This is a genomic window from Streptomyces sp. NPDC058796 (assembly GCF_042745235.1).
In the GTDB taxonomy this organism is placed as follows: Bacteria; Actinomycetota; Actinomycetes; order Streptomycetales; family Streptomycetaceae; genus Streptomyces.
On sequence record NZ_JBHYOP010000002.1, the window covers coordinates 110603 to 162690 of the forward strand.

Below are 52088 nucleotides of genomic sequence, written 5' to 3' on the forward strand. Positions count from 1 at the left end.
CGACGCGGGTCGCGTCTGATTTGGACCGTCGCCCGGGCTGTCGCGAGAGGTGGCGACGGCGCCGCGCTGGTCAGTGTGGCCCTCGGACGTGCGGTGTGACTGAGGGGCGAGGGGCACGTGGCAGCGGACATAGCCAGGACTGAGCTGGCGGATCGGTCGGGCGCTGCTCCTGGCGGTCCTCGTGCTCCCGCTGGCCTCGTCGCTGGCGCCAGTGCTGTTCCTGCGACGGGTGCCACGCAAGAAACGGAAGATGGCGTGGCAGCGGGCCGTGCCGTTGATGGCCGGGGTTGTCATGGGGGTGTTCAGCAACGCCGCCGGCGACGAGTCAGCGTTGGCGGACCGGGCGCGTGGAGAGACGTCGTGGGCGTGCGCATGGACGACAGCGGCACCAACCACCGTGATCTGCGTATGGTCGACCGGCGTCAGCTCGCGCACTCGCTCTCCGAGGGTGACGGCTGCCATGCCTGGGTGTCGAAGGGCGACCGGCTGAGTGTGCGGTAAGACCCTGAAGGCGTCGCCAGTCCGACGGACGACCCGGGCGGCAGCTCGTACGGAGGGTTCTTCGGGACCCTCTTCGTGATGGCCGTCGTGATGGGCACCTGGGGCGGGGTGCGGCAGAGCAGGTGGGATCGTGAGTATGGCGGGGAGTGAGCAGGTGCCGGACGGGGAAAGGGCCGACGAGGACGTCCGGACCCGGAAGCGGGACATGACCGAGCTGGTCCTGTATCTGGTTGTGGGCGTGCCGGTGCTGGTTCTTGCCCTTGGGAGCATGCGGTGGTTCTCGCGTCACATCGCGCCGGTCTCCTTCCTGATCAGTAGCCTGCCGGGCAAGACTGATGCTCCGAGGCGGGGAGGCCCTGGCTTCCTTCTGGTCGACTCGTACGGCGACGGGGGGGGGTACCCCGCCCCGGCCCGTCAGAAGTCATCCCGCTGCTTCTGCGGACAAACACGGATATCGCGGGAGTACCGCCATTAGGCACATCGAGTTGGCCGCGGGCCCCGCCGCGCGCGTCCAGGCGATGCTCAAAGTCAAGCGGATGATCGGCTTCCGCCATAAGCCGACCGAGTTCATCAAGTACGCCGTCTTCCCAACCAGTATGGAGAGTCTCGTCGTCGTCACGGTTACCTGGGAGAAGGCTCCCTTACCAGGCTAATCACCGAATTGGCTGACGAAGCGGTCCGGGCCATGCGGACCACCCCGCTTCCGGCGAGAGGGTGACTGTTGTCCGAGCAACCAGGGCGAGGTGGTGTGCTGAAACAGCCTGACGAGTCGGCGATACGCCCAGGAGACATGCCGCCGCATGGGCATGACGTCCTATGCCGGACTCGGCTGTACACCGAGGGGCGGAACTTGGTCGTGCGTGAAGCCGGATGCCGGGAGTGCAGATACGCGGAGGGTGCCGTTTCCTTGTCCCTCTGAGGCCAGAGATGGCCTTCAGAGGGCGTTGTCGGCATCTGTATCGACGTGAAGCGCACCGACGTTCGGTGGCCAGTCGACGCCGGCCTCCTGGAGGATGCGCCCGTACTTCGAGTACCTGCGCCGGGCGATGTACAGGCCGGTCGCGAACAGCGCGGCGAAGAGCAACCAGATCACCGCGCAGACGAGGAGTGCCCGGGGTGTGAGGCCTGTCTGGGAGAGCGGAATGAGCATGACCAGGGGAATGACCAAGAGAGCGGTCAGCCCTCGCTGTCTGTGGGTCCGGCTGTAGTCGACCATGATGCGGGCGTGCAGGAGCTCGACGTCACGCCTTGCCTCGGCCAGCGGACGCAGGCGATTGCCGCCGGGCCGCATGCCGGGCAACTGGCCCCCTTGTGGCGCGGTGGGGCAGTGCTGAGCGACCCATGCGGCTCGCTCCAGCGTGTCTGGCAAACGTCGAAACGAGAAGTACGGGTTCGGGCTCCCCTCGGGGGAGGTCGAGGAGAGCCCTTCGTACCGGTATCCGTACTGCTCGGCGACATAGGCGAAGGCCGCGAACTTGCGCCATGACCGCTGCAGATTGCGAGCAGCATGCCGTTCGGCACCTTGCGCACTGTCCCGTAGCAGTGCTTCCAGTTGACGCTGCAGGAACATCGGGCCTCCTGGGACGACTCTCTGGACATCGCATGGCGGGTGTACGCCAGTGACAAGTAGGCTCAGTGGTTCGTCGGCTCGACGTCCGCAGATGGTTCGCCGAACCTGAGAGACCGTCCGATGTGTGCCAGGCGAGCGCTGTAGGAATCGAGGAGGAAGACCGAGGGCGTGGAGATCGTGACGTACACGCAGTAGCTGTGGGGTGCGGGCACGATCAACTGCAAAGAGGCCACGGGGAGAGGCGGCACGGCGATTCCGGCTTCGAGAGCGGGCAGGCGGAGGGTGCGCAGCGAAGTCGACATCACGCCCGGACCGCATGGCAGCTTGGTGGCCAGCGCCATGTCCTGCGGACCCTGCAGCCCCTCTCCGAGCGGGAAGCTGATCTCTTCCACTCGATCCTCGGCGACGTCCGAGAAGAACTTCCTCACGGTCGCCTGGTAGATGCCCTCGGCGGTGAAGAGGCGTTGGGCCGGGCTGTGACCGCTCGGCCGCACGGTGACCGCGAGCAAGCCCATGGACAGGCGCTCACCACCGTCCACCTCCTCGGTGCCGATACACATGGCGGTGAGGAGCACGTTTTCCCTGGCAGTCAGCAGCGGCAACTGACGGCGGAGGCCCTCACTGGCCGCGTCCTGCGCTTCCGGCTCCGCCCCGGGCAGCAATTCGGCCATGGCTTGGCGCCAGCCCTCCGAGGCCGTCGGCTCCGGGAGGCGAACGAACTCGTCCGGAACGTCGTGGTGGAAGGCGTAGTGGAAAGGCGCTGCCGTGCTGCGCTCCACGTCTTCGAACCGGCCGTGAGCCACGGCACTCATGCCGCCGTGCCCATCTGCGAGGGATCGAGTTGCTTGGTGAAGGTACTGCCCGAGGAGCTGAGAGCGGTCGGAGCGTCGAATGTGGAGGGTGACGGACCGGGCGCCACGGCCTTGTCCTCGTCGACCGGCCCGAAGTAGTCCATGAAGGGTCCGACCACGGGAATGTCCCCGATCTTGAACTCGCCGTCCGTCCACCGGCCCTGGTCCCACGTCCCGCTGTGCATGTTGGAACCGACCGCCAGAGCGGCTCCCGCCCATGTAGCCGCCTTGTCGACGGCGGTGCCGGCGGCGACGAACGTCCACCCCTTACCGGCCATGCTCAGACCGCGCGCGGAATTGGCGACACCGCTGGGGATTCCGCGAAGCCCGTTGAGTATGTTGCCGAACCGAACGTTACCGAGGGCCTTCATGAAACCGGAGGACAGCCGCAGCTCTCGGCCCGCGGTGACGAGAGCGCGACCGGACTGGGCAAGCGCCGATCCCGCCAGACTGAGACCCCCGGCGAAGACGCCGACGGCGTCCCAGGCGATGGTTTCCCACGTCACATCGGCACCACCGGCCTTGGCCGCCAAGTGGAAGGCGAGTGCGAGTCCCGCGATGACGAAGGCGGCCACACCGAGGCCGGAGAAGAAGATCGCGAGGACGCCGACCACCAGGGCGATGTCGGCCAGGATGTCGCCGATCAGCTTCCAGAAGTTCGGATCGGTGATGGTGTCCCACGCGTCCGCGAGAAGATCACCGACCGCGTCCAGCGCTTCCTCGAACCAGCCGGGCTCGGGCGGTGCGTCATCAGCGGCACCCTTGACGAGACGGGTGACGTCCGAGGCGGCCTGCCCATGCTCGGTCTGGAGCGTGTGCGCCCGGCTGCGGATCGCGGACAGCTCGCTGTTGGCGGAAACGAGGGAGTCCTTCTTCTCCTTGGATTCCTTCTCGTGCTTCTTCTCGTCCTTCTCCGACATACCCAAGGTGGACGAAGGAAGGGAATCCATCGCGGCCTGGGCGGAGCTGATCTTGCGAGCTGCTTCCGCCGCCTCTTCTTCCAGTTTCCTTGCCCGTGCCTGGAACCCGTCCAGCTGCGTTTCCCAACTGCCGAGGGCCCGGTGGGCGGTGTTGAGCGACCCCAGAGCCTTCTTCAGGTACGGAGGGACAGCCGAGTAGGTGTCCTGGAAGGCCGTCGCGGCCTTGCCGGCCCAAATTCCGTCCGCCGTTCCCATCTTGCTCAGTTCCGTCTGAGCCGTGTCGCTGCCACTGGTGACACGGCTCACCGCCTTCACCAGGTCCCGTACGGCTTCGATATCGCCCGGCGCTGGATCGAACCCCAGATTCGGGTACTTATCGGAACTCATCGGACTTCTCCCCGTGATTCTGTACTCGCTGAACCGGTAAGTTACCAGCGGAGGCTGTATGTCACGATAGGGCCCCGGCCCTGTACGAGCCGAAGGAGGAGGCGGCCATGGACGAACGGCATCTTGTGCGCGAACTGATGAAGGCGGTCTCGGAAGAGGCGCATGAGTTCGCGGTCAGACCCCGCTTCCCCGGCATGAAGAAATTCGCGGCCTTCGCATACGTGGCGGAGAGCTTCGGTTACCGCTACCTGGGGCATGCTCCGGGTAATGCGGCGCTGAACAACCCGTACTTCCTGTTCCGGCGCACAGCAGACGCCCGCGAGCGCGCTGCTGCCCTTATGGGGTCCACCCCTTCGGCTCCCGCCCGGAACGCGCTGCCGGGTATGCGGCCGGGTCTCGGTCTGACTCCGGTACCGGAGGCGCGGCGCGAAGTCGATCTGCTGTATTCGCAGATGGTCGTAGATGCCGGCGGCCGGTACAACCCGCGCGTGCTGAGCAACATCCTGATTCTGCCGATTGTTTTGGCGATCTTCCTCATTTTCCCCGGATACACGGTGAGGAACGTTCTCATCGCAGCGGCTGTGTGGGGCGCATTCTTCGTGCTCTACCTTGTCGGTCTCGGTGTGACCCGCCGCAGGCGGAAGAAGCACCTCGCGTGTCTGTCCGCAGCGGGCGTGGAATGGCCTCCGCGAGTCGAAGTGTGAAGATCAGGACGCCTTGCCCGTCGAGCCGGACTTCTTTAGTTCGTCGTAAAGCGCCTGGTCCATTTTGAGAAACTCGTCGGACGCTTTGTTGGCGAACTTGGATACGCCTTTCGTCAACTTGGACAGCTGTCCGAAGCCGTAGTCCCAGGAGTCGGCGAAGTCGTCGCACGCGGACTGCAACCCGGAGTGGCCGACCTGACTGGAGTCAGCCTGCGACATCTGCTTCGACGCCTCCTTCATGCGGCTGCCACTGTTCTCCAAGGTGCGGGCCATCTCCTTGACATCGTCGGAAAAGAACTTCAGGAACGACATGTGCGGATGCTCCGTATGCTGCTCGGCGATTGATCGACTGGGGTTCTTGGCCGTCCCCTCCAGTGGTTCCGGTGAAGACGATGCGCGACTCGAGCGTCTGGCCGCCGTCCTTGTCGTTGTTGCCTTCGACATCGAACTGGGACCCGCCGGGATCCTTGGCGACCGCACTGCCGGCCGTGGCGAGCACGCACGCGGAGGCGAGCAACCCCGCCGTCGTCACGAGTCCGGCCTTCCTCACTGAACGCACGTCTCACTGCCCCGGGCGGACGTACCGTCGGTCGTCTGCCACACACCCTTGTCGTTCTTTTCCAGTCGGGTGTTGTAGAGGACGTAGGAATCGTCTGTGGCCGGAGCCTTGTCGACCTTTCCCGTCTCACGGTCCTTGTTGTAGGCCTTCGTCTCATCGGCGCAGAATGAGACGCCTGCCGACTTGTCGTCGAAGAGTTCGACCTTGGGATTGAAGTACCGGGTCGTGCCGGTGTAGGTGATCCCGGCGTCCAGCCACTTCTGCACCCACTTCACGGACGTGGTGAGAGCCTCGCCTTCGTAGTAGAAGGTCAGGCCGGGGGTGTCTGTCTTGCCCTGCGTGATCGCGTCGTTCATCGCCGTCTGCGCTCGCGCCGCGTCGGAGAGAACGGCGTCCTTGGTCGCGTCACCTGTCTCCCACTTCTCGAAGACGTCCTTGACGCCGTCCGGGAGAACGATGTCAGGACGGTTCGCTGAGTCGGACGCGGCTGCGCTCGGCGCCGAGGCAGAAGGCGAGCTCCCTGTGTCCGCGCCGGCGATCTTCTCGTCCTTGGACTCGTCGCCCTCGCCGCCGCAGGCGGTCAGGAGCAGCACTGCTGTTGCAGCGACCGCGGTGGCGACAGGCGGAGAACGGCGCTTCACAGTGGACTCCCGTGAGACAAAGATTGGGTCAAGTGGTCTGAAGGTAGTCGTGGGGTCATCGCGTTCGCCAGAGCGGACTTCTCGCCTGCGAGACTCTACTGACGGCTTCTTCACCGCTGCGAAACCGCCCTCCCTCAGCCCAGCTTGGCGTTCTGCGCCTTCACGACCGCCGCGGACAGCTTCGCGTCGCTCGGCCTCGCGTTGACCATGGCCATGCCGTCGACGGAGAAGTACACGGCGACCACGTCACCGCTGCGTACGGCCTGGGTGTGCACGGTGTGGGTGGCGTCCCGGAACGTCAGCGTCGCCCGGAAGGCGAGCGACTCGTCACCGGCCTTCGCCACGGGCTGCTCGGCGGACACGGAGTCGTACGCGCTGGTGTTGCCGTTCGCCTTGGCCGTGAAACCGCCGGTGCAGGCGTCCACGGCCTCGGACAGGCCGGCCAGGGCGGGGGCGGCCTTGCCGGACTCGTACGTCGCGAGCATCACGTACGTGAAGGGCTCGTTGAGGGACGAGCTGACGGAACGCGTGACGTCGGCCTGGGGCTCGCCGAGGGGGAGCTGGTTCATCGCGTGGGCGAGCGGAGCGCAGACGGGTTTCTCGACCGTCACCTCCTGCGGCGACTTGGCGAAGGCGAACTCGCTGTTGTCGGAGCTCGCGACGTCCGCGTCATCCACCTTCATGCCGGGGACGTCCGCCTCGGCGATCACCAGCTGCTTCAGCCGCTCTTCCGGTGCCTGCCGCTTCTCCTGCGATGCGGTCGCTGCCGGCTTCTCCGCCGAGTCCGCGTCCGGGCCGGAGTCCCCGCCGCAGGCGGTGAGCGCCGCGAGGGAGAGGACGGACAGGGCGGCGAGGGCTGCCGGGGCGGCGCGCTTCATTGGGGCTCCTTGGCGGTGGGGGTGACGTGGGGGCGGGGGATGAGGTGTGTGGAACGTTTGGTCAGTCGTGCGGGGATTCCGCCAGTTCCCGCAGCTTTGCGGAGAGTTCAGGCACCTTGGCACCAGCTGCCTGCGCCGCCGCGACCTCCTGGACGTAGGCCAGCGCCGCCTCCCGCAACCGCTCCTTCTCCCTGCCCTGCCGACGGCCGATGAGCCAGACGTACACGGCGAGGGGGACCAGGAGCAGGGCGGCGTAGGCGCCGGGTTCGTCCGAGGTGGCGGCCCACATCGCGCCGCAGGCGCTGGCCAGGAAGAGCAGGCAGCCCGTCTCGTCGTGCCAGCCGCCGACGTCGGCCATCGTCTCGTAGGAGCTGACGGCTTCGGGCTTCGGCGGCACGGCGACCGGTGCGGTGACGGGGACGTCCGCCGCGGGGAACGGTGCCGCACCCGGCGGCGCCTCGTCCGGCAGCGGCTCGACCGTCGCGTACGCCGGGATCGGCGCCGCGCCATTGCCACCCCCGGTCGACGACCGGCCCTCCAGCCACGCCGGTACGTGCGTCAGCGGAATGCCGTGTGCGCGGGCCACGCCGAGGACCTCGCGGTAGCCGGCGAGCGGTCCGTCCGTCAGCGCACGCTTCCAGCGGAGGCGCACGTGCACGATCATGGCCACGCCGACGACGAACAGACACCCGGCGGCGCCGAGCGCGGAGAAGAGGTGATCGGCCAGTGCCGGGACCATCGGAACGGCGCACGGCAGGAGCAGGCCGGCCGTCAGCGCCAGCACCCCCAGGGTTGCCGCAGGCCGTCGCTGCTCCGCCGTCAGTGCCCGCCGCCGCTCGGCGAGGAGCACGGTCACCGCGTCGTCGTCGGTGTAGTCGAAGCCGTGACGCGTGCTGATGGCCCGGACCGCCGCCAGGGCTCTGGCGTCGGCGGCCAGCGCTGCCCCGTTCACCGGTAGCAGGCCCATTGTCTTTCCCCCTGTGTGCCGTGCCGGCCCTTCATCAGTCCGAGCGAAGATCATGGCACGGGCCGTCCGTACCTTCGTGAGTGATTCGTGCAGGCATCATGGCCGCACCGTGACGAACAGCACGCGGACGGTGTCCGGCTGCAGCGCGTTCCGATTCGCACGCGCACAGTTGGGCCGGGTGGCTTCCGGGCGGTTCTCAAAAGGGTTGTATGCGCCGGAAGTTGCGGACCGGTAACGGTGTGAGGCCTGAGGTCCGAGAGGGCCGGCGTGCCTTGAGGGGCTTATGTGCGGCTGATACGGTGCGATGGCTTGACACCCGCCTCGCTGCTGGCTATTCGCCCAGGTCGGGCGGGTGCGTCAGGGGTTGTCCCGGGACGCCATCGGTCGGGCGGACACGCGTTAAGTGTCCGAATTTACAGATGATTGCGCGTACTTGAGCGGTGACTGCTGCTCAAGCGAGTGCGCGGCAGACGATTTCTTGGGTGTACGGGGAGCGGTTGCGTGAAGATCCAGGAGCGTACGGGGGCGGGCGCGGGGCGTTCCGCGGCTCCGGCTCAGCCGTCGGTCGGTGACCGGCTTCCCAGTCCTCCTCGCGAGCGCAAACCGGCGCTGGCCGCGCTGGCGGTGCTGCTGATCCTGCTGGGCGCGCTGGGTGCCACGATGCTGGTGCTGCGGGTCGGGGAACGGGTCGAGGTCGTCAAGGTGACGAAGGACATTCCGCCGGGCGGCAAGATCACCGACCAGAACTCCACGATCGTGATGGTCGCGGACGACCCGGGCATCAACTACATCAAGGAATCACAGCTCAAAACCATCCAGACCTACCAGACGGTGACCATGATTCCCGGGGGCACCCTCCCGGTCGGTGAGATGTTCGCCAAGGAGCCCAAGATGCCCGCCGGCAAGGCGTCCGTCGGCGTGGCCCTCAAGGAGGGCCAGTACTACGCGGACATCAAGGGCGGCGACACGGTCGCCGCGTTCCGGGTCGGCTCCCGCGGCACCAGCAGCTCCGACTCCGAGCAGGGCTCCTCCTCGTCGTCCTCCGGGAACGCCCTGATCGCGAACGCCTCGGTGGAGAAGGTCACGGGAGACAGCGACGCCACCGTGAGTACGGGCAGCAAGTCCATCACCCTTCTCGTCGACGAAGCCGACGCGGCCGCCCTCGCCTCGGCGTCCTCCGCCGGCGAGGTGGCCCTCGTGCGCGTCCCCGGCAAGTAGAAGGCGACCAAACCACCCATGGCCCTCATCGCCCTCGCCGCCGACAAGGGTTCCCCCGGCGTCACCACCGCGGCCGTCGCCCTCGCGGCGGTCTGGCCGCGCCGCGTCCTGCTCGCCGAGACCGACCCGGCGGGCGGCGACCTGGTGTACCGGTCCGCCGCCGCGCACGGCGGACCGCTCAACCCCAACACCGGCATGCTGTCGATCGCCGCGACCGCGCGCCGCGGCCTCGTGCCCGACCAGCTCTGGGACCACGTGCAGCCGCTCAGCGGCGGTCTCGAGGTCCTCGTCGGCCTCGGCATCTCCGAGCAGGCCGCCGGTCTCGCCGGCCTGTGGCCCACCCTGGGCCGGGCCTTCGCCTCCCTCGCCGACTCCCCGGACGCGCCCGCCGACGTCATCGCCGACTGCGGCCGCGTCAGCGGTGACTCCCCGGCGACCGAGCTGTTCCCGCACGCCTCGCTCGTCCTCCTGCTCTCCCGTACCGAGCCGGAGGCCATCGCCCGCGTCCGCGACCGCGCCGCGGCCCTCAACAACAAGCTGCACGGCGGCCCGCGCGGCGCCGCGAGCCTCGGCATGCCGCTGATCGGCGTCGTCCTGGTCGCCGACACCAACAACGCCGCCAAGCTGTCGGGCCAGGTCAACGACATGCTGGTGGCCGCCCAGACCGGCGCCCGCGTGGTCGGCACCATCGCGGACGACCCGGCCGGCGCCGACCAGCTGGCCGGGCGCAGGCGCGGCCGGCTGGAGAAGTCGCTGCTCATCCGCTCGGCCCGCAAGGTCACCTCGGACCTGTACCAGCAGTTCGGTGCCGCCTGGTCCATGCCCACCGGTCCCACCGGTCCCGCAGGCACCGGCATGGCCGGCCACGCGGGGGCCGGCCGATGACCGCTGTCGACCACTCGTTGGTCAAGCGGTTCCGGCAGGACGCCGGCGACCGCATCGCCGAGCAGCGTCGCCAGGACCAGGTCAGCGGCGTCACGCCGATGTCCACCGAGGACGAGCGGCAGTACGCGCGCGCCGTCATCGCGCAGATCCTGGAGGAGTACGCCCGCGCCGAGATCAACGCCGGGCGTACGCCGCTGGACGCGGAGACGGAGGAGGCGTACGCCGCCGCCGTGCACGCCGCGCTGTTCGGCGTCGGGCGGCTCCAGCCGCTGCTGGACGACCCCGAGGTCGAGAACATCGACATCAACGGCTGCGACCAGGTCTTCGTCGGCTACTCCGACGGACGGGAGGAGCGCGGCGAGCCGGTCGCCGAGACCGACGAGGAGCTGATCGAGCTGATCCAGATCCTCGGCGCCTACTCAGGCCTCTCCTCCCGCCCGTTCGACTCCGCCAACCCGCAGCTGGACCTGCGCCTGCCGGACGGTTCGCGTCTGTCGGCGGTCATGGACGTCGCCCGCCGCCCCGCGCTCTCCATCCGCCGCGCGCGCATGGGCAAGGTCTTCATCTCCGACCTGGTCGGCAACGGCACGCTCACCCCCGAGCTGGGCCACTTCCTGGCCTGTGCGGTCCGGGCCCGCAAGAACATCATGATCGCGGGCGCGACCAACGCCGGAAAGACGACGCTGCTGCGCGCCCTCGCCAACGAGATCCCGCCCAACGAGCGCCTGATCACCGTCGAGCGCGCCCTGGAGCTGGGCCTGGACACCTTCCCCGACCTGCACCCCAACGTCGTCGCCTTCGAGGAACGGCTGCCCAACTCCGAGGGCCAGGGCACCATCAGCATGGCGGAACTGGTCCGCCGGTCCCTCCGTATGAACCCCTCCCGCGTCATCGTCGGTGAGGTCCTCGGCGACGAGATCGTGACCATGCTCAACGCCATGTCCCAGGGCAACGACGGCTCGCTCTCCACGATCCACGCCAACAGCTCGCACGAGGTCTTCAACCGCATCTCGACGTACGCCCTCCAGGCCGCCGAACGGCTGCCGATCGAGGCCAGCCAGATGCTGGTGGCCGGCGCCGTCAACTTCGTCGTCTTCATCCAGCGGCGCAACAACTTCCACAGCGGCGGACGCCTCCAGCGCATGGTCACCTCCGTCCGCGAGGTGAACGGCGTCGACGGACGCGTGCTCTCCAGCGAGGTCTTCGCCGAGGCCCCCGACGGCCGGGTCGTCCCGCACGCCCCCATCGCCTGCCTGGAGGAACTCATCGCCTACGGCTACCGGCCCAACGGAACGTGGGGGTGACGCACATGACGCACATGACGCACATGACGCACATGACGCACATGGCACACACGACCACGCACGACACCGGCACCGCTCTCGCCGCGCTCGACTCCCTCGGTTCCATGGGCGGCCTGTTCTCCACCACCGTCCTGTACGCGCTCGGCTGCGGCGTCGCCGTCGGCGGCGGCATCGCGCTGCTCATGGTCGCCGTACGCGGTCTGCCCGCCAAGCCCGAGCACGAGAAGCGCCAGGCGGCCGAGCGGGCCGGCGAACTGATCCGCTGGGCGGGTCAGCGCGGCTCCCTCGCGGCCATCGTCGGCCTCGCCGTCCTGCTCGTCACCCGCTGGGCCGTACTGGGCATCGCCGCCGGCGTCCTCGTCTTCTTCTGGGACCGCCTCTTCGGCGGCGCCGCCGAGGAACGCGCCGCCATGAAGCGGGTGGAGGCCCTGGCCTCCTGGACGGAATCCCTGCGCGACACCATCGCCGGCGCGGTCGGACTGGAGCAGGCCATCCCGGCCTCCGCCCGAGCCGCCGCGCCCGTACTCCGCCCCCACCTGGACGCCCTGGTCGACCGGCTGCGCTCGCGCACTCCGCTGCCCGACGCGCTCCAGCACCTCGCCGACGAGATCGACGACGCGTCCGCCGACATCATCGTCGCCGCGCTGATCCTCAACGCGCGGCTGCGCGGCCCGGGTCTGCGCCAGGTCCTCGGCGCGCTCGCCAAGTCGGCGCGCGAGGAGGTCGACATGCGTCAGCGGGTGATGGCCCAGCGCGCCTCGACCCGCCGCTCGGTGCAGATCGTCGTAGCGGTGTCGGTGCTGTTCGTCCTCGGCCTGTCCATCTTCAACCGGGACTTCGTCGAGCCGTACGGCTCACCCGTCGGCCAGCTCGTCCTGGCCTGTGTCTGCGGGCTGTTCGCGCTGGGCTTCTGGTGGCTGCGCAAGCTGTCGACCATCGAGACCCCGGAACGCTTCCTGGTCCGAGACGGCTCGGACGTCCAGTTCGTGCGCCCCCGTACGCCGGGCCAGCCGGCGCAGGGGGCCGCTCAGCCGGTGGCCCAGACCGCGCAGCGCCTGCCGCAACCGTCCCAGCAGTCGCAGGCGTCTGGGGACGAGGGGGTACGACGATGAACCTGACGATGCCGGTCCTGGTCGGCGCTGTCCTCGGCCTGGGCGTCTACGCCCTGGTCCGCGCGCTGATGCCGAGCAGGCGGAGCCCGGTCCAGCAGGTCGCCCGTATCGACGCGATGCGGGCGCGCGGGACGGCGTACGAGTCGTCGTCGCGCACGGCGAAGGACACCGGCCGCCTGGGCACACTGCGTGCCCAGGTCGGTGCCCGTGTCGCCGAGCTGTACCTGCAGCAGGGCTGGGAGCTGCGCTCGCTGCGCGCCGACCTGGCGGTGCTGGACCGCAGCTGGGAGAAGTTCCTGGCGACGAAGACGCTGCTGGCCGTGGGCGGCCTGTTCTTCGGCCCCTTCCTCTTCGCGATCGTGTGGCAGCTCGGGTTCGGCGACAGTCCGATCATCCCGGTCTGGCTGGCCCTGCTCTGCGCCGCGCTCTTCTTCTTCCTCCCCGACCTGGAGGTACGCCGGGACGCCGCCGAGAAGCGCCGTGACCTGCGGCGCGTGATCGGCGCGTACCTGGACCTGGTCTCCATGAGCCTGGCCGGCGGCCGGGGCCTGCCCGAGGCCCTGATGGCGGCGGCGGAGGTGTCGGACGGCTGGGCCACCCACCGCATCCGCAACGCCCTGGCCGACGCCCGCATCACGGGCATCAGCCAGTGGCAGGCGCTCGGCCAGCTCGGCGAGGACCTGGGCGTCGAGGAGCTCAAGGACCTCGCCGCCTCCCTCGCCCTGGTGGCCGACGACGGCGCCAAGGTCCGTGAGTCCCTCGCCTCCCGCGCCGAGACCATGCGGCACCGCGAACTCGCCGAGATCGAGGGCAGCGCGGGCGAGAAGTCCCAGTCGATGCTCGTGGCCCAGCTCCTGCTGTGCGCCGGGTTCCTGGTGTTCCTGATCTATCCGGCGGCTATGCGGGTGTTTCAGGTGTGACGCGGCTTACCAGCTCCAGAGGCTCCAGGAGCTGTACGTGCTCCAGAGACTTCCAAGGCTCCGGAGCGGCTTCGCTTCCAGAAACTGATACGAGAGGACAGAACCCACCATGAACGGACGGAACTTCCGCACCGGCACCACGGGCGTCGTGCCCGTGGACTTCCTGATCACCTTCTTCAAGGCCCGCGTGGAGCGCGCCCGCTCCGGCGAACTGGACCGCGGCGCTTCCGCGGTCGAGTGGGTCATCATCTCCGCGGTCGTCGTGGCGATCGTCGGGGTCGTGGCCGCGATCATCACGCAGGCGCTGGACGACGGGGCCAACAAGGTCGGCGACTGCATCCGGGGCGCCAACGCGAACGGCACCTGCTGACCGCGCGAACGGGGACGACGGGGACGACGGGGACGACGGGGATGCCGGGGAAACCGGGGATGCCGGGCAGCATGCTGAGACGGGTGCGCCGCAGAGTGGAGACCGCGCGTGAAGCGGCGGTCACCCGCGGCGATTCCGGCATGACCGCGATCGAGTTCGTGCTGCTCACCCCGGTCCTGTTCTTCATGATCTTCGCGACGGTGCAGTTCGGGCTGTACTTCTTCGCCGACCACGTGGCACAGGCGGCGGCCCAGGCGGGCGCGCGCAAGGCCCGTGCGACGGCCGACGCCCAGCCCGGCGCCTGGCGCGGCGAGGCACGGGACGTGGTGGACAGCTACATCAGCCAGCTGGGTCCCCAGCTGGTCATCGCACCGGACGTGAAGATGCTCCAGCCGGAACAGGACACGGTCGGCGTGGAGATCACGGCACGCATCCCGACGGTGTTCCCGGGACTGGACCTGACGGTGCACGCGGAGTCGATGGGGCCGGTGGAGCGCTTCGTCGAGGACGGGGGGAACTAGATGCGTGTCTCCCTGCGGGCTCTCGCACCGACGGCGCTCGAAGGCCGCCGTCGGGTGTCGGCGGACGACGACGGTCTGTCCACCATCGAGGTGGTCATCCTCGCCCCGGTGATGATCCTCTTCATCCTGGTCCTGGTGGCCTTCGGCCAGCTGGTCGACGGCCGCGGCGCCCTCGACGGCGCGGCCCGGGACGCGGCACGCGCGGGCTCGATCCAGAAGGACCACGGCACGGCGATCGCCGAGGCGAAGAGGGCCGCCGAGGCCAACCTGGGCGGTGTGTGCTCCGGCCCGGTCTCGGTCGTCCAGAAGAGCGCGGGCTTCGAGCCCGACACCCTCTTCACGGTGGAGGTCAGCTGCGAGGTACGCGGCCTGGCGATGATCGGCCTCGACATCCCCACCAGGCTGTCGGCGACCTTCAGCTCCCCGCTGGACCCGTACCGGAGGACGGCGTGAGATCCCTCGTACGCGGCAGGATCGCGCACCTGCGCGCCCACCTGGACGACCGTGGCTCGGGTGCCGGCGCGGTCATCATCTTCGCCCTGGTCTTCCTCGCCCTCTCGGCCTTCGTCATCGACGGCGGCATGTCCATCTCCAAGCGGGAGCGCGCCGCGGACATCGCCGAGCAGGCCGCCCGCTACGCCGCCCAGGACATCGACCGCGAGGCCCTCTACGACGACGTGGGCGGCCCCGCCCCCATCAATTACGAGAACTGCGACGCGAGGGTCAAGGCCTTCGCCGCCGAGATGGACATGACCGGCGCGGACATCGCCGGGACGCACTGCGTGGTGGCCGACGCGGAGCAGGTGCAGGTCGAGGTGCAGCTCACCTACTCCCCGGTCTTCACGGGGATGTTCTACAGCGGTGACGTGGTCGTCCACGGGCAGGCGGTGGCGGAGAACGAGGTGGGCTGACCGCACGCCGCCCCGCTTCCGCCCCTCGCTTCCATCCCCCCACCAACGGAGGTACGACTCTCATGCGCACACACCCGACCATCGCCGCCGCCGCCCTGACGGCAGCGGTCACCCTGCTCCTCTCCGGCTGCGGAGGCTCGGACTCCGAGGACTCCGGCAAGGACAAGATCGCGGGGGCTGACACGGGGGCTTCGGCGTCCCCTTCGCCGTCCCCGTCGGTGAGCGAGGACGGCGTCGACCGTCCGGAGATCAAGCTGCCGTCGGACGTGAAGAACGTCTTCGAGGGCGGCTCGACGGGTGATCCGGTCAAGGACGCGGTGCTGGCCGACAACGAGCGGATGATCAACTCGATCGACGAGGCGATCACCGTGGATGCCGAGGAACACCCGGCCCTGAAGTTCTACAGCAAGGACAACGCACTGATCGCGGCCGCGTCTTACGTCCAGTCCTTCTACGAAGCTGGCACGACCTGGACCGGGTCCACCCGGTACTACGACCGCGAGGTCACCCTGAGCGGTGAGAACGCGGCCACCGTGACGTACTGCGGTGACGAGACGAAGTCGTACAGCAAGGACCGCAAGACCAAGGAGGTCAAGAAGACGCCCGGCGACGCGGACGATTACGTCTCGTACAGCGCGCGCGTGCAGAAGAACGCCGACGGCGTCTGGCAGACCACCAACGTGGTCTCGGAGCGAGGAGCGGAGAAGTGCCAGCCGTGAACCGTCAGCGTCGGCACGTTTCCGTAGTCGCTGCGCTCGTCATCCCGATTGTCCTGGTCCCGACGGCTGCTCAGGCCGGAGGCAAGACGGAAGACGGGAGCAGCCTGGGCAATTCCAAGGGGAACCTCCAAGGCAAGAACATCACGGTGGAGACGAGGATCCGTACGACGGTCAACGGGACCCCCAGCACCGGCAAGACGGGCAACCTCTCGTCGGCCGACAGCAACTGGACGCCACCGGCGTGCTGGTACGAACCCGCCTTTTCGCCCAAGGAGATCCAAGCCACCGTCAAGGCATGGCGGGGTATCAGCGGGTTGCCGCTCATCGGGAGCGTGGGCGACTTCGTGGGCGACATGTTGGACCAGCGTTACAAGGAGGGGCAGCCGTACAAGAACTACAACCTCGACAAGCAGGGCGAGGGCATGTTCTGGGCGGCTGCGATCAATCCGAACCGCAAGGACGATCCGGAGGCCATGGAGTGTGACAAGCCGCCGTTCTGGGTGGACAACGGGGTCACACCGCCCGAGCCGCTCGCGGTCTCGCCCCAGATCCTCGCCGAGTACGCCTACGACGAACTCCCCGTCCCCGGCACCGAGATCGAGATGAAGCCGGCCGGAGCCACGAAGGTGAACCTCCCCACCTGGATCTGGCTCGACGAGGCCAGGTTCAAGAAGATCTCCGTCACCGCGAGCCTCCCCGGCACGGGCCTTTCCGCCACCACCACCGCCGAGCCCGTCTCCCTGCACATCGACCCGGGCACCGCCGACGCCCGCACCTACCCCGCCTCCGGCGACTGCGAGATCAACGCCGACGGCAGCATCGGGGAGCCGTACGCGGACGGCAAGGCGAACGACACCCCGCCCTGCGGCGTCACCTACCTCCGTGCCTCCGGCTCCGACGGCGCGTACGCCTTGCGGGCGACCGTCACCTGGAAGATCTCGTGGACCAGCACCACGGGCGAGGGCGGCGACCTCCCGGACGGCACGTTCGGCGCGACGCAGGACGTGACGGCGCAGGAGATCCAGTCGGTGAACCGCTGAGGGTCTGGTCCCTCACCGCGTCTGCGAAGGAGCCCTCGGTCCGCTCGCCCCGGGCAGTACCCATGACCACTGAGGGCTCCTCACGCCCGCCAGTCCAGGCCCTCAGCCGAAGTACTTGCGGATCTCTGGCGGCAAGGCCCCCTGCCTGGGCCGCTGAGAAGCCGGATCAGCGGCCAGTGGGACGAAGCGGTCGCCGGTACGCGTCCCGTGGAAGACCTCGTCGCGGAGGTCGAGCCGGACGTCGCCCGAGGGCACCCGGGCAGAGAAAGCCACCGTCCGCTCCCCACGCGCCTACTTCTCGCCACCGCCGCCCCGCTTGTCCTCCGTCTTCACCGAGCCGCTGACCTTCTTGGCGAGGTCGTCGTCGAGTTTCTTGAACTCCCGGACCACGGCGTCCGACATGTCGGCGAGGGCGTCGAGCTGCTGGGTGATGTCCTCGCGGCCGTCCTCCCAGTTGGACTCGAAGTCGCCGAGGGCGTCGTTGACGCTGCCGTCGCCGATGTCGTCCTTGTACGACTCGAAGAGCTTCTTGGTGTGGTTCAGCCGCGTCTTCAGCGACCGCAGCCGGCGCCCGTAGTCCTCCATCTCGGAGAGCGGCAGCGCGAGGTCGCTCTTGCCCTTGCCCATGGCCCGAAGCCCCCAACTGTCAGACGAAACGGAAGGTGCTGGTCACCGCGTCGAAGATGTCGTGGAACGCCTCGGCGAGATCCAGTACCGGGCTGGCCCCGGAGACGAGGACGACCTGGTCGGCGGTTCCCGGGACGGGAATGTACGTCTGGGTCAGCACCATGCGCAGCGTACGACTGTCACCCTGGGCCACGGGCACGTCCTCGACACCGTACGTCCGCGCCGCCGTGCCGACTCCGGGGATGTCCACGGTCGTGACCGTGCGCCAGGCGTCCCCGTCACGGCGAGGGGTGATCGTACGCAGACTCTCGGCGATGGCCCGTGGGTCGGTGGAGAGGACCACGCCCTGTTCGTTCTTGGCGCCGAGGACGGACACGGTGACGGTCGCGGAGAGCGGCACGCCGTCGAAGTTCTCGGCCATGCAGCCCAGATAGACGGCACCGGAGTCGTACGCGTCCTTCGCCATCTTGCGGAGCATGGCGGTCAGTTCGGTCCGGTACGGGGCCAGCTCGGGCAACTCGCGGACGCGCTCGTCGACGAGGCCGCGGATGGTCGCCTCCCGGCCTTCCGGACGGATGTCGAACTCCCACCACGTGTCGGGGACCGCAAGCGACACACCGACGGGGGCCGGTGCCGCCGGGGGGTGCGTTTCCTCGTCGGGGTCAGGTGCGGGAGCGCGGTGAGAGCCGTCTGCCTCGGGCAGCCAGTCCCACGCCTCCTCGGAGCGTTCGGACGGGACTGCGCTGGTGGTGAAGGACAGCGGAAGGCCCAGAGCCGCCACGCGCGACAGACTGTGCGGTGAGACGGGGACGCGGGCGCGTCCGTCCACGTGACCGCTCAGGTCGATCTGCACCGTCAGCCCGGACTCCCTGAGCGACTGGATGCTCCGCAGCCTGCCGGAGACAAGGCCGACCAGTTCGTCCAGCGCCCCGTCGAGGCCCTGACCGGGCCGGGCGGTGACCTGGACCGCCCACACTCCCTCGCCCGGGCGGAAGCGGGAAGCCACCGTCGGCTCACGGGTGAGTGACGGGGTGATACCGAGCGTTCGGGTGACGTCCTGCGGGGCCAGGTCCCTACCGGAGATGAGCAGAGCCGCTGTCGGGCTGTCCCACGAAGGGGCCGAGATCGTCATCATTCTCGCTATCGGTCACTTGTGCTCGGAGAAATGGTGAGTGGCACGTTCAGGGCGGCCATTCGGGAGACCACATCAGGAGTCAGCGTAAAGCTGCTGCCGTTTCCCACGAAGCCTGTGACGCTGATCGTGATCTCATACCCTTGTGCGGCCAGGCGATTGATGCCGGAGGAGTAGGGTTCGATTTGTGCGAGCAGTTCCAAAAATTGCTCGTTCACCCCTCCCGCATACCTTTTGTGCACGGCCAGCGACCAGACGCCTTCCTGGGGCCGACCGGCCTGCCGACTGTCCGCGTCCGGGGCGGACAACGAGGTCGGGGGCGTCCGGATCACCTCTGTGAGAAGGGAAGGGTCGAGGTCGGCCTTGCGGACGACCAACTGCACGCCCGTTTCCGCCCAGGTACCTTCCTCGTGGTCCCACTGCATTCGCCCGGCTCCTTCAGAAGATCTCACGGCACGCCGCCCAGTGTACGTTCCCCATACCGGGCTGGAGCAGCTCGTCCAGCCTGGTCCGTTCAGCAACGGTGACCGAGTTCTCGAATACGCTGAAGGAGCCGCCCCCGCTGCCTGCCGGAGCAGCCAGCGTGTAATTGGGAATGACGTCTCCGGACCGAGCCACTTGCAGCGCTTCTCCCGGATAAACGCCGGCCTCTACGGTGAGTCCGTCCAGGCCGCCGAGCCGGTCTCCGTGTTCCACATAGAACGACATGGACGTGCCTTCCGGTATTCGGATGGTGCCCGCGCCCTCTTCCAGGAAGCCGTGCCCGGCCAGTACCGTCTCATCGGTCCTTCCGCCCTGGAAGACCCGAGTCGCGTAGTAGTGGCCCTGATCGGACGTGTAAACCTTCTTCGAGAGCTGCGGATTCAGCTGGATCAGGGCTTGCTTGATCTGGTCCATCGAGGGGAGAGCGCCCCCGGAACCCCTCGACGTCGCCTTGTTCAGCCATGATCCGTCGAGGCCGCGGAAGATGTTCCGGGTCCCCGCTCCCATGCCGCGCAGCCCGTCGGCGAGGTTCTTCAGGCCACCGCCGATGCCGCCCATGAACCCGGCGCCGAGCGCCTTCAGTCCGCCCGCCTTCCACAGCTTGCCGAGCTTCGCCAGGCTCGTGATGCCCTTGGTCGCGGGTATGCAGTCCAGTGCCGCCCATAGGAGGTCGCCCCAGCCGGCCTCGCCTTTGATGACCTTTCTTATCGTGTCGGCCATCACGACCAGGGCCGCCGCGAACACCAGCCACCCCAGCGGGCCGCCCACGATCATCACGATGATCCCGACGACGGCCACGACCCACTTGCAGACGGTGACGATCTCGTCCCAGTGGTCGGAGACCCAGTCGCCGATCTCCTCCCACCAGTGCCGGTTCGGGATACCGGCGTCCGACGCCTCCTGAAGCTTGGTCACCGTCCGGCGCGCGGCGTCCTCGCGCAGCCCCATGGCCTGGGCGGCGAGCTTCTTGGCCGCGTCCAGGGCGTCCTTCGCGTTCTCGACGTTCCGCTCGGCCGCCACCTGGCGGGCCTTCGCGTGCTGGGCGTCGCGGGTGGCCCGCCGTACGTCGGCCTCGTCGGGCTTGGGGACGTCCTTGCCGCCGTTTTTCGCGGGGGCGTAGGAGTCCACCTTCTCGGCAGCGGTGCGGACCCAGTCGTTCGCTCCCGACAACGCCGTCTGGGCGGCGGTGAGTTCGTCGCGCGCCTTACGGCCGTCGCGCAGGGCTTTGTCGGCCTTTTCCTGGGCGTCCTGGAGGTCGGGCCAGAAGCTTGCCAGCGCGTCGCCTGCCAGGCCGTACGACTTCTTCAGTTTCCGGAGCTTCTTCGGGGCGTCCTCGAACTCCTCGGCGAACACGTCCGCCGTCTTGCCCGCCCAAGAGAGGATCTCGTCCTCCTTGGCTATGCCCTTGAGGTCTCGGAGGGCCTCCGCCACGTCATCGGCGAAGTCGTGCAGGGTGCCGGCGAGTTTGCGTATGCGCTGCGGGTCGCCCGGGGCCGGGTCCTTCTCCAGGTCGAGTACGTGCCAGTCCGTCGGCCTGTGCGACACCGTGGTCTCCCCGTGCACGTGCGATGCCTACTGCTTGGAACGTGCGTATGAACTTATCGCACGGGTGGGGAGGGTCAGTGGGATGCCGTTTTGAGGTTATGGACGAGTGCGGTGAAGGCTTCGAGCGGGACGGTCAGTGTGCCCTGGGAGGGGGCCTTCGAGTCGCGTATCGCGACGCGGGTGGCGAGGGGGGCTATCTCCACGCAGGTGTTGCCGTCGCCGCCCTCGGAGTAGGAGGACTTTCGCCAGTCGGTGGGTCCGGTCACGCCGCGAGCCTCACAGTTCCTTCGCCAGCTGATGGATGAAGTCCCGCGTCCGGGCGGGGTCGAGTGCAGCCTTCTTCACTTTACGGAACAGGACCCGGAAGCGATCGAGCTGGGACTCGGCATCGAGGAAGGCGGTGCCGCTGGGGGAGTCGCGAAGTACGGTGTCCAGGCGTGGCAGCGGCCCGCCCACATGCATCATGGCGGCGCTGGCACCGGCGAAATGATCCGTGTCGAACGGGACGACTCGTACCGTGACGTGCTCCCTGTCCGTCTCGTCCAGAATCCTCTGCAGTTGGGTACGAGTTACCTTGCGGTCGCCTACGCGGATGCGCAGCGCGGCTTCGTGAACGACGGTCTCGTACGGGACCGGTGGGACACGCTCGATGACCGCACGGCGCCTCAGTCGGTGCTCGACACGCGGAGTCAGCTCGCTGTCGGGCAGTTCCGGGACCATGTAGCCGAAGACCGCGCGAGCGTAGTCCGGGGTCTGCAGCAGGCCGGGCACGTGCGTGATCACGACCTCGTGCAGGAATGTCGCGTGGTGTTCCACTTCGGCGACGTCGAGGAAGACCGGGGGAAGGACACCCCGGAACTCCTCCCACCAGCCGTGGGTGCGCTCGGTGGCCATCGTTGCCAGGGCGTCGACCAGGGTGTCGTCGGCGCAGGCGTAGTGAGTGGCCAGTCTGCGCACGCGCTCCTCGCTCACTCCGGCGAAGCCGGCCTCGACCTGGCTCATCTGGGCCGAAGTCGAGCTGAGCAGCCCCGCCACTTCACGGGCTTTCAGCCCTGCAGCCTCTCGCAGTCTGCGTAGCTCCGTACCCAGGCGCACCTGCCGCGCCGTCGGTCGACTTCTGGGCGCCACGCGACCCCACCCCCTCCCAACTCGCCCCTCGGCTGTACCGCTTACGGGGTCAGATTAAGGCAACGGCTTGCGGTGGGAAAAATTTTTGCTCTACCGTCGGTGACACGCTGGACACGCTGAGCGGTCATCGGTGCCGGAAGTGCACCGCCTCCCCATGCCGTGGCGAGGCGGCGATGCCACCGGCCAAATTTCCCTTCACTTGATCGGAGTTCACCCATGCCTGAAGCCCTGCCGACCGACCCGGCCGCCCCCTGGGAGTACACCCTCTACATCCCGAACGACCTCCGCGCGGTCACCGTCTCCCGCCGCACCCTCCGCCTGATCCTCACCATGCATGGCCTCATCCGCCTCGTGGACACCGCCGAACTACTCGCCACCGAGCTGGTCTCCAACGCCGTACGCCACACGAAGGGACCCGCCGCGCTGCGGGTGCGGTGGGCGGCCGGCGTGCTGCGGGTGGGGGCGTGGGACGCCGACCCCGAACCGCCCGAACCGCCGGGGAAGTGGGCGTCGCTCGCCGAGGCGGAGGAGGGGCGGGGGCTCGCGCTGGTGCGGGCGTGCGCCGACGTGTGGGGGTGGCACCCGCTGGCCAGGGGCGGGAACCGGGGCAAGTACGTGTGGTGTGACCTCGTCGCGGCATAGCGCGTTGATCGCCGTGAGGAGGGAGATCTGGAGGGACCTGATGTCGGAGACCCGCTACTTCTTCAGCAACCCGGTGGCCGAGAAGGTGCGCGAGGAAGGCTGGGTGGAGGGACGTGAGGAGGGGCGTGTCGCGGACATGGACCAGCTCGAGGTCTGGGCCCAGCGTGCGGTGACCGCGGAGCGGGCCGAGGAGCTGTTCAGCGGTTGATGGACTGGATCTCCTGGACCTGCATGTCCTGCGTGGTCTCGAAGGTGCCGTCCGGGAGGTCGCCCGCGGTGCCGCCGGACCCTTCCCAGGAGATCTCCCAGGTGACCGACGCCTTCAGCTGGTACGGCTCGCCGTTCGAGGCGCGGAGGTAGCGGATGCCGCAGGGCGGGGTCTCGTCCGCCCTGCCCTTCGTGTACGGCGTGCCGATGGAACCGTCGGCGTTGATCTCGCAGTCGCCGGAGGCGGGGAAGGTCTCCGCGTCGTCCGTGCCGGGCTCCAGGTGGAGGGCGACCGGCTTGGCGGTCGTCTCCGCCCACAGGCCCGTGTTCGGGAGTTCGGCGCGGACCTTGACCTCCTTGAAGGTGCCCTTGTCGAGCCAGACCCAGGTGGGGAGGTTCACGGTGGACTTGGCGGCGGGCTTCAGCTCGACCTCGGTCTCGGGGACCCTGACCTTGTCGTAGGCGTACTCCGCGAGAGTCTGCGGTGTGGGGCTGTTCGGGTCGTTCGGCAGCTCACCCGCTTCGACCCAGAACATGATCCGGCCGCAGTCCCAGGAATCCGGGTCCGTGGGGTCGGGTGCGACGCCACGCCAGAAGTGTCCGTCCTCGCCGAGGTTGTAGTCCTCGTAACCTTCCGCGGAGCTGTTGGTGGGCGAGTTCAGATCGAAGTTGTCCGCCGGCTTCCCGTCTCGGTAGTGGTCGGTCCACAGCCCCTTGCCCCACCAGGACTCGTGGATGCCCACGTCGCCCCCGCTGTCCGTCTCGACGAAATGCTTGAGCTGGGCGGGTGTGAAAATGGGTTCGTACCAACAGGCCGGAGGTTCCCAGTCGGGGTCGACCGTGCCGAGGTTGCCCTGCTCGCCACCGCCGTCGCCCCCGCTCACGTACGTCACCTGGATGTGAGAGACCGAAGCCGACAGTGTCCCGTCGCCGGTCGTGTTGCCACTCGGCTGGTCGGCGGGCGGCACCGTGGTGTTGTCCTCCGGGCCCGCCGCGTGTGCGACCCCTGCGGGCCCCAGGACGGCCGCTGCGGCCAGAGCGGAGGCGCAGCGCAGAACGAGGGGCCTGGCGGTCATCGTCGGCACTCCTTCACTCGCCCCTGTACTTCGATCTGCAGGACCTTCCACATCTTCTGAGAGGCCTGCGGAGGCTTCATCAGGAGACGGAACTCCTGGTAGTCGTTGAGGCTGCCCTCGGTGTACTTGACCTTGTTGGTCTTGACGTTCTTGCCGAAGAACTTGCTCTGGTCCCGGCACATCGTGACGAGCACGCCACCGGAGTCCCCGACGTCATCGGTCCGGGTCTGGTAGTAGCTGTCCGTTCCGGTGGCGGTCCACTCGTCTTCCACCCACGCCTGGATCTGCTGCTTGGCGTACTTGGCGGCATTGCCGAGCGAGTAGAACTGGTAGGCGGGGTCCTCCGGGTCCTGGGCGGTGATGCCGTGGTTCAGAGCCAGGATGTAGTTCTTGGCGTTCTCAAGTGCCGCCGCGTGACGGTCTTCGGGCGGTTGGGGGGCGTCGAATTCGACTTGCAGGTCGCCCGGCAGGCTCAGGTCCGGTTGGTCGGTATCCGCGGGCGCGGACGCCGAGGCCGAAGGGCTGCTCGTCCCTCTGTCCGCCCCCTTGATGTCCTCCGACGACGAGTCGTCCCCGCCCCCGCCGCACGCGGTCAGGAGCAGTGCCGCCGTCGCGGTGAAGGTGGCGGCGGTGATGGTGAGGGCGCTGCGGGCCACGGTTGTTCCCCCCGGGGTACGGCGTTGCGAGAGGGAACGAAGCTATCAGGGGGTGGTGCAGGGGGCCTGGCCGGTTTCTGGGGATTGTGTGGGGGCGGTGAAGGGGCCGACGGCGTTACGGGGCAAAAGGTGTTAAGCAGACGGATGTCGCGGTGGCCTGCTCACGCGGGCCTTCGACGGTGTCGGCGGTAGTCCATAAGATCTCTGTAGGCTCAGCACATCCCTCATACCGGACGCTTCCGCGTCCTCCCCGACACGGCCCACGACCCAGGACACCGCCCATGCCGCGACGCCGCACCTCAAGCTCCGCAAGCTCGACGGCTCCCTCGGCGGCACCGAGGAACCGGACGCCGCAGCCGGTGCGGGTGCGGCGGCGGTCGTTCGGGGACTTCGTCAAGGCGTTCCTCGCGTTCGTCGTGCTGCTCGTGCTGGTCGTCGGGGTGCCCCTCGCGCTGGCCATGACCGCCGGGTGGCCGCTGCCGGGCGGGGCGCCCAGCCTCGACTGGCTGCAGCGTGAGATCACCGTCCATACCTTCCTGAACATCCTGACCGTCGTCGTCTGGTTCGCCTGGGCGCAGTTCACCGCCTGCGTGCTCGTCGAGGTCAAGGCCGCGCTGTCCGGCGTCGGGGTGCCGGGGCGGGTGCCCGGGTCCGGGCCCAGTCAGCTGCTCGCCCGGCAGCTCGTCGCCGCGCTGCTGCTGGTCGGCGCCACCGCGGCCAGCCTCACGCCGGGGCTGTCGCAGCTCGGGCAGAGCATGGAGGGGAACCAGAAGCCCTCCGTGGCGGCGGCGCAGCAGACGCCGGGGATCTTCGCCCAGCAGCAGGAGCAGGCCGCCGGGACGGCGAGCGCCGTCGCCGAGCAGGCCGGTCAGGCCGCGGCACGAGCGGACGGTGCCTCCGCCGCGCACGGCGACACGAAGTACTACCGGATCCAGCCTCCCGAGGGACGCCACCACGACTCCCTCTGGGAGATCGCCGACCGGCACCTCGGCGACGGACGCCGGTACAAGGAGATCTTCGAGCTCAACAAGGACCGTGTGCAGCCGGACGGGTCCAGGCTGTCCGAGGCCAGCCTCATCCGGCCTGGATGGATCATGGAGATGCCCGGCGACGCCCGTGGCGGCGAGCTCGTCGAAATGCCCGACGAGGCGCCGAACGTCTCCGAGCAGGTGCAGCAGCAAATCAGCGACTACGCCCAGACCGGCGACCACGCACAGGGCGGTGGCGGCGGTGCCGGCAGTGGTGCCGCCCCCGGGGCCGGTGCCCAGGGCGGTGGCGACAACGCCCAGGTCTCCCTCCCCGAGCAGCGGCCCGCGCCCGCCACCGGACACGAGCAAGCCACCCCCGCCGCGGCCGGCCACTCCTTCGGCCTCCCCGAAGCCCTCCTCGCCGCCCCCCTCCTCGCCGCCGGTCTCCTCGGCGCCCTCGGCCGCCGGCGCCGGCAGGCGCTGTGGCAGTCGGCACTCGGCAGCGTCGGCGGGCGGCGCGGCATGGAGCCGCCCACACCGACCGGCGACGCCCAGGACGTGCAGGACGCGCTGCTCGTCGGCGCGGATCCCGAGGGCGTACGCCTGCTGGACCGGGCGCTGCGCGGGCTCGCCGCCGCACTCGCCGCCGAGTCGCGGCCGTTGCCGGTCGTGTACGCGGCCTGGATGGGTGGCAACGGAGACCTGCACCTGCAACTCGCCCAGCCCGCCGGGAAGCCGCCGACGCCCTGGCAGCTCGGGCAGGACCAGACCTTCTGGATGCTGGCCCGCGCCGACGCCGAGCGGTACGAGGACGCCGACACCGCCGCGCCGTACCCCGGACTCGTCAGCCTCGGCACCATGGACGACTCCCGGCTGCTGCTGAACCTGGAGTCGGTGCCCGGCATCGTCTCGCTCGGCGGCACCGAGGCCGACCGGACCGCCGTCTTCGCGTCGGTCGCCGCCGAACTGGCCACCAACGGCTGGTCCGACCGCATGACCATCACGCTCGTCGGTTTCGGGGACGACCTCACGCCGCTCGCGCCCAACCGCATCCGGCACCTCGACGGGTTCGAGGACCTCTTCGAGACCATGTCCGCCGAGACCCGGCAGCGGCGCGGCGCGCTCGGCGCCGCCGGACACGACTCCGTCCTCACCGGCCGCACCGGGCCCGCCCAGCACACGCGTTGGGCCCCGCACCTCGTCCTGCTCGCCGCCCAGCCCTCCGACGAGGACGCCCTGCGGCTCGCCGAACTCGCCGCCGACGCCAGTCGCCTGGGCATCGGCTACCTCGTCGGCACCGAGGGCACCGACCTCCCGGGCGCCGCCTGGGAGATGCAGATCACCGGCGAGGGCAAGCTGCTCGCGCCGCTCCTCGGGCTGGAGCTGGAGGCGCAGATGCTGCCGGCCGCCCAGCAGCGGGCCGTCGTCGAGCTGTTCACCGACGCCGACCCCGAGCGCGGTCCCGGAGGGGCCGGGGGGTCGGGTGGCGCGGCCAACCGCCCGCCTTTCCTCGTCGACATCAGCGAGCAGGGGCGGCCCGCCGTGTACGCCCGCCTCGTCGGGCCGTACGAGATCATCGGTCTGGACGCGCCCGACGGCGACCGCAGCGCCCTGCTCCACGAGGCGCTGGCGCTGCTGCTGCTGCACCGCGAGGGCGTCCACCCGCGCGTGCTGTCCTCCGCGCTGTGGCCGCGCGGCGTGACGGCGGACGTGCGCGACGCGCTGCTGGAACGGCTGCGGGCGTGGCTCGGGACCGATCCCGACGGCACCCCGCGGCTCGGCACCGACGCCACGGGACGACTGACCCTCGCCAAGTCCGTCGTCTCCGACCTCGACGTCCTGCGCTCCCTCTACCACGAGGCCACGCAGGGCCGCGGCGCCGGCAGCCGCCAGGTGCGCGGACGGCTGCTCACCGACGCGTTGGTACTGGTGCGCGGGCCGCTGCTCGCCGACCGGCCCGAGGGCCGCTACCGCTGGCTCACCCACGAGATCGTCGACGCCCAGCTCCCGCTGCTCGTCGCGGACACCGGGCTCGCGCTCTCCGAGTTCCACCTGGAGAAGAACCGCGCGGAGAAGGCCATCGAGGCGCTGAACGCGGCCCTGCGCACCGCCCCCGCCGACGAGCGCCTGTGGCACGAACTGCTGCGCGCCACGCACGCCACCGACGACACCGACCGCCTCCACGCCCTGGCCGCCGACCTCGTCGACCGCAGCGGCGCCCGCGGGCTGCCGCCGCGCACCGAGGCGCTGCTGGACGAACTGCTGCCCACCTGGCGCGACCGCGTCGCGGCGGCGGGATGAGCCTCGGCCTCCTGGTCGTCCTCGTCGCCGCGCTGTGGGGCGTGGTGGCGGGGGCGCTGCTGCCGCGGGCCGCGTACCGGTTCTCCGCCCCGTCGGGGGAGGCGTGGCGCGAGCGGTGTCCGCAGGAGCATCCCGTGCCGGGCTGGCTCGGGCGGGCCCGGTGCGGGCAGTGCCCGGCCGGCCGGGCGTCCTACGGCCCCCGCACCGCCGCCCTCGCCACCGTCACCGCCCTCGTCTGCGCCGCCCTCGCCGCTGCCACCGGGACCCGCCCGGAGGTGGCGGTCTGGCTGCTGCTCGCCCCGGTCGGCGTACTGCTGGCCGCCGTCGACCTGCGGGTACGGCGCCTGCCCGACCCCCTCACCCTGCCGCTCGCCGGCGCCGCGCTCGTCCTCCTCGGACTCGCCGCGCTCGTGCCCGAGCACGCGGGGGAGTGGACCACCGCCGTGCTGGGCGCCCTCGCCCTCGGCGGCGGCTACGGCGTCCTCTTCGTGATCAACCCGGCCGGCATGGGCTTCGGCGACGTGAAGCTGGCCCTCACCGCCGGGGCCGTCCTCGGCTGGTACGGCTGGCCGACCCTGATGCTCGGCACCTTCGCCGGATTCCTGCTCGGCGCGCTGTACGGCGGCGCCCTCGTCGTCGCCCGGCGGGCGGGGCGCAAGACGGCCATCCCGTTCGGGCCGTTCCTGATCGCCGGCGCCTTCCTCGGCGTCCTGGCCGGGGCCTACGCGGCCTGACGACCGACGGACAAAACCCCTGGCGTACGCTGGTCGCGTCTGTCCACAACCCTTACGAACCTTGCGAAAGGGACGCCGGTGACCGAGAAGGCCGACCTTCAGCCCATCCTCGACCGCGCCGCCGCCGGTGGGCGGATCACCCCCGAAGAGGCGCTCGACCTCTACCGGGACGCCCCGCTGCACGCGCTGGGCGCCGCCGCCGACGCCGTACGCAGGCGCAAGTACGCCGGCAGTGAGCACATCGCGACGTACATCATCGAGCGCAACATCAACTACACGAACGTGTGCGTCACGGCGTGCAAGTTCTGCGCCTTCTACGCGGCCCCCAAGGACACCAGGAAGGGCTGGAGCCGCGACCTCGACGACATCCTGCGCCGTTGCGCGGAGACGGTCGAGCTGGGCGGCACGCAGATCATGTTCCAGGGCGGCCACCACCCGGACTACGGCGTCGAGTACTACGAGAAGCACTTCGCCGCCATCAAGAAGGAGTTCCCCGAGCTGGTCATCCACAGCCTGGGGGCGAGCGAGGTCGAGCACATGGCGCGGATCTCGAAGGTGTCGGTCGAGGAGGCGATCCAGCGCATCCACGCCGCCGGGCTCGACTCCTTCGCCGGGGCCGGGGCGGAGCTGCTGCCCGAGCGTCCGCGCAAGGCGATCGCCCCGCTCAAGGAGTCCGGCGAGCGGTGGCTGGAGATCATGGAGATCGCCCACAACCTGGGTGTGGAGTCGACGTCCACCATGCTCATGGGCACCGGCGAGACCAACGCCGAGCGCATCGAGCACCTGCGGATGATCCGGGACGTGCAGGACCGCACCGGCGGCTTCCGCGCCTTCATCCCGTACACCTACCAGCCCGAGAACAACCACCTGAAGGGCCGTACGCAGGCCACGCTCTTCGAGTACCTGCGGATGATCGCCGTCGCCCGGGTCTTCCTCGACAACGTCGCCCACATCCAGGGTTCCTGGCTGACCACCGGCAAGGAGGTCGGCCAGCTCTCCCTGCACTACGGCGCGGACGACCTCGGCTCGATCATGCTGGAGGAGAACGTCGTCTCCTCCGCGGGCGCCAAGCACCGGTCCAACCGGCTGGAGATCATCGACCTGATCCGCAAGGCGGGGCGCGTCCCGGCGCAGCGGGCCACGACGTACGAGCACCTCGTCGTGCACGACGACCCGGCGAACGACCCCGTCGACGAGCGCGTCGTCTCGCACATCTCGTCCACCGCCATCGAGGGCGGCACGGCCCACCCCGAGCTGAAGCTGCTCGCCCCCAACTGAGGCCGTCGTGCTCACGATCCACGCCTGTGAAGCCTCGCCCGAGACGGCCGTCGTGGTCGACGGCGCGCAGCTCGCCGCCGTCGGCCCGTACGAGGCACTGGCCGCCGACCACCCGCGGGCGCGGGTGCGCCGGTGGCCCGGCATCCTGACGCCCGGACTGGTCAACCCGTACGGCCCGGAACTGCTGGAGCAGGCGTACCACCCCGACCCGCGGGAGGCGGACCGGCTGGGCACCGAGCCGATCTTCGGGGAGCGCGCGCTCGCACTCCTCGGTGCGAACCCGTCAGCGCGGGGCGCCAGCGCACGCCGAGGGGTACAGCGCATGCTGGCGCACGGAACGGTCGCCGTCGCCGGTGAGCTGCGCAGTCGCGCGGCGCTGGACGCGGTACGCGGGGCGGGGCTCGCTCTGGCGGGGCGTCCGGCCGGCCTGCCCGGGCCCCCCTCCTTCTCGCCGGTTCCGCTCGTGCTGCTTCCTGGGCTCGCCCCCGGGAAACCCGCCCGGTTCGCGGTGTTCGACGTACCCGACCGGGCCGCGCTCGTGCGGGACGGCGCGTCCACGTGCGTGGTCACCGTCGTGGGCGGCCGTCTGGTGTACCGGGGGCGCTGAGCGCGCACGGTGACGCGGGCCGGGCGCGCCATGTCTCCCCCGTGCCGCGGCTCGCGCTCGGCTTCGCGGGGCTCGCCCGCCGCCGGTGGCCGTCCCGCTGACCGACCGGTGTGGGAGGCGCCCGCCTTCGCGGCGTACCTGCCGCTGGACAGCCAGTGGTTCCTGCTGGGGGTGGGCCGGGTCCTGACCGTGGTGTTCGTGGTGCTCTTGGGGGGTGAGGACGCAGCCGCGCGCAGGCGGCCGCGCCTGCCGCCGTGAGCCCGTCCGCGCCGGGAGGGACGCGTGCTGCAACAATGGGCCCGTGACCCGCGCCTCCCTGAACAAGCAGCCGCACGAAGTCGCCTCGATGTTCGACCACGTCGCGGAACGGTACGACCTGACGAACGCCGTGCTCTCGCTCGGCCAGGACCGGGCGTGGCGCAAGGCGGTCGCCCGGGCCGTCGACGCCCGCCCCGCGCAGAAGGTGCTGGACCTCGCGGCGGGCACGGCGACCTCCTCCCTGCCCTTCGCCCGCACCGGTGCCTACGTCGTCCCCTGCGACTTCTCCCTCGGCATGCTCCAGGTGGGCAAGGAACGGCACTCCTGGCTGCCGTTCACCGCGGGCGACGCGACCCGGTTGCCGTTCCGGGACGACACCTTCGACGCCGTCACCATCTCCTTCGGGCTGCGCAACGTGCAGGACACCGACGCGGCACTGCGCGAGATGTACCGGGTGACGCGGCCCGGCGGCCGGGTCGTCATCTGCGAGTTCTCGCACCCCACCTGGACGCCGTTCCGCACCGTCTACACCGAGTACCTGATGCGCGCCCTGCCGCCGGTGGCCCGCGCGGTGTCGTCCAACCCCGACGCGTACGTCTACCTCGCCGAGTCCATCCGCGCCTGGCCCGACCAGCCGGCGCTCGCCGAGCGGCTGGGCAAGGCCGGCTGGTCGAAGGTGGCGTGGCGGAACCTGACGGGCGGCGTGGTGGCGCTGCACCGGGGATTCAAGGCGGGCTGAGGAGCGCGCAGCACGGGGGTCCGCCCGCTTCTGGTTCTGCCGCGTCCGGCGCGTACTGGGACAGGCCCGCCTGGACCTCCTCGCGCGCGTCCGCGGCCGTCAGGCCGACCAGGCGCGGTACGCCTACGTCCCTGGGCGCCAGGCGCACGCACGGACGTCCCCCCAGCGGAACCCGGCAGAGCAACGCCGCCGCGCACCGCCCGGAAGCACCAAGCGGCTTACTGCGACCGTTGGTTGCGGTGACTCACCGGAGGTGCAGCGGGAGCCGGTAGCAGTGGCCCTGCTGTTGCGAGGCCGGGGTGGTGAAGACCTCGGCGAGGCGCATGCCCAGCCGCTCCGTCACCGCGATGGACCGGGTGTTGCGGGCGTCGACCATCGCGACCACCTCCGCGACGCCCGCGGCACGCACCCGTCCCAGCGTCTGCCGGGCCGCCGCCGTGACGTACCCCTTGCCCCAGTGCGCCCGCCCCAGGCGCCAGCCGATCTCGATCTCGCCCTTGGGGCCCCAGTCCTGGGGCCACGGCTGGGCGCCGGTGAAGCCGATGACCGTGCCCGCCTCGTCCACCATGGTCCACAGGCAGAAGCCGTGCTCCGCGTCGTGCCGGCGCTGACGGGCGGTGAGCTCCTCGTAGACCGACAGCTCCGCGGACCTCCCGCCGTGAAACTCCATGACGTCCGGATCGTCGAAGATCCGGTGCCAGGCGACCGCGTCCTCGTCGGTGGGAACGCGCAACCGTACAACGGGCAGAGCTCGGTTCACTGGGCAGCCCTTCAGCCGGGACATGGGTGTCGCTGAATAGACTGCCCATGACCAGTGCCGGTCGGCACGCAGATTTCGAACTTGGGGAGATCCCGCCGTGACCGTCGAGACTGAGCCACTCTCCGAGAACACCGCCGACGTGATCGTCGTGGGCGCCGGGCCGGCCGGCTCCACGACCGCGTACCACCTGGCCAAGGCGGGGCTCGACGTCCTGCTGCTGGAGAAGACCGCGTTTCCCCGGGAGAAGGTCTGCGGCGACGGCCTGACTCCCCGCGCGGTCAAGCAGCTCGTGGCCATGGGCATCGACATCTCCGAAGAGGCCGGCTGGCTGCGCAACAAGGGGCTGCGCATCATCGGCGGCGGCTCGCGCCTCCAGCTGGACTGGCCGGATCTCGCCTCCTTCCCCGACTACGGACTCGTCCGCAAGCGCGACGACTTCGACGAGCAGCTCGCCCGGCAGGCCCAGAAGGCCGGCGCCCGCCTGTACGAGCGCTGCAACGTCGGCGCGCCCGTGATCGACGACCGCACCGGCCGCATCACCGGCGTCCACGCCAAGCTGGGCGAGGACAAGCGCGAGGTCACCTTCCACGCGCCGCTGGTCGTGGCCGCCGACGGCAACTCCACGCGGCTTTCCCTGGCGATGGGCCTGCACCGCCGCGAGGACCGTCCGATGGGCGTCGCGGTCCGCACGTACTTCACCTCGCCCCGCCACGACGACGACTACCTGGAGTCCTGGCTGGAACTGTGGGACCGCCGCGGCGCCCAGGACCGGCTCCTGCCGGGCTACGGCTGGATCTTCGGCATGGGCGACGGCACCTCGAACGTCGGGCTCGGGGTGCTGAACACCTCGGACTCCTTCAAGGAGCTGGACTGGCGTGAGGTGCTGAAGGCCTGGTGCGCCTCCATGCCGGAGGACTGGGGCTACACCCCCGACAACATGACCGGCCCGATCCGCGGCGCCGCCCTGCCCATGGCCTTCAACCGGCAGCCCCACTACACCAAGGGCCTGCTGCTCGTCGGCGACGCCGGCGGCCTGGTGAACCCCTTCAACGGCGAGGGCATCGCCTACGCCATGGAGTCCGGCCAGATCGCCGCCGACGTCATCACCCAGGCCCACGCGCGGGCCACGCCGGCCCAGCGGGAGATCGCCCTCCAGCGCTACCCGCGCGTCCTGAAGGACACCTACGGCGGCTACTACACGCTGGGCCGCGCCTTCGTGAAGCTCATCGGCAACCCGAAGGTCATGCAGATCGCGACCCAGCGCGGCCTCACCCACCCGATTCTGATGAAGTTCACGCTCAAGATGCTCGCCAACCTGACGGACCCCACGGGCGGCGACGCGATGGACCGCATCATCAACGGACTGAGCAAGGTCGCGCCGAAAGCCTGATCAGCTCCCGGCCTTGGCCTCTTCCAGCGTCCTGGCGTTGGCCGCCCGGCGCGCGAACACCTCGTCGCGCCGGTCGGCCGACTGCCGCAGCGCCCGCTTGCGGTCGCGCGCGGAGAGCCGGTCCAGGTACACCTGACCGTTCACGTGGTCGGTCTCGTGGGCGAGGCAGCGCGCGAAGTAGCCGGTGCCCTCGACGACGAGCGGCTCGCCGTCCTTGTCGAGGCCCCGCACGACGGCCCGGTCGGGCCGCGGCACGGCCATGACGGCGCCCGGCACCGACAGACACCCCTCGCCCTCGTCCAGCAGACGGCGCCCGGCCGGGTCGAGGGGATCCAGCACCGGGTTCACGATGTGCCCGACATGTCGGGCACCCTCGTCATCGGGGCAGTCGTACACGAACAGGCGCAGATCGACCCCCACCTGATTCGCCGCCAGTCCGCAGCCGTCGGCGACGTACATCGTGCGGAACATGTCGTCGATGAGCGCGGCGAGGTCGGGCCCGAACTCGGTGACGTCCCGGCAGGGCTTGTGCAGCACCTCTTCGCCGACCTCGGTGATCCGTCGCACCGACCCGTGCCGGGCCTCGGGCGCGAGCGGGGGATAGGCGGCGCTGGGCCGCCCCTGTACGAACACGCTGGGCATGGTCTCTCCTTCGGCTCGTGGACGGGCCGGTGGAGGTCCGGCCCGTGCCGAGCATGCCAGGAGCGACCGCGGGGCCGCAGCCCTCGAACGGCTGCGGCCCCGCGTGCGGACGAGTCCGCGTCGTGCGTCTTCGGAGGTGCTGGGGTTCCGGAGTTACAGCACCCGCACCGCGCCGCTCGGCGGGTCGTACGACAGCGGCTTCAGGGCCACGCCGGTGGACGGGTTCTGCGCGCCGACGAACATGCCGTCGCCGACGTAGACGCCGACGTGGTACGCGCTGCCCGCGCCACCCCAGTACAGGATGTCGCCCGGCTGGAGGTTGCCCAGACCGACCTGGGTGCCGGCGGTCGACTGGGCCTGGGAGACGCGCGGCAGGTCGACGCCGACCTGCTTGAAGGCGGCCTGCACCAGACCGGAGCAGTCCCACGAGTTGGGACCGGTGCCGCCGGAGACGTAGGCGTCGCCGACCTGGGACTGCACGAAGGAGACGACCGCGGCGGCCGACCCGGTGGCCGACGAGGAGCTGCTGCCGACGCTGCTGCCCGAGCTGTCGGAGGACCCGGTGTCCACGGAGGCGCTCAGGGTGGCGCGCTCGGCGGTGCGCGAGGCGCGCTCGGCGGCCGCCTTGCGTGCTGCCTCCTCGGCCTTCTTCTTCTTCTCCTCCTCGGCCTTCTTCTTGGCCTCGGCGAGGTCCGCCTCGGCCTGCTTGGCGGCCTTGGCGGTGGCCGCGTCACGCTCGGCCTGCAGCTCGTAGCTCGCGGCCGCCTGCTGCGTGACGTCCGCGGACTGGGCGACCTGAGCGGCCAGGTTGGCCGTCAGGGTGGGCAGTTCCATGGTCTGCGTCACCGGCTCGGCCGCGTTGGCCGAACCCGACGCACCGGCCACTGCCAGGGTGCTGAGGACGCCACCGGCAACTCCGGCCCGCATCGCGATGGTCGACGCGCTGCGGCGGGGCTTCCGGTGGCTGCGTATGTGAGCGGTGTGGGACATAGGGACAACCGGTATCAGGAGCTCCTCCATACCTTCAAGAAACGTGGGCTGCGCCACAGTTGTTCAATCGGGCCTCGAATCCCGGGCGTGTCGCCCCTTATTGACGCCCTAACGGACATTGCGGGCGGCCCGTAACCACCCTGTGATCACGGACTTTGATCGTTACGCCCGAATTGCCCCGCGCTTACCACTTGTTGAGGCAGTTGGCCAAGCCCGGTTCTCAGACGCCTCTCATGAATGTGGCGCAGGTCACGGAACGGTTACCCCGTCGGCCGCGTCCGCGGCGCGTGACCGGCCCCCGCGGTCACCGCCGGGCGCTCGTGAACGCGCGCACGTGTCCACACCGCACCCCGCCCCTCCCTCTGATGTGTGAACACGCCCTCTATCAAGTGATCGAGTCCAGCGCCAGTTTGCATGCAAGGGAACCATCTTGATATTGAGACGCCCGCCGGGCCTCCCCGCTGGCCTGCGACGACGATCGAAATTGTCACCTCTGGTGATCACCTGAACGCTTCTTGTGTGAAGATCACCGCTCATCCGACTTCATGATCCTTCGTCAGGTGGTAGAGATCACAAAGCTTGTGCAATACCCCGTGTCGCAGATCACAGAGCGGCGGGCATAAGATGCGAGGCAGTTGGGCTTGTGACCTGCTTCACATGTTCGCGATCTTCGCCGGGACGAGCGGGGTTCGTGGGGCTGCTGGGGCGGCTGTGAGTCCGATGCAACCGCCAGCAGTCAGTGCCGACTGAGAGGAGCGAGGAGCGGTGAACGCGTATGCGCCCATCCTCGTACTGGGAGCCCTCGGGGCAGGCTTTGCGATCTTCTCCGTGGTGATGGCCACGCTGATCGGTCCGAAGCGGTACAACCGGGCGAAGCTCGAGGCCTACGAGTGCGGAATCGAGCCGACCCCCACGCCGGCCGGCGGCGGGCGCTTCCCCATCAAGTACTACCTGACGGCGATGCTCTTCATCATCTTCGATATCGAGATCGTCTTCCTCTACCCCTGGGCCGTCACCTTCGACGCCCTGGGGATTTTCGGGCTCGTGGAGATGCTGCTCTTCGTGCTCACCGTCTTCGTCGCGTACGCGTACGTATGGCGGCGCGGCGGCCTGGAATGGGACTGAGGGGCCTTTGACATGGGACTCGAAGAAAAACTGCCGAGCGGCTTCCTGCTGACCACCGTCGAGCAGGCCGCGGGCTGGGTGCGCAAGTCGTCCGTCTTCCCCGCCACGTTCGGCCTCGCCTGCTGTGCCATCGAGATGATGACCACCGGCGCCGGCCGCTACGACCTGGCGCGCTTCGGCATGGAGGTCTTCCGCGGCTCACCGCGGCAGGCGGATCTGATGATCGTCGCGGGCCGCGTGAGCCAGAAGATGGCACCGGTGCTGCGGCAGGTCTACGACCAGATGCCGAACCCGAAATGGGTGATCTCCATGGGGGTCTGCGCCTCCTCGGGCGGCATGTTCAACAACTACGCGATCGTCCAGGGCGTCGACCACATCGTCCCGGTCGACATCTACCTCCCGGGCTGCCCGCCGCGGCCCGAGATGCTGATGGACGCCATCCTCAAGCTTCACCAGAAGATCCAGACCTCCAAGCTCGGCGTGAACGCCGAGGAGGCGGCCCGCGAGGCGGAGGAGGCGGCGCTCAAGGCCCTGCCCACGATCGAGATGAAGGGGCTGCTGCGGTGAGCGACGCGAACAACACCGCGGGTGACAAGAGCAACACCCCGGGTGACGCGAACGGTGTGAACCCCGAGAAGGACCTGTCCGCCGAGAACCTCCCCGGTCAGCGCGGCCAGGGCGGCGAGGAGATCCGCGTCCAGCGCGGCATGTTCGGCGCCAACAACGGCGGCGACACCTCCGGATACGGCGGCCTGGTCCGCTCCGTCCGGCTCCCCGGACCGGCGAGCCGGCCCTACGGCGGCTGGTTCGACGAGGTCGCCGACGAACTCGAGGGCGCGCTGGAGGAGCAGGGGCTGCTGCCCGGCAACGCCATCGAGAAGACGGTCGTCGACCGCGGCGAGCTGACCTTCCACATCGAGCGCGAGCACCTGGTCCGCGTCGCCCGCACCCTGCGCGACGACCCGGCCCTGCGCTTCGAACTGTGCACCGGCGTCAGCGGCGTCCACTACCCGAACGACAAGGGCCGCGAGCTGCACGCCGTCTACCACCTGCGCTCGATCACCCACAACCGGATGATCCGCCTGGAGGTCAGCGCCCCCGACGCGGATCCGCACATCCCGTCGCTCTTCGCCGTCTACCCGACGAACGACTGGCACGAGCGCGAGACGTACGACTTCTTCGGCATCGTTTTCGACGGCCACCCGGCGCTGACGCGGATCATGATGCCGGACGACTGGCAGGGCTTTCCGCAGCGCAAGGACTACCCCCTCGGCGGCATCCCCGTCGAGTACAAGGGCGCCCAGATCCCGGCTCCGGACCAGCGGAGGTCGTACTCATGAGCACTTCGCACGCCTCCCCTCGCGAGACCACCGAGGGCACCGTCTACACGGTCACCGGCGGCGACTGGGACGAGGTCGTCCAGGCCGCGGCCCGCGCCGACGACGAGCGCATCGTCGTCAACATGGGGCCGCAGCACCCCTCCACCCACGGTGTGCTCCGCCTGATCCTGGAGATCGACGGCGAGACGGTCACCGAGGCCCGCTGCGGCATCGGCTACCTGCACACCGGCATCGAGAAGAACCTCGAGTACCGGACGTGGACCCAGGGCACCACCTTCGTGACGCGCATGGACTACCTGACGTCGTTCTTCAACGAGACGGCGTACTGTCTGGGCGTCGAGAAGCTGCTCGGCATCGAGGACGAGATCCCGGACCGGGCCACGATCATCCGGGTCCTGCTGATGGAGCTGAACCGGCTCTCCTCCCACCTGGTGTGCATCGCCACCGGCGGCATGGAACTCGGCGCCACCACGATCATGATCTACGGCTTCCGTGATCGTGAACTCGTTCTCGACATCTACGAGCTGATCACCGGCCTGCGGATGAACCACGCGTTCATCCGCCCGGGCGGACTCGCCCAGGACCTGCCGCCCGGCGCGGTGGACCACATCCGCGAGTTCGTGAAGAAGATGAAGAAGAACCTCCCGGAGTACGACAAGCTCGCCACCGGGAACCCCATCTTCAAGGCCCGCATGCAGGACGTCGGCTATCTCGACCTGGCCGGCTGCATGGCCCTCGGCGCCACCGGCCCGGTCCTCCGGTCCACCGGCCTGCCGCACGACCTGCGCAAGGCCCAGCCGTACTGCGGCTACGAGACGTACGACTTCGACGTCCCGACCGCCGACACCTGCGACGCCTACGGCCGCTTCCTGATCCGGCTGGAGGAGATGCGCCAGTCGCTCCGGATCGTCGAGCAGTGCCTGGACCGGCTCCAGCCCGGCCCGGTCATGGTCGCCGACAAGAAGATCGCCTGGCCCGCCCAGCTCGCCCTGGGACCGGACGGACTCGGCAACTCCCTCGACCACATCAAGAAGATCATGGGCACCTCCATGGAGGCTCTGATCCACCACTTCAAGCTGGTCACCGAGGGCTTCCGCGTGCCGCCGGGCCAGACCTACACGGCGGTGGAATCGCCCAAGGGCGAGCTCGGGGTGCACGTCGTCTCCGACGGCGGCACCCGCCCCTTCCGGGTCCACTTCCGTGACCCGTCCTTCACCAACCTGCAGGCCATGGCGGCGATGTGCGAGGGCGGCCAGGTCGCCGACGTCATCGTCGCCGTGGCGTCCCTCGACCCCGTGATGGGAGGCGTCGACCGGTGACCACCTCTTCTTCGGAGCGGGGCGTCAGCCTGGGCATGCCGGAACTGCCCGCGCCCGCCTACCCGGACGACGTCCGGGCCCGGCTGGAGACCGACGCGCGCGAGGTCATCGCCCGCTACCCGGACTCCCGGTCCGCCCTCCTGCCCCTGCTGCACCTCGTGCAGTCGGAGGAGGGACACGTCACGCGCACCGGGATGCAGTTCTGCGCGGACATGCTGCACCTCACCACGGCCGAGGTCACCGCGGTCGCCACCTTCTACACCATGTACCGGCGCAGGCCGAGCGGCGACTACCAGGTCGGCGTCTGCACCAACACGCTGTGCGCGGTGATGGGCGGCGACGCGATCTTCGAGTCCCTCCAGGAACACCTGGGCGTCGGCAACGGCGAGACCACCGAGGACGGCAAGGTCACCCTGGAGCACATCGAGTGCAACGCGGCCTGCGACTTCGCGCCGGTCGTGATGGTCAACTGGGAGTTCTTCGACAACCAGACCCCGGCGAGCGTCAGGCGCCTCGTGGACGACCTGCGCGCGGGACGGCCGGTGACGCCCACGCGCGGTGCGCCGCTGTGCACCTTCAAGGAGACCGCCCGGATCCTGGCGGGCTTCCCCGACGAGCGGGACGGCGCCGTCGCGGCCGGCGGCAGCGCGGGTCCCGCCTCCCTGGCCGGGCTCAAGCTGGCCAAGGGCGAGGCGTCCGCCGCGCGCGTGGTGCACCCGCGGGACGGCGGACCGCACGACGCACCGCAGGACCGGGCCGTGCACGACCCGTCCCCGACGGAACACCTGAGCTCGCACGACGCGCCGCAGGACACATCGGCATCCGACCCTTCCCACCCGGCAGGGCCTACCGCCGAGGAGGGGGAGTGATGACCGTGGCAGCCGAGATCAAGGGCACCAGTCCGGAGAAGCTGCTCGCACCCGTGCTGTCGGCCTTCTGGGACGAGGACGAGTCCTGGACTCTGGACGTCTACCGGAGGCACGAGGGGTACGAGGGGCTCCGCAAGGCGCTGGCGATGTCGCCGGACGACCTGATCGCGTATGTCAAGGACTCAGGTCTGCGCGGACGCGGCGGCGCTGGGTTCCCGACGGGGATGAAGTGGCAGTTCATTCCCCAAGGGGATGGCAAGCCTCACTATCTAGTTGTCAACGCCGACGAGTCGGAGCCGGGGACCTGCAAGGACATCCCGCTCCTCTTCGCGAACCCGCACAGCCTCATCGAGGGCATCGTCATCGCGTGTTACGCCATCAGGTCTTCGCATGCCTTCATCTATCTGCGTGGTGAAGTCGTCCCAGTGCTGCGGCGGCTGCACGAGGCCGTGCGCGAGGCCTACGCGGCCGGCTTCCTCGGCGAGAACATCCTGGGCAGCGGACTCGACCTGGAACTCACCGTGCACGCGGGCGCGGGCGCGTACATCTGCGGTGAGGAGACCGCACTGCTCGACTCGCTCGAAGGCCGCCGGGGTCAACCGCGGCTCCGTCCCCCCTTCCCTGCTGTGGCCGGCCTCTATGCCTGCCCGACTGTGGTGAACAACGTCGAATCGATCGCGTCGGTTCCCGCGATCCTGAACAAGGGCAAGGACTGGTTCAGGTCGATGGGCAGCGAGAAGTCCCCGGGCTTCACGCTGTACTCGCTCAGCGGCCACGTCGCGAGCCCCGGCCAGTACGAGGCTCCGCTCGGCATCACGCTGCGCCAGCTCCTGGACATGAGCGGCGGCATGCGCCCGGGCCACCGCCTCAAGTTCTGGACGCCGGGCGGCTCCTCGACGCCGATGTTCACCGACGAGCACCTCGACGTCCCCCTCGACTACGAGGGAGTGGGCGCCGCCGGTTCCATGCTCGGCACCAAGGCGCTCCAGTGCTTCGACGAGACGACCTGCGTCGTGCGGGCCGTCACCCGCTGGACCGAGTTCTACGCCCACGAGTCCTGCGGCAAGTGCACCCCCTGCCGCGAGGGCACGTACTGGCTCGTCCAGCTGCTGCGCGACATCGAGGCCGGCAAGGGCGTCATGGCCGACCTCGACAAGCTGAACGACATCGCCGACAACATCAACGGCAAGTCCTTCTGCGCCCTCGGCGACGGTGCCGCCTCGCCGATCTTCTCCTCGCTCAAGTACTTCCGCGAGGAGTACGAGCAGCACATCACGGGCCGCGGCTGTCCCTTCGACCCGGCCAAGTCGACGGCCTGGGCCGACCGCACGGAGGTGAACGCATGACCGTGACCACCAATGCTCCCTCAGGCGGGGGAGAGGCGGCGGTCCCGCCGGAGGACCTCGTATCGCTGACGATCGACGGCGCCGAGATCAGCGTGCCCAAGGGCACCCTGGTCATCCGGGCCGCCGAGCAGCTCGGCATCGAGATCCCCCGGTTCTGCGACCACCCCCTCCTCGACCCGGCCGGCGCCTGCCGCCAGTGCATCGTCGAGGTCGAGGGCCAGCGCAAGCCCATGGCTTCCTGCACCATCACCTGCACCGACGGCATGGTGGTGAAGACCCACCTGACCTCGCCCGTCGCCGAGAAGGCCCAGCACGGCGTGATGGAGCTGCTGCTCATCAACCACCCGCTGGACTGCCCGGTCTGCGACAAGGGCGGCGAGTGCCCGCTGCAGAACCAGGCGATGTCGCACGGCCAGGCGGAGTCCCGCTTCGAAGGAAAGAAGCGGACCTACGAGAAGCCGGTGCCCATCTCCACGCAGGTGCTGCTCGACCGCGAGCGGTGCGTGCTGTGCGCCCGCTGCACCCGGTTCTCCAACCAGGTCGCGGGCGACCCGATGATCGAGCTGATCGAGCGGGGCGCGCTCCAGCAGGTCGGCACAGGTGAGGGCGACCCCTTCGAGTCGTACTTCTCCGGCAACACCATCCAGATCTGCCCGGTCGGCGCACTCACCTCGGCCGCGTACCGGTTCCGCTCGCGCCCCTTCGACCTGATCTCCTCGCCGTCCGTGTGCGAGCACTGCTCCGGCGGCTGCGCGACCCGCACCGACCACCGGCGCGGCAAGGTCATGCGGCGCCTGGCGGCCAACGAGCCCGAGGTCAACGAGGAGTGGATCTGCGACAAGGGCCGCTTCGGCTTCCGGTACGCGCAGCAGCGGGACCGGCTGACGACGCCCCTGGTGCGAGGCGCCGAGGGCGAGCTGGAGCCGGCCTCCTGGCCGGAGGCTCTGCAGATCGCCGCCCAGGGCCTGCTCGCCTCCAGGGGCCGCACCGGCGTCCTGGCCGGCGGCCGGCTCACCGTGGAGGACGCCTACGCGTACAGCAAGTTCGCGCGCGTGGCGCTCGACACCAACGACATCGACTTCCGCGCGCGCGTGCACAGCACCGAGGAGGCCGACTTCCTGGCCGCCCGGATCGCCGGACGCGGTCGCGACCTCGACGGCACGGGAGTCACGTACACCGCGCTGGAGAAGGCGCCCGCCGTCCTGCTGGTCGGGTTCGAGTCCGAGGAGGAGGCGCCCGGCGTCTTCCTGCGGTTGCGCAAAGCCTGGCGCAAGCACGGGCAGAAGGTCTTCTCGCTGGCCACGCACGCCACGCGGGGCCTGGAGAAGGCCGGCGGCACCCTGCTGCCCGCCGCGCCCGGCACCGAGACCGAGTGGCTGGACGCCCTCGCCGGCGGCGTCGGCCTGGAGGACGGAGGCACCCAGGCCGCCGAGGCCCTGCGCGCCGAAGGCGCCGTGATCGTCGTCGGCGAGCGGCTGGCGTCCGTGGCCGGGGGCCTCACCGCCGCCGTACGGACCGCCTCCGCGACCGGCGCGCGGCTGGTGTGGATCCCGCGCCGGGCCGGGGAGCGCGGCGCCATCGAGGCGGGGGCGCTGCCCGCCCTGCTGCCGGGCGGGCGCCCGGCGACCGACCCGCGCGCGCGTGAGGAGGTAGCCGCCGTCTGGGGCCTGGCCGACCTCCCGCACCGCTACGGCCGCGACACCGGCGAGATCGTCGAGGCCGCCGCCCGGGGTGAGCTCCAGGCACTGCTCGTGGCGGGCGTGGAGGTCGCCGACCTGCCCGATCCGGCACGCGCGCGTGCGGCACTCGCGGAGGCCGGGTTCGTGGTCTCCCTGGAGCTGCGGCCCAGCGAGGTCACCGAGAAGGCCGACGTCGTCCTGCCGGTCGCCGCGGTCGCCGAGAAGGCCGGGACCTTCCTCAACTGGGAGGGACGGGCGCGCTTCTTCGAAGCCGCGCTCAAGCCCGACCAGATGACCCGCCGCCTCGCGCCGACCGACGCACGCGTCCTGCAGATGCTGGCCGACGCCATGGACGTGCACCTGGGGCTGCCGGACCTGCGCACCATCCGCGCGGAGATCGACCGGCTCGGCGCCTGGGACGGGCCGCGGGCCGGCGAACCGCTGTACACCGCGGGCGCGCTGCCCCGGCCGGCCGCCGGCGAGGCGGTACTGGCCGGGCACCGGCTGCTGCTCGACCAGGGGCTCCTCCAGCAGGGCGACGAGGCGCTGGCCGGCACCCGGCACGCCGCCCGCGCGCGCGTGTCCGCCGCCACCGCCGCCGAGGCCGGCGTCAAGGACGGCGACCTCCTGGCCGTCACCGGGCCCGCCGGAGCCGTCGAATTCCCGCTCCAGATCACCGAGATGCCCGACCGGGTGGTCTGGCTCCCGCTGAACTCGGCCGGCAACGGCGTCGCCTCCGACGCCGGGGTGCTGCCCGGGACCCTCGTCCGCATCGGTCCGGCCACGCTCGCGGGCGAGGCCCCCAAGGAGGTGGAGGCATGAGCCCGTACCTCGCCGCTGAAGACCTCTCGATGTTCGGCACCGACCCGTGGTGGCTGGTCGTCGTCAAGGCGGTCTTCTGCTTCGCCTTCCTGATGGTGACCGTGCTGTTCTCCATCGTGTGGGAGCGCAAGGTCGTCGCCTGGATGCAGCTGCGCATCGGCCCCAACCGGCACGGCCCCTGGGGCATGCTTCAGTCGCTCGCCGACGGCATCAAGCTGATGCTCAAGGAAGACGTCGTCGTCAAGCGCGCCGACAAGGTGGTGTACGTCCTCGCGCCGATCGTCGCCGCCATCCCGGCCTTCATGGCGATCGCCGTGATCCCCTTCGGGCCCGCCGGCAACGAAATCTCCATCTTCGGCCAGCGCACCGCCATGCAGCTCACCGACCTGCCGATCGCGTTGCTCTACATCCTCGCGGTCGCCTCGATCGGCATCTACGGCATGGTGCTGGCGGGTTGGAGCTCCGGATCGACGTACCCGCTCCTCGGCGGCCTGCGCTCCTGCGCGCAGATGATCTCCTACGAGATCGCGATGGGCGCCGCGTTCGCCTCGGTCTTCCTCTACTCGGGGTCGATGTCGACGTCGGAGATCGTCGCCCAGCAGGGCGACCGCTGGTACATCGTGCTGCTGCCGGTCTCCTTCATCCTCTACATCGTCACCATGGTCGGCGAGACCAACCGCGCCCCCTTCGACATGCCGGAGTCCGAGGGCGACCTGGTGGGCGGCTTCAACACCGAGTACTCGTCGATCAAGTTCGCGATGTTCATGCTCGCCGAGTACGTGAACATGGTGACGGTCTCGGCTGTCGCCACCACGCTCTTCCTCGGCGGCTGGCGGGCACCGTGGCCGGTCAGCACCTTCTGGGAGGGCGCCAACCACGGCTGGTGGCCGCTGCTCTGGTTCGTGGTCAAGGTGCAGCTGCTGCTGTTCTTCTTCATCTGGCTGCGCGGCACGCTCCCGCGCGTCCGCTACGACCAGCTGATGAAGCTCGGCTGGAAGGTCCTCATCCCGGTCTCCCTGGTCTGGCTGATGCTCGTGGCGACCGTGCGGGCCCTGCGCAACGAGAACTACGAGTTCACCGACATCGCCCTCTACATCGGCGGCGGCGTCCTGGTCCTGCTGGTGCTGTCCTTCGTCGTCGACATGTACCGCGACAAGGGCAAGCGGGCCGAGGCCCCGGCCGAGGAGCCGGCCGCCTTCGACCCGATGGCCGGCGGGTTCCCCGTACCGCCGCTGCCCGGGCAGGAGCTGCCGCCGGTGCCCAGGCGCCGTCCGCGCCGGGAGCGGGAGCTGATTGTCAGTGGTGGCCCCGATACTCACAGTGACGGATCTACGGGTGGATCTGCGGGCGGATCTACGGATGGAAAGGAGGCGTCCGATGGCTGAGGAACCCAAGGAGACCGACCCCGGTTTCCTGAACCCCGTGGCCGGCTTCGGCGTGACCTTCAAGGCCATGTTCAAGAAGCGGCTGACCGAGCAGTACCCGGAGCAGCAGAAGACCACCGCTCCGCGCTTCCACGGACGGCACCAGCTCAACCGCCATCCGGACGGCCTGGAGAAGTGCGTCGGCTGCGAGCTGTGCGCCTGGGCGTGTCCCGCCGACGCCATCTACGTGGAGGGCGCGGACAACACCGACGAGGAGCGCTACTCGCCGGGCGAGCGCTACGGCCGCGTCTACCAGATCAACTACGCCCGCTGCATCCTGTGCGGCCTGTGCATCGAGGCGTGCCCCACGCGCGCGCTGACGATGACCAACGAGTTCGAGCTGGCCGACTCCAGCCGCGCCAACCTGATCTTCACCAAGGAGCAGCTGCTCGCCGGCCTGGAGGAGGGCATGGTCGACTCGCCCCACGCCATCTACCCGGGCACGGACGAACAGGACTACTACCGGGGCCTGGTGACCGAGGCCGCGCCCGGCACGGTCCAGCAGGTCGCCCACTCCAAGGGCGAGGTCGTCCAGGAGGGCGACTCGACGTTCGGCGGGACCGAGCCGGCGTCGGAGGAGGTGATCCGCCGATGACCGGGCAGCTCGCCGCCGCAGCGACTCTCTCCGCCGGCACCTCCACCGGAGAGGCCGTCCAGTTCTGGATCCTGGGCACCGTCGCGGTGATCGGCGCCCTGTGCACCGTCTTCATGAAGAAGGCCGTGCACAGCGCGCTCTGCCTCGCCGGGACCATGATCGTCCTGGCGGTGTTCTACCTCGCCAACGGTGCCTACTTCCTCGGTGTGGTGCAGATCATCGTCTACACCGGCGCGATCATGATGCTGTTCCTGTTCGTGGTGATGCTCGTCGGCGTCACCGCGGCGGACTCCCTGAAGGAGACCATCAAGGGCCAGCGCTGGCTGGCCCTGCTTTCCGGGCTCGGCTTCGGCATCCTGCTGATCGGCGGCATCGGCAACGCCTCGGTCAGCGAGTTCACCGGCCTCGGCCAGGCGAACGCGAACGGCAACGTGGAGGGACTCGCCTCCCTCATCTTCACCAAGTACGTCTTCGCCTTCGAGATCACCGGCGCCCTGCTCATCACGGCCGCCGTCGGCGCCATGGTGCTCACCCACCGCGAGCGCACCGAGCGGGCGGCGACCCAGCGCGAGCTGGCCGAGAAGCGCGTCCGCGAGGGCAAGTACCTGCCGCCGCTGCCCGCACCCGGCGTCTACGCCCGGCACAACGCGGTCGACATCGCGGGCCTGCTGCCCGACGGCACCCCCTCCGAGCTCACTGTCAGCAAGACGCTGCGCGAGCGCGGTCAGGTCCGCGACGTGTCGACGGATGCGCTGGGCGACCTCAAGGCACTGGAGCAGCGTGCCGAGGAGCGCCTGGAGCGCACGGCGGTCGAGCCGGCCAACTTCAAGGGGTCCGAGGAGGCGTCGAAGTGAACCCCGTGAACTACCTCTATCTCGCGGCCCTGTTGTTCACGATCGGCGCCACCGGCGTGCTGATCAGGCGCAACGCGATCGTGGTGTTCATGTGCGTCGAGCTGATGCTCAACGCCTGCAACCTCGCGTTCGTCGCCTTCTCCCGCATGCACGGCAATCTCGACGGCCAGGTCATCGCCTTCTTCACGATGGTCGTCGCCGCCGCTGAGGTCGTGGTCGGGCTCGCGATCATCGTGTCCCTGTTCCGTTCCCGCCACTCGGCCTCGGTCGACGACGCCAGCCTGATGAAGCTGTGAGGGGTCGCTAGAACCGTGACTAACGCAGAGAATCTGATTGCGCTGCTGGTGGCGGCGCCCTTGCTCGGAGCGGCGGTCCTGCTGTGCGGCGGACGCCGGCTGGATGCCGTCGGCCATTGGATCGGCACGGTGCTGGCCGCCGCCTCCTTCGTGATCGGCGTCGTCCTCTTCGCCGACATGCTCGGCGCCGCCGCCGAGGACCGCACCCTGACGCAGCACCTGTTCAGCTGGATTCCGGTGGAGGGCTTCCAGGCCGACGTCGCCTTCCGGCTCGACCAGCTGTCGATGACGTTCGTACTGCTGATCACCGGCGTCGGTTCGCTCATCCACCTGTACTCGATCGGGTACATGGAGCACGACGAGCGCCGCCGCCGCTTCTTCGGCTATCTGAACCTGTTCCTCGCGGCGATGCTGATCCTCGTCCTCGCCGACAACTACCTGCTGCTGTACGTCGGCTGGGAGGGCGTCGGTCTCGCCTCCTACCTGCTGATCGGCTTCTGGCAGCACAAGCCCAGCGCCGCCACCGCCGCGAAGAAGGCCTTCCTGGTCAACCGCGTCGGCGACATGGGCCTGTCCATCGCGATCATGCTGATGTTCCTGTGGTTCGGCACCTTCGCCTTCGGGCCGGTGCTCGGCGGCCACGGGGAGGCCGGGCTCGCCGGCGAGGCAGGCGAGGGCAAGCTCACCGCGATCGCCCTCATGCTGCTGCTCGCCGCCTGCGGCAAGTCCGCCCAGGTGCCGCTGCAGTCCTGGCTCGGGGACGCGATGGAGGGCCCGACCCCGGTCTCGGCCCTCATCCACGCCGCGACCATGGTGACGGCGGGCGTGTACCTGATCGTGCGCTCCGGAGCCATCTTCAACGGCGCGCCCGACGCGCAGCTCGTCGTCACCATCGTCGGCGCGGTCACGCTGCTGTTCGGTGCGATCGTCGGTTGCGCCAAGGACGACATCAAGAAGGCGCTGGCCGGCTCGACCATGTCGCAGATCGGCTACATGGTGCTGGCCGCCGGACTCGGCCCCATCGGCTACGTCTTCGCGATCATGCACCTGGTGACGCACGGCTTCTTCAAGGCCGGGCTGTTCCTCGGTGCCGGTTCGGTCATGCACGGCATGAACGACGAGGTCGACATGCGCCGCTACGGCGGACTGCGCAAGTACATGCCGGTCACCTTCATCACCTTCGGCCTCGGCTACCTCGCCATCATCGGTTTCCCGGGCCTGTCCGGCTTCTTCTCCAAGGACAAGATCATCGAGTCGGCGTTCGCCAAGGGCGGCACCGAGGGCTGGATCCTCGGCGCCTGCGCCCTGCTGGGCGCCGCCATCACGGCGTACTACATGACGCGCGTGATGCTGATGACCTTCTTCGGCGAGGAGCGCTGGCGCAACGCCCCGACGCCGTCGCCGAACCAGCCGGACGTGGAGCCCGCCGCCGAGACGCGCGGAGAGTACACGCCGCCGCACCCGCACGAGTCGCCGAAGACCATGACGATCCCGATGATCGTGCTGGCCGTCGGCTCGGTGTTCGGCGGCGCGTTCTTCAGCATCGGCGACCGGTTCGTGCACTGGCTCGAGCCCATCACCGGGCACGACCACGGCCACGCGCCGATCAGCGCCCTGACCGTCACCGTCTCCACGGTCGCCGTGATGGTCATCGGCGTCGCTGTCGCCTGGGCGCAGTACGGCCGACGCCCGGTCCCGGCCGTCGCCCCGCGCGGATCGCTGCTCACCCGGGCAGCCCGGCGCGACCTGCTCCAGGACGACTTCAACCACGTCGTACTGGTCCGCGGCGGAGAGCACCTGACGCGGTCTCTGGTCTACGTCGACCACACCCTGGTCGACGGCGTCGTCAACGGCACGGCGGCCTCGGTCGGCGGCCTGTCCGGGCGGATGCGCAAGCTGCAGAACGGGTTCGCGCGCAGTTACGCGGTCTCGATGTTCGGCGGTGCGGCGGTCCTCGTCGCCGCGACCCTGCTGATGAGGGCGGTCTGATACCGATGTCCTTTCCCCTGCTGACAGTCACGGCGGCGCTTCCAGCCGTCGGGGCCATCGCCACCGCCGCGGTGCCGGCCGCGAAACGCACCGCGGCCAAATGGCTCGCGCTGCTGTTCTCGCTGGCCACCCTCGCCCTGGCGATCGCGGTACTGGTCCGCTTCGACCCCGGCGGCGACCGCTACCAGCTCACCGAGTCGCACTCCTGGATCGCGGACTTCGGAGTCCGGTACGAACTGGGCGTGGACGGAATCGCGGTGGCGCTGATCGCGCTGACCGCGCTGCTGATCCCGTTCATCATCCTGGCGGGCTGGCACGATGCCGACCCGCTGGAGACCGGCAGCAGCCGGTGGCGGCCGACCCAGGGCTTCTTCGCCCTGATCCTGCTGGTCGAAGCGATGGTGATCCTCTCCTTCGAGGCCACCGACGTCTTCCTCTTCTACATCTTCTTCGAAGCCATGCTCATCCCGATGTACTTCCTCATCGGCGGCTTCGGGGACCGGGCCCACCAGCACGGCGAGAAGACGGCGGCGACCCAGCGGTCGTACGCGGCGGTGAAGTTCCTCCTCTACAACCTGGCCGGCGGTCTGATCATGCTGGCGGCGGTGATCGGCCTCTACGTGGTCGCGGGGAACTTCTCCCTCACCGAGATCGCCCAGGCGAGGGCCAGCGGCGAACTGGAGATGGCGACCAGCACCGAGCGCTGGCTGTTCCTCGGCTTCTTCCTCGCCTTCGCGGTGAAGGCGCCGCTGTGGCCGCTGCACACCTGGCTGCCCAACGCCATGCAGGAGTCCACCGCGCCGGTCGCCGTGCTCATCACGGCGGTCGTCGACAAGGTGGGCACCTTCGCGATGCTCCGCTTCTGCCTCCAGCTCTTCCCGGAGGCCAGCAAGTGGGCGACGCCGGTGATCCTCGTCCTGGCGGTCATCAGCATCATCTACGGGGCGTTGCTCGCGGTCGGCCAGCGCGACATCAAGCGGCTGATCGCGTACGCGTCGATCTCGCACTTCGGCTTCATCATCATGGGCATCTTCGCGATGACCAGCCAGGGCCAGTCCGGCGCGACCCTCTACATGGTCAACCACGGCATCTCGACCGCCGTCCTGATGCTGATCGCCGGTTTCCTGATCTCGCGGCGCGGCTCGCGGCTCATCGCCGACTACGGAGGAGTCCAGAAGGTCGCCCCGGTGCTCGCCGGCACCTTCCTGATCGGCGGCCTGGCGACCCTGTCCCTGCCGGGGCTGGCGCCGTTCATCAGTGAGTTCCTGGTCCTGGTCGGCACGTTCACGCGCTATCCGGTGATCGGCATCATCGCCACCTTCGGCATCGTGCTCGCCGCGCTCTACACCCTCGTCCTCTACCAGCGGACGATGACGGGCCCGGTGGAGCCGGAGGTGTCCGCGATGCCCGACCTGCGGGTGCGGGAGCTGGTGGTCGTGGCGCCGCTGGTCGCGCTGCTGATCTTCCTGGGCGTCTTCCCGAAGCCCCTCACGGACATCGTCAACCCGGCGGTTGAGCAGACCATGTCCGACGTACAGAAGAAGGACCCCCAGCCTGAGGTGGAGGCGGCCAAGTGAGCGCAACAGCCGTCCACAGCCTGTGGACAACGGCGGCGACGGCGGCCGACCCGATCGGCAAGATCGACGCGCCGAAGATCGAGTACGGGCAGCTGTCGCCCATCCTGATCATCATCGGTGCGGCAGTCCTGGGCATCCTGATCGAGGCCCTCGTGCCGCGCAGGTCCCGCTACTACGTGCAGACGTTCCTGTCCGTCGTCGCGCTCGTCGCCGCCTTCGCCGCGGTCGTCGCGCTCGCGGCGAGCGGATACGGCACGACCAAGGCGGGCATCGCGGCCATGGGAGCCATCGCCGTCGACGGTCCGGCCCTGTTCCTCCAGGGCACGATCCTGCTGGCGGCGCTGGTCGGCCTGTTCACCTTCGCCGAGCGGCGGCTCGACCCTCAGGCGCACGGCAACCGGGTCGACTCCTTCGCCGCGCAGGCCGCGGCCGTGCCGGGCAGCGAGAGCGAGCAGAAGGCGGTCAAGGCCGGCTTCACCACGACGGAGGTCTTCCCGCTCCTCCTCTTCGCCGTCGCCGGCATGCTGATCTTCCCGGCGGCCAACGACCTCCTGACGCTCTTCGTGGCCCTGGAGGTCTTCTCCCTCCCGCTGTACCTGCTCTGCGCGCTGGCCCGCCGCAAGCGGCTCATGTCGCAGGAGGCGGCGGTCAAGTACTTCCTGCTCGGCGCCTTCGCCTCGGCCTTCACCCTGTTCGGCATCGCCCTGCTCTACGGCTACGCGGGCTCCATGTCGTACGGCACGATCGCCTCGGTCGTCGACGGCACCGTGCAGAACGTCACCCCGGCGCTCGCCGACACGATGGGCAACGACGCGCTGCTGCTCGTCGGCTCCGCCCTGATCGTCATGGGCCTGCTGTTCAAGGTGGGCGCGGTGCCGTTCCACATGTGGACGCCGGACGTGTACCAGGGCGCGCCGACGCCGGTCACCGGCTTCATGGCGGCGGCGACCAAGGTGGCCGCCTTCGGTGCCCTGCTCCGCATCCTGTACGTGGTCCTGCCCGGCCTGCGCTGGGACTGGCGTCCGGTGATGTGGGCCGTGGCGATCGTCACGATGCTGGCCGGCGCGATCGTCGCGATCACGCAGACCGACATCAAGCGGCTGCTGGCGTACTCGTCGATCGCGCACGCGGGCTTCATCCTCGCCGGTGTCATCGCGACCACGCCGGAAGGCATCTCGTCCGTCCTCTTCTACCTGGCCGCGTACTCCTTCGTCACGATCGGCGCCTTCGCGGTCGTGACGCTGGTGCGCGACGCGGGCGGCGAGGCGACGCACCTGTCGAAGTGGGCCGGGCTCGGACGCAGGTCACCGCTGGTGGCGGCCGTGTTCGCGGTGTTCCTGCTGGCCTTCGCGGGCATCCCGCTGACCTCCGGGTTCTCCGGCAAGTTCGCCGTCTTCAAGGCGGCGGCGGAGGGCGGCGCGGCCCCGCTGGTCGTGATCGGCGTGATCTCGTCGGCGATCGCGGCGTTCTTCTACATCCGCGTGATCGTGCTGATGTTCTTCAGCGAACCGCGCCCGGAGGGCCCGACCGTCGCGGTGCCGTCACCGCTGACGATGACGGCGATCGGTGTCGGGGTCGCGGTCACGGTGGTGCTCGGTGTGGCGCCGCAGTACTTCCTGGACCTGGCGGGACAGGCGGGGGTGTTCGTGCGCTGACGCGGCGCTCGCCGGTTCGGACACGGCGGCGGCCCGGCATCCCACAGGGGGCCGGGC

At 69.6% G+C, this 52088-nt stretch carries 55 protein-coding genes; 36 read left to right on the forward strand and 19 right to left on the reverse strand.

Going from position 1 to position 52088, the window contains the following annotated elements; all coding sequences use genetic code 11:
- Window positions 1-360 precede the first annotated feature (360 nt).
- On the forward strand, window positions 361-501 hold the full coding sequence (locus ACFW47_RS05700; RefSeq protein ID WP_386304921.1) for a hypothetical protein: 141 nt from the start codon (window positions 361-363) through the stop codon (window positions 499-501).
- Between the two features lie 934 nt (window positions 502-1435).
- Here ACFW47_RS05700 and ACFW47_RS05705 read toward each other — a convergent pair.
- The 3 genes from ACFW47_RS05705 to ACFW47_RS05715 form a co-directional block, all read right to left on the reverse strand.
- On the reverse strand, window positions 1436-2071 hold the full coding sequence (locus ACFW47_RS05705; protein ID WP_386304923.1) for a hypothetical protein: 636 nt from the start codon (window positions 2069-2071) through the stop codon (window positions 1436-1438).
- Between the two features lie 62 nt (window positions 2072-2133).
- A complete protein-coding gene (locus ACFW47_RS05710; protein ID WP_386304925.1) occupies window positions 2134-2883 on the reverse strand; it encodes a hypothetical protein in 750 nt (249 codons plus the stop codon).
- Entirely contained in the window at window positions 2880-4229 is a 1350-nt protein-coding gene (locus ACFW47_RS05715; RefSeq protein WP_386304927.1) for a putative T7SS-secreted protein, read from the reverse strand. Before ACFW47_RS05715 ends, ACFW47_RS05710 begins: the two co-directional genes overlap by 4 nt.
- 107 nt (window positions 4230-4336) lie before the next feature.
- Between ACFW47_RS05715 and ACFW47_RS05720 the strand changes: the two genes are divergently transcribed.
- The gene (locus ACFW47_RS05720) at window positions 4337-4933 is read left to right on the forward strand and encodes a hypothetical protein (protein WP_386304929.1); all 597 of its coding nucleotides are present in this window, start codon (window positions 4337-4339) and stop codon (window positions 4931-4933) included.
- Between the two features lie 3 nt (window positions 4934-4936).
- Here ACFW47_RS05720 and ACFW47_RS05725 read toward each other — a convergent pair whose 3' ends face one another.
- From ACFW47_RS05725 to ACFW47_RS05740, 4 genes are all read right to left on the reverse strand, one after another.
- A complete protein-coding gene (locus ACFW47_RS05725) occupies window positions 4937-5245 on the reverse strand; it encodes a hypothetical protein (protein WP_386304931.1) in 309 nt (102 codons plus the stop codon).
- A 234-nt stretch (window positions 5246-5479) separates the two neighbouring features.
- Window positions 5480-6133, reverse strand: coding sequence for a hypothetical protein (locus tag ACFW47_RS05730; RefSeq protein WP_386304933.1), 654 nt, complete (start codon window positions 6131-6133; stop codon window positions 5480-5482).
- Window positions 6134-6267: 134 nt separating this feature from the next.
- Window positions 6268-7011: a hypothetical protein gene (locus ACFW47_RS05735; protein ID WP_386304935.1), complete on the reverse strand. Its 744-nt coding sequence runs from the start codon at window positions 7009-7011 to the stop codon at window positions 6268-6270.
- Between the two features lie 61 nt (window positions 7012-7072).
- Window positions 7073-7978 (reverse strand): hypothetical protein, encoded by a 906-nt coding sequence (locus ACFW47_RS05740; protein WP_386304937.1) that lies wholly within the window; start codon window positions 7976-7978, stop codon window positions 7073-7075.
- A 501-nt stretch (window positions 7979-8479) separates the two neighbouring features.
- Between ACFW47_RS05740 and ACFW47_RS05745 the strand changes: the two genes are divergently transcribed.
- From ACFW47_RS05745 to ACFW47_RS05795, 11 genes are all read left to right on the forward strand, one after another.
- Window positions 8480-9196: a hypothetical protein gene (locus tag ACFW47_RS05745; protein WP_386281818.1), complete on the forward strand. Its 717-nt coding sequence runs from the start codon at window positions 8480-8482 to the stop codon at window positions 9194-9196.
- Between the two features lie 18 nt (window positions 9197-9214).
- Entirely contained in the window at window positions 9215-10081 is an 867-nt protein-coding gene (locus ACFW47_RS05750; RefSeq protein ID WP_386281816.1) for a hypothetical protein, read from the forward strand.
- Entirely contained in the window at window positions 10078-11385 is a 1308-nt protein-coding gene (locus tag ACFW47_RS05755; RefSeq protein ID WP_386281813.1) for a CpaF family protein, read from the forward strand. The genes ACFW47_RS05750 and ACFW47_RS05755 overlap by 4 nt, the downstream gene beginning before the upstream one ends.
- 104 nt (window positions 11386-11489) lie before the next feature.
- Window positions 11490-12497, forward strand: a complete 1008-nt coding sequence (locus tag ACFW47_RS05760; protein ID WP_386305227.1) for a type II secretion system F family protein — start codon at window positions 11490-11492, stop codon at window positions 12495-12497.
- The gene (locus ACFW47_RS05765) at window positions 12494-13417 is read left to right on the forward strand and encodes a type II secretion system F family protein (RefSeq protein WP_386281811.1); all 924 of its coding nucleotides are present in this window, start codon (window positions 12494-12496) and stop codon (window positions 13415-13417) included. Before ACFW47_RS05760 ends, ACFW47_RS05765 begins: the two co-directional genes overlap by 4 nt.
- Window positions 13418-13526: 109 nt before the next feature.
- Window positions 13527-13787: a hypothetical protein gene (locus ACFW47_RS05770; RefSeq protein ID WP_386281809.1), complete on the forward strand. Its 261-nt coding sequence runs from the start codon at window positions 13527-13529 to the stop codon at window positions 13785-13787.
- A 59-nt stretch (window positions 13788-13846) separates the two neighbouring features.
- Complete coding sequence (locus tag ACFW47_RS05775) at window positions 13847-14308, forward strand: TadE family protein (RefSeq protein WP_386281807.1); 462 nt, start codon at window positions 13847-13849, stop codon at window positions 14306-14308.
- Window positions 14309-14761: a TadE/TadG family type IV pilus assembly protein gene (locus tag ACFW47_RS05780; RefSeq protein ID WP_386281805.1), complete on the forward strand. Its 453-nt coding sequence runs from the start codon at window positions 14309-14311 to the stop codon at window positions 14759-14761.
- Window positions 14758-15219 (forward strand): TadE/TadG family type IV pilus assembly protein, encoded by a 462-nt coding sequence (locus ACFW47_RS05785; RefSeq protein ID WP_386281803.1) that lies wholly within the window; start codon window positions 14758-14760, stop codon window positions 15217-15219. The genes ACFW47_RS05780 and ACFW47_RS05785 overlap by 4 nt, the downstream gene beginning before the upstream one ends.
- A 62-nt stretch (window positions 15220-15281) precedes the next feature.
- Window positions 15282-15938, forward strand: a complete 657-nt coding sequence (locus ACFW47_RS05790) for a hypothetical protein (RefSeq protein WP_386304939.1) — start codon at window positions 15282-15284, stop codon at window positions 15936-15938.
- 146 nt (window positions 15939-16084) lie between these two features.
- Window positions 16085-16978 carry a hypothetical protein gene (locus ACFW47_RS05795; RefSeq protein ID WP_386304941.1) on the forward strand — a complete coding sequence of 298 codons (894 nt, stop codon included), beginning with the start codon at window positions 16085-16087 and terminating at the stop codon, window positions 16976-16978.
- Window positions 16979-17080: 102 nt separating this feature from the next.
- On the opposite strand, the gene ACFW47_RS05800 is transcribed toward ACFW47_RS05795, so the two are convergent.
- The 7 genes from ACFW47_RS05800 to ACFW47_RS05830 all read right to left on the reverse strand — a co-directional run bounded on the left by ACFW47_RS05800 (window position 17081) and on the right by ACFW47_RS05830 (window position 21893).
- Window positions 17081-17251: a hypothetical protein gene (locus ACFW47_RS05800; RefSeq protein ID WP_386281797.1), complete on the reverse strand. Its 171-nt coding sequence runs from the start codon at window positions 17249-17251 to the stop codon at window positions 17081-17083.
- 18 nt (window positions 17252-17269) lie between these two features.
- Window positions 17270-17605 carry a hypothetical protein gene (locus ACFW47_RS05805; protein ID WP_386281795.1) on the reverse strand — a complete coding sequence of 112 codons (336 nt, stop codon included), beginning with the start codon at window positions 17603-17605 and terminating at the stop codon, window positions 17270-17272.
- A gap of 19 nt (window positions 17606-17624) precedes the next feature.
- Window positions 17625-18083 (reverse strand): hypothetical protein, encoded by a 459-nt coding sequence (locus ACFW47_RS05810; protein ID WP_386305228.1) that lies wholly within the window; start codon window positions 18081-18083, stop codon window positions 17625-17627.
- 662 nt (window positions 18084-18745) lie between these two features.
- The gene (locus ACFW47_RS05815; RefSeq protein WP_386304943.1) at window positions 18746-19162 is read right to left on the reverse strand and encodes a DUF4279 domain-containing protein; all 417 of its coding nucleotides are present in this window, start codon (window positions 19160-19162) and stop codon (window positions 18746-18748) included.
- A gap of 13 nt (window positions 19163-19175) precedes the next feature.
- Entirely contained in the window at window positions 19176-20765 is a 1590-nt protein-coding gene (locus ACFW47_RS05820; RefSeq protein WP_386304945.1) for a putative adhesin, read from the reverse strand.
- A 74-nt stretch (window positions 20766-20839) separates the two neighbouring features.
- Entirely contained in the window at window positions 20840-21031 is a 192-nt protein-coding gene (locus ACFW47_RS05825) for a DUF397 domain-containing protein (protein ID WP_386304947.1), read from the reverse strand.
- 10 nt (window positions 21032-21041) lie between these two features.
- Complete coding sequence (locus ACFW47_RS05830) at window positions 21042-21893, reverse strand: helix-turn-helix domain-containing protein (protein WP_386281784.1); 852 nt, start codon at window positions 21891-21893, stop codon at window positions 21042-21044.
- A gap of 216 nt (window positions 21894-22109) precedes the next feature.
- Between ACFW47_RS05830 and ACFW47_RS05835 the strand changes: the two genes are divergently transcribed.
- The gene (locus ACFW47_RS05835) at window positions 22110-22535 is read left to right on the forward strand and encodes an ATP-binding protein (protein WP_386281781.1); all 426 of its coding nucleotides are present in this window, start codon (window positions 22110-22112) and stop codon (window positions 22533-22535) included.
- A 40-nt stretch (window positions 22536-22575) separates the two neighbouring features.
- Window positions 22576-22743 carry a hypothetical protein gene (locus ACFW47_RS05840; protein WP_386281779.1) on the forward strand — a complete coding sequence of 56 codons (168 nt, stop codon included), beginning with the start codon at window positions 22576-22578 and terminating at the stop codon, window positions 22741-22743.
- Here ACFW47_RS05840 and ACFW47_RS05845 read toward each other — a convergent pair.
- Window positions 22733-23818: a hypothetical protein gene (locus ACFW47_RS05845; protein ID WP_386304949.1), complete on the reverse strand. Its 1086-nt coding sequence runs from the start codon at window positions 23816-23818 to the stop codon at window positions 22733-22735. The genes ACFW47_RS05840 and ACFW47_RS05845 overlap by 11 nt on opposite strands.
- Window positions 23815-24474 carry a hypothetical protein gene (locus ACFW47_RS05850; RefSeq protein ID WP_386304951.1) on the reverse strand — a complete coding sequence of 220 codons (660 nt, stop codon included), beginning with the start codon at window positions 24472-24474 and terminating at the stop codon, window positions 23815-23817. Before ACFW47_RS05850 ends, ACFW47_RS05845 begins: the two co-directional genes overlap by 4 nt.
- A 281-nt stretch (window positions 24475-24755) precedes the next feature.
- Between ACFW47_RS05850 and ACFW47_RS05855 the strand changes: the two genes are divergently transcribed.
- The 6 genes from ACFW47_RS05855 (at window position 24756) to ACFW47_RS05880 (ending at window position 31359) form a co-directional block, all read left to right on the forward strand.
- On the forward strand, window positions 24756-27743 hold the full coding sequence (locus ACFW47_RS05855; protein WP_386304953.1) for a BTAD domain-containing putative transcriptional regulator: 2988 nt from the start codon (window positions 24756-24758) through the stop codon (window positions 27741-27743).
- On the forward strand, window positions 27740-28477 hold the full coding sequence (locus ACFW47_RS05860) for a prepilin peptidase (protein ID WP_386304954.1): 738 nt from the start codon (window positions 27740-27742) through the stop codon (window positions 28475-28477). The genes ACFW47_RS05855 and ACFW47_RS05860 overlap by 4 nt, the downstream gene beginning before the upstream one ends.
- A gap of 78 nt (window positions 28478-28555) precedes the next feature.
- Window positions 28556-29755: a cyclic dehypoxanthinyl futalosine synthase gene (gene mqnC, locus ACFW47_RS05865; protein ID WP_386304955.1), complete on the forward strand. Its 1200-nt coding sequence runs from the start codon at window positions 28556-28558 to the stop codon at window positions 29753-29755.
- Between the two features lie 7 nt (window positions 29756-29762).
- Window positions 29763-30362, forward strand: a complete 600-nt coding sequence (locus ACFW47_RS05870; protein WP_386281767.1) for a hypothetical protein — start codon at window positions 29763-29765, stop codon at window positions 30360-30362.
- Between the two features lie 108 nt (window positions 30363-30470).
- The gene (locus tag ACFW47_RS05875) at window positions 30471-30620 is read left to right on the forward strand and encodes a hypothetical protein (protein WP_386281765.1); all 150 of its coding nucleotides are present in this window, start codon (window positions 30471-30473) and stop codon (window positions 30618-30620) included.
- A gap of 43 nt (window positions 30621-30663) precedes the next feature.
- Entirely contained in the window at window positions 30664-31359 is a 696-nt protein-coding gene (locus tag ACFW47_RS05880; RefSeq protein ID WP_073725332.1) for a demethylmenaquinone methyltransferase, read from the forward strand.
- A 244-nt stretch (window positions 31360-31603) separates the two neighbouring features.
- On the opposite strand, the gene ACFW47_RS05885 is transcribed toward ACFW47_RS05880, so the two are convergent.
- Complete coding sequence (locus tag ACFW47_RS05885) at window positions 31604-32119, reverse strand: GNAT family N-acetyltransferase (protein ID WP_386304957.1); 516 nt, start codon at window positions 32117-32119, stop codon at window positions 31604-31606.
- Between the two features lie 97 nt (window positions 32120-32216).
- On the opposite strand from ACFW47_RS05885, the gene ACFW47_RS05890 reads away from it, so the two are divergent.
- Window positions 32217-33509 carry a geranylgeranyl reductase family protein gene (locus ACFW47_RS05890; RefSeq protein ID WP_386281760.1) on the forward strand — a complete coding sequence of 431 codons (1293 nt, stop codon included), beginning with the start codon at window positions 32217-32219 and terminating at the stop codon, window positions 33507-33509.
- On the opposite strand, the gene def is transcribed toward ACFW47_RS05890, so the two are convergent.
- Both def and ACFW47_RS05900 read right to left on the reverse strand, forming a co-directional pair.
- Window positions 33510-34151, reverse strand: a complete 642-nt coding sequence (gene def, locus ACFW47_RS05895; protein ID WP_386304958.1) for a peptide deformylase — start codon at window positions 34149-34151, stop codon at window positions 33510-33512.
- Window positions 34152-34304: 153 nt separating this feature from the next.
- Window positions 34305-35141, reverse strand: a complete 837-nt coding sequence (locus tag ACFW47_RS05900; protein WP_386304959.1) for a C40 family peptidase — start codon at window positions 35139-35141, stop codon at window positions 34305-34307.
- 765 nt (window positions 35142-35906) lie between these two features.
- On the opposite strand from ACFW47_RS05900, the gene ACFW47_RS05905 reads away from it, so the two are divergent.
- The 14 genes from ACFW47_RS05905 to nuoN are packed head-to-tail and all read left to right on the forward strand — an operon-like array spanning window position 35907 to window position 52031.
- Complete coding sequence (locus ACFW47_RS05905; RefSeq protein WP_003974383.1) at window positions 35907-36266, forward strand: NADH-quinone oxidoreductase subunit A; 360 nt, start codon at window positions 35907-35909, stop codon at window positions 36264-36266.
- Window positions 36267-36278: 12 nt separating this feature from the next.
- Window positions 36279-36833, forward strand: a complete 555-nt coding sequence (locus ACFW47_RS05910; protein ID WP_010041554.1) for an NADH-quinone oxidoreductase subunit B family protein — start codon at window positions 36279-36281, stop codon at window positions 36831-36833.
- The gene (locus ACFW47_RS05915; RefSeq protein WP_386304961.1) at window positions 36830-37606 is read left to right on the forward strand and encodes an NADH-quinone oxidoreductase subunit C; all 777 of its coding nucleotides are present in this window, start codon (window positions 36830-36832) and stop codon (window positions 37604-37606) included. The genes ACFW47_RS05910 and ACFW47_RS05915 overlap by 4 nt, the downstream gene beginning before the upstream one ends.
- Window positions 37603-38925 (forward strand): NADH-quinone oxidoreductase subunit D, encoded by a 1323-nt coding sequence (locus ACFW47_RS05920; protein WP_272587019.1) that lies wholly within the window; start codon window positions 37603-37605, stop codon window positions 38923-38925. The genes ACFW47_RS05915 and ACFW47_RS05920 overlap by 4 nt, the downstream gene beginning before the upstream one ends.
- The gene (nuoE, locus tag ACFW47_RS05925; RefSeq protein WP_386281748.1) at window positions 38922-39794 is read left to right on the forward strand and encodes an NADH-quinone oxidoreductase subunit NuoE; all 873 of its coding nucleotides are present in this window, start codon (window positions 38922-38924) and stop codon (window positions 39792-39794) included. Before ACFW47_RS05920 ends, nuoE begins: the two co-directional genes overlap by 4 nt.
- Window positions 39791-41140: an NADH-quinone oxidoreductase subunit NuoF gene (gene nuoF, locus ACFW47_RS05930; protein WP_386304962.1), complete on the forward strand. Its 1350-nt coding sequence runs from the start codon at window positions 39791-39793 to the stop codon at window positions 41138-41140. Before nuoE ends, nuoF begins: the two co-directional genes overlap by 4 nt.
- The gene (locus tag ACFW47_RS05935) at window positions 41137-43641 is read left to right on the forward strand and encodes an NADH-quinone oxidoreductase subunit G (RefSeq protein WP_386281744.1); all 2505 of its coding nucleotides are present in this window, start codon (window positions 41137-41139) and stop codon (window positions 43639-43641) included. Before nuoF ends, ACFW47_RS05935 begins: the two co-directional genes overlap by 4 nt.
- Window positions 43638-45026, forward strand: a complete 1389-nt coding sequence (gene nuoH / locus ACFW47_RS05940) for an NADH-quinone oxidoreductase subunit NuoH (protein WP_272587022.1) — start codon at window positions 43638-43640, stop codon at window positions 45024-45026. Before ACFW47_RS05935 ends, nuoH begins: the two co-directional genes overlap by 4 nt.
- Window positions 45019-45660, forward strand: coding sequence for an NADH-quinone oxidoreductase subunit NuoI (gene nuoI / locus ACFW47_RS05945; RefSeq protein WP_386304963.1), 642 nt, complete (start codon window positions 45019-45021; stop codon window positions 45658-45660). The genes nuoH and nuoI overlap by 8 nt, the downstream gene beginning before the upstream one ends.
- The gene (locus ACFW47_RS05950; RefSeq protein WP_386281741.1) at window positions 45657-46514 is read left to right on the forward strand and encodes an NADH-quinone oxidoreductase subunit J; all 858 of its coding nucleotides are present in this window, start codon (window positions 45657-45659) and stop codon (window positions 46512-46514) included. Before nuoI ends, ACFW47_RS05950 begins: the two co-directional genes overlap by 4 nt.
- Window positions 46511-46810 carry an NADH-quinone oxidoreductase subunit NuoK gene (nuoK, locus tag ACFW47_RS05955; protein WP_037929353.1) on the forward strand — a complete coding sequence of 100 codons (300 nt, stop codon included), beginning with the start codon at window positions 46511-46513 and terminating at the stop codon, window positions 46808-46810. The genes ACFW47_RS05950 and nuoK overlap by 4 nt, the downstream gene beginning before the upstream one ends.
- A 15-nt stretch (window positions 46811-46825) precedes the next feature.
- The gene (gene nuoL, locus ACFW47_RS05960; RefSeq protein WP_386281738.1) at window positions 46826-48799 is read left to right on the forward strand and encodes an NADH-quinone oxidoreductase subunit L; all 1974 of its coding nucleotides are present in this window, start codon (window positions 46826-46828) and stop codon (window positions 48797-48799) included.
- Between the two features lie 5 nt (window positions 48800-48804).
- Window positions 48805-50376, forward strand: a complete 1572-nt coding sequence (locus tag ACFW47_RS05965; protein ID WP_386304965.1) for an NADH-quinone oxidoreductase subunit M — start codon at window positions 48805-48807, stop codon at window positions 50374-50376.
- Window positions 50373-52031 (forward strand): NADH-quinone oxidoreductase subunit NuoN, encoded by a 1659-nt coding sequence (nuoN, locus tag ACFW47_RS05970; RefSeq protein WP_386281734.1) that lies wholly within the window; start codon window positions 50373-50375, stop codon window positions 52029-52031. The genes ACFW47_RS05965 and nuoN overlap by 4 nt, the downstream gene beginning before the upstream one ends.
- The last annotated feature ends 57 nt before the right edge of the window (window positions 52032-52088 follow it).

Bases quoted from the DNA above. Each gene is read 5' to 3' on its own strand.
- ACFW47_RS05705 (WP_386304923.1), bottom strand. From the start codon at position 2,071: ATGTTCCTGCAGCGTCAACTGGAAGCACTGCTACGGGACAGTGCGCAA.
- ACFW47_RS05710 (WP_386304925.1), bottom strand. From the start codon at position 2,883: ATGAGTGCCGTGGCTCACGGCCGGTTCGAAGACGTGGAGCGCAGCACG.
- ACFW47_RS05715 (WP_386304927.1), bottom strand. From the start codon at position 4,229: ATGAGTTCCGATAAGTACCCGAATCTGGGGTTCGATCCAGCGCCGGGC.
- ACFW47_RS05720 (WP_386304929.1), top strand. From the start codon at position 4,337: ATGGACGAACGGCATCTTGTGCGCGAACTGATGAAGGCGGTCTCGGAA.
- ACFW47_RS05725 (WP_386304931.1), bottom strand. From the start codon at position 5,245: ATGTCGTTCCTGAAGTTCTTTTCCGACGATGTCAAGGAGATGGCCCGC.
- ACFW47_RS05735 (WP_386304935.1), bottom strand. From the start codon at position 7,011: ATGAAGCGCGCCGCCCCGGCAGCCCTCGCCGCCCTGTCCGTCCTCTCC.
- ACFW47_RS05740 (WP_386304937.1), bottom strand. From the start codon at position 7,978: ATGGGCCTGCTACCGGTGAACGGGGCAGCGCTGGCCGCCGACGCCAGA.
- ACFW47_RS05750 (WP_386281816.1), top strand. From the start codon at position 9,215: ATGGCCCTCATCGCCCTCGCCGCCGACAAGGGTTCCCCCGGCGTCACC.
- ACFW47_RS05755 (WP_386281813.1), top strand. From the start codon at position 10,078: ATGACCGCTGTCGACCACTCGTTGGTCAAGCGGTTCCGGCAGGACGCC.
- ACFW47_RS05760 (WP_386305227.1), top strand. From the start codon at position 11,490: ATGGGCGGCCTGTTCTCCACCACCGTCCTGTACGCGCTCGGCTGCGGC.
- ACFW47_RS05765 (WP_386281811.1), top strand. From the start codon at position 12,494: ATGAACCTGACGATGCCGGTCCTGGTCGGCGCTGTCCTCGGCCTGGGC.
- ACFW47_RS05770 (WP_386281809.1), top strand. From the start codon at position 13,527: ATGAACGGACGGAACTTCCGCACCGGCACCACGGGCGTCGTGCCCGTG.
- ACFW47_RS05775 (WP_386281807.1), top strand. From the start codon at position 13,847: ATGCCGGGCAGCATGCTGAGACGGGTGCGCCGCAGAGTGGAGACCGCG.
- ACFW47_RS05780 (WP_386281805.1), top strand. From the start codon at position 14,309: ATGCGTGTCTCCCTGCGGGCTCTCGCACCGACGGCGCTCGAAGGCCGC.
- ACFW47_RS05790 (WP_386304939.1), top strand. From the start codon at position 15,282: ATGCGCACACACCCGACCATCGCCGCCGCCGCCCTGACGGCAGCGGTC.
- ACFW47_RS05805 (WP_386281795.1), bottom strand. From the start codon at position 17,605: ATGGGCAAGGGCAAGAGCGACCTCGCGCTGCCGCTCTCCGAGATGGAG.
- ACFW47_RS05810 (WP_386305228.1), bottom strand. From the start codon at position 18,083: ATGCTCCGCAAGATGGCGAAGGACGCGTACGACTCCGGTGCCGTCTAT.
- ACFW47_RS05815 (WP_386304943.1), bottom strand. From the start codon at position 19,162: ATGCAGTGGGACCACGAGGAAGGTACCTGGGCGGAAACGGGCGTGCAG.
- ACFW47_RS05835 (WP_386281781.1), top strand. From the start codon at position 22,110: ATGCCTGAAGCCCTGCCGACCGACCCGGCCGCCCCCTGGGAGTACACC.
- ACFW47_RS05840 (WP_386281779.1), top strand. From the start codon at position 22,576: ATGTCGGAGACCCGCTACTTCTTCAGCAACCCGGTGGCCGAGAAGGTG.
- ACFW47_RS05845 (WP_386304949.1), bottom strand. From the start codon at position 23,818: ATGACCGCCAGGCCCCTCGTTCTGCGCTGCGCCTCCGCTCTGGCCGCA.
- ACFW47_RS05855 (WP_386304953.1), top strand. From the start codon at position 24,756: ATGCCGCGACGCCGCACCTCAAGCTCCGCAAGCTCGACGGCTCCCTCG.
- ACFW47_RS05860 (WP_386304954.1), top strand. From the start codon at position 27,740: ATGAGCCTCGGCCTCCTGGTCGTCCTCGTCGCCGCGCTGTGGGGCGTG.
- def (WP_386304958.1), bottom strand. From the start codon at position 34,151: ATGCCCAGCGTGTTCGTACAGGGGCGGCCCAGCGCCGCCTATCCCCCG.
- ACFW47_RS05900 (WP_386304959.1), bottom strand. From the start codon at position 35,141: ATGTCCCACACCGCTCACATACGCAGCCACCGGAAGCCCCGCCGCAGC.
- ACFW47_RS05910 (WP_010041554.1), top strand. From the start codon at position 36,279: ATGGGACTCGAAGAAAAACTGCCGAGCGGCTTCCTGCTGACCACCGTC.
- ACFW47_RS05920 (WP_272587019.1), top strand. From the start codon at position 37,603: ATGAGCACTTCGCACGCCTCCCCTCGCGAGACCACCGAGGGCACCGTC.
- ACFW47_RS05935 (WP_386281744.1), top strand. From the start codon at position 41,137: ATGACCGTGACCACCAATGCTCCCTCAGGCGGGGGAGAGGCGGCGGTC.
- nuoH (WP_272587022.1), top strand. From the start codon at position 43,638: ATGAGCCCGTACCTCGCCGCTGAAGACCTCTCGATGTTCGGCACCGAC.
- nuoI (WP_386304963.1), top strand. From the start codon at position 45,019: ATGGCTGAGGAACCCAAGGAGACCGACCCCGGTTTCCTGAACCCCGTG.
- ACFW47_RS05950 (WP_386281741.1), top strand. From the start codon at position 45,657: ATGACCGGGCAGCTCGCCGCCGCAGCGACTCTCTCCGCCGGCACCTCC.
- ACFW47_RS05965 (WP_386304965.1), top strand. From the start codon at position 48,805: ATGTCCTTTCCCCTGCTGACAGTCACGGCGGCGCTTCCAGCCGTCGGG.